The following is a 57,671-nucleotide window of genomic DNA, read 5'->3' on the forward strand; positions in this document are numbered from 1 at the left end:
CAAGCTACTAACTAGAAGGTGAATGCAACGATGACTGCTACAGACACCACGCCAGAAGTGATCGCCGTCTCGTTCCAAAAGGGCGGAACTGGAAAGACGTTCACGTCGATGAACCTCGCTGGGGGACTCGCGGCTCGTGGCTTCGATGTCCTCTTAGTCGATTTCGATCCACAGGGAACACTAACCGCGAACCTTGGAAAACGAGAACAGTACTTCGATATAGATGCGCTATCGCTCGATGAAATCCTACTGGATCCGAAAAAATGGGAGCAGGTGACCGATCTCATCCAGACTGATCACGAGGAATTCGATTTCATTCCATCGAACCAATCATTTAATGGCAACAAAACGCCATTGGATTCAGCTGACGCTGGTGAGCATCGCTTCGGGCGACTTCTCAAGCACATCGAACGGGACTATCATTACGTCGTGTGTGATTGCCCTCCTGATTTCTCACCTTATGCGAAAAATCCAGTGACAGCGGGGGAGAAAGTGGTCGTACCGATGATTCCAGAGACAGAAATGCCACACTCGGTCGACCTGCTGTTCGATCAGTACGATGTTCTCGAAATGATGCACGATTTGAACATCGAATATCCGGCGTTTCTCATGACGTACACCTCAACCAAGATGACCAACGAAAACAAGCGTATCATCGAATGGTTCGAAGAGTCGTTCGACGAGAAGGGTATTATCACCGATCATCGAGCAGCGTTCGCGCGTGCGAAAAAAAGCCAAAACTCTGTTTACGCACATAGTGAATCGCTGCGAAACGACGAACTCGTACAGTACGACGAGCTCGTACAACTCGTTTTAGAGCAGACATCACCACCATCTCTCGGGATCGATGTCGAAGCGGCAAAGAACACGTCCGTAGATGAGATTCGTCGCCAGCCGGATGAGGCCCACGAACAGCCAGCAAACGCATGAGTGACAGCGAGCCAGAAGACGAGTTCGAGAGCCAGCTCTCGAACGTCGGAAGCAGAACCAAAGAGAAACTCTCGGAAGCCGAGCGCAGAAAGGCCGAGAAACTCGGCGTATCGCCCGCAACGACCACCAGCGACGAGACCACTGAGACGAACGAGCAAAAGCCAGCGACGGGACCGACCAGCCAAGCTGGTGCTGTCGATCACCACGAATACCCGAATCCAGACAAAAAACAGGGATCGCTCTCGGACGTGTATGAGAAGACCAACGTGTTCTGGTCGCCACCTGTGAAAGCGGCGATGAACGAGCTCTGGACTGATATCGACTATGAATGGAAAAAATCCCACGATTCAGAGATAGAGAAACACTGGGACTTCTATCTGGCATGCTTTCGTGTGCTCCTCGAAAACGAAGACCTCATTCGTGAGGAACTCGGAATGGATACTGAAAAGTAATCTGTGAGATCAGACTAAATCACAATATTTTCATTAATTTGAGGCACTTAGTTAGGCTGTCTCGCGTAGTCCACAGTCCCACATCAGGCGCGGGACCGGATAGCTCGCGTTACGGCCTGCGACCTGCACGTTCACCTCCTGTAAATCCGAAAACAGCACCCAGAAGTCGTCAATGCCTGAGACGGCGCAGCCGATTTATCGATCGATCCCCTCAATATCAGTGTCCTAACAGTCACTGTCAGAGCTGTCAGCATTAGTATCATCCACCTCAGCCCACTCCGGCGTGTACTGGTACCAGACACCGTCGTCACGGACCACGTACACACCAGTCGCGGCATCTTCAATGACGCGATGATTGGAATCGAACGCGATATCGACGAGTCCTTCTAAAGACTCCACCTCGATCGTTGATCGGTCCGTGTCTGGGATCGTCCCTGTCGTAACCCAATCTTCGAACTCGGATCTGACCCTTTCATATCTGATATCTGTACGATCTGCCTCCGAAACGTCGAACCAGTCTTCTTCTCGTCCGTAGATGAGTCCGAGAAGAGCAAGGAGGGAAACGAGTAGCACAGCAGTCGATCCCACCTGTGTGAGTGTTTCAGGCTGGGTGGATACCTCCACAGGTTGAATGATCGGCACCTCTTCCCTAGGGGTTCGAGTGGGTGAGACCACGACGTAATCCATCGTGCTGTTGATCGGAAGCGTGTAGTTGAACGTCCGATTGACAGGGTACCCGTCGATCGTACCCGAAACTTCAGTCGTGACGAACACTTGCGTCCGAATATCTGCTATTTGATAGAGGGATTTGTGTTCTTGATGAAGATCCCGTTTGCGGTCGCGGAGTCGGTCTGCATCGATGGAGAACGATGTGTTCTTCATTTCCCCTGCTTGGAGTTCGGTCACGTCGGCAGCGATCGGACGTTTGTTCTGCCAAATGCGTCGTTGGATAACATCTTCTGTTTTGTCATCTTTCTCTTCGTAGTGAGCGAAATCGACGATTCGTGCTTCCGTCGACACCGTTGCGTTTCCGGATGCTCCACCAAGTTGGAACCAAAACGTCCCGTTGAGTGTCGGCGTTGAGTTCGTTATATAAAACATTCTATCATTACGGACGTCACCCTTGTCGAACACTAGGGAATCGTTGATGACTGTACCGCTGTGATTGAATCCACCATTGACTCCCCACGAGTCGACAGGACGGTGTTCGACGTGTGAGCCAGGAGAGAGTACTGTCGAGTACGTTGCCCAAGCACCTCCAGCTGCGATGATGGCAAGGACGATCGCAACCACGAAAAAGTAATCGTCGATCAGTACCTTGAGCCGTGTTTGTCGATTCGAATCCATCGTTTTAAATTTCCATTAGATGGTGCATGTTCAGAATTTCAGTCGTCGTTTGATGCTCCGTAGGAGTGAATTCCGACTCTGACGTGGCCGGAGATAGCCACGTCCGAGAAGTGGTATCGCTACAGCCAGAAACGCTCCGAGTACAACCGCGTCGATGACGATCACCGGTAGCCATGGATGCAGACGATACAGAACGTCGATCCACGACGGAGGCAAGATAGCCAAATACCGGCGTTCGTTGACATACCGGGGTAATATCCTATTTCTTCTGGGGCTGAGAGCTCGATACTAACCGTTTGTCGATCACCTGGTCCTACGATCACGTTCTCATCTGGGGTTTTGACACCCTCACTAGCCGGATCAAGGTAAGTCACGACCGGTACGATCCCCCCATTTGGAACACTGTAATTGAGCTGTTCGGTCTGGCCACTAGCGATGACAGAGGGACCACTGGAGTCTTGATCGACACTGACAACATCGAATTCCTGTATACCACCAGGAACGATCATCGTAGCCGTCAACGAAGCGATGAGTACGCCGCCGAGAGCGAGCGCGATTGCTAATTTCGGTATCCGACGGGTACGTTTGCGTTTACGCTTTCGTTTCCGTCGTCGCGCTCTCGATCCCTCACCCTCAGCGAACACACTCACGATGTAAAGGAGGATACCAGCACCGAACAGCAGGTACGAGAGTCCTTGCGTGCCCAATAACGATCGCGTTCCTAACGCGATCGCTATCGAACGCTGCATATTCGTGACTGTGTCTCGGATAGCGGTGAACGCTGTCCCGAGCTGTGGGATCACGATCGGGTTATTACCGATGAGGATCGCTTTGCCGACGATCTGATGGCTCTTGACGAGAGGTTCACCACCTTCCTGATCGGTGAACGGGTTGTTATCACCTCGAGTAACCACCCCACGGCCCGTCTTCTCAACAACCCGATGTGTCGTGAGACCTCCGTTATCATCGTTGAGCGTTTTGGCATTGAAGACGACGATGTCGCCTTCCTCAACGGAGCCAGTGACCATAGAAGGGAGTACGAGGTACCCATCACCAGTCGACAACGTTGATTCCATGCTGTCACTAGTGACGTACGCCAGTAACACCGGCTGTCCGATGAACTGTCCCACCGCAATAGCGACGACGGCGAGAACGAGAACGATCTGTAGTGCCGACCCAACCTTGTTCCGAACCATTCTATGCTACGAATATATCATATTTTCCATAGTATGCTGTCCGAGATGGCTACTACGGAACCTGTCACTCATGGTCGTAAGGGCTGTGTCGTTGTGTTTATCGATCCGGTTTGGGAGGTACCACCTGCACACGTGACCGGGACCGAGTGCTCGGTCGAGGCGGAGAGTCCCGACCCTGTTGCCTCGATTGAGACGTTAACCGTCTCTGTCTCACCCGTTAGAGAGTTACATTCGACGGTAGCCATCAACTGACTAGAATCTCCTGAAGGGATCGACTCGTCTGGAACAGTCGGATTTCGAACTGTAACATCCCCTGTATGATTCTCAGAAACAGAGACCTCGATTGACGTGAGTGATGTGGAAAAACGATTCGTAATCGTTCCAAGAACGACTTGTGTATTATTACTACTGTTTCCCATACTGTTCCCTAACATCCTGTTCTGTCCGATCAGAGGAAGCTGTCCAAGCGAATAATCGACTCCGGTTTGGGACACCGTCGGATCTGCAGCTTCGATCTCGAGGTATGCTGATTCGTCCGCAACATCGACGGACGTCTGTTGTTCTGTGGTTACACTGGTGAATGCTCCCGTTCCAGTTATCACGAGAATGAGACTACCAACGACTAGAGCTACACTGAAATATCTGAGTCTGGAACTGTTTCGTCTCATGGGTTGTACTTCACCTCCGGAGGTGTTCTATGACTACCGAGATGCATCGTCCGGCTTCGGTAAGTGTGGATGAGACCGGATATCGTGATCACGAAGCTGAACAACAGTGACCATCCCTGAACAGAGATAGCAGTCAACGGCCATGCATTGATCATCGTTATCGCCAATAGTACCACACAACTAACCAGTCCGATGCCGAGATAATACATACTCCACGGGATGGTACGCTCGGGACGACCTCAAGGTAGATATCTAGCGTCTCCAGCCGTTCAGTTACCTCGATATCGCCACTGGTAACGGAAAAGTCGATAACATCGGCTTCATCAAGCGCCGGGAGATGTGTCTGTTGAAGCGATGTGTACGCACGCTTTCTCTGTCGTGCTGTCACTTGTTCAACTGGAATTCCAGCTTCCCATGCAGCGATCTGTTCGGCAAGCTCACTCAGTTGAGTACATTTGTTGTGAGTAAGATATCTGATTGCCCACCGTCGTCGACGATTTCCGAGGAGTTGAAACAGCGTATCCTTTGTGAACGATGTGTCTGCCGGTTTGATATTCATACCTTCTCGTGCCTGCGAGTATCCTTGATTCATGCATGACTGCGTGAGCAACAACTGACCGACGTAGGTCAGCCGTCTAGAGGGCGACTCATCGGATATGATGGTTCAACCCCAATGATATTTAAGGCTATCGATAGTTCATTCGGTTTCTAGTTTAGTTCTATTACGTTACTATATACTCACGGATAGATATGATGTCCATAAGGTACAGAATCGGCTGTGAACTATCGTAAACTGAATAGAATCCGTTTTCAAGCAATGCTTGAAAATCTTCAAGCACACCAATACAAAGTATCCCCCAGCCTTGGGGTTACGTAGGATCCCACACTGATACACATCTGACTGTGGGTGACAACAGGTAACTAAAACGATTCATGTACGTACCACGAGGAAAATTCTTGGCGTTGGTTATGATCGTCGTTGCGGCGTCTCTGGTTACAGCCACGGGCGCCTTCTCAAGTGTGCAAGCCGAACGGACGGCCGAAGTCAATGTGGTAGGTGACGAAAACGCGTATCTCGGTCTCACGGGAACCAGTCCGTTCGCAGAAGAGAACGAGCAAACCGGAGAGTTGGAGATCAACTTTGACGCGGATCATAAGACAGACAAAGGTGGTAAGGGCGTCAATCCCAGATCCGTCACTGCCTTCGACAACGTCTTTACCATCACCAATCAGGGTACAAAAGAGGTAGATGTCACAGTGAAAGGCGGCACTGAGGAAGACATCTCCATCTACGATGGTGAGACTGGTAAGGCTATCGAAGGGAAGAGAATCATCCCCGGAGAAAGCATTCAGGTCGGTCTCGAGATCGATGCCTCCGATAAAACGAAGTCGGATGACACGTTCACCGAAGAGATCACGATTTCGGCAAACAGTCCGAATGCTAATAATACCGTGAGCCTTCCGAACGCAAGTTCGAGCAACCCCGGTACAAACTAATCTAAAGCGTAAGAAAGCTGTTCTATAACAGTTTTTTCGGGTTTTATGGACGAATCCGCTCGGATGACGAGACTGCTGTATTTTATTCGATGCCAGTGACCACCCCTCGTTTTGACGGTGACCAGTAGACCCTTTCGACGAGCCCGTCTCTGACGTGCTCGTTAGGACCACGAAACCCACGACTCCCACACCCCTCTATCGATGTGTTCACGGCTTGAATCGTACCGTACTCCTACCGCTTCCACTCCCACACCCCTCTATCGATGTGTTCGACCGACCGAGAGAGGGGCGTGAGAAAACAGAGACCACGCACACCGACGATCTAAGACGGGGGAACACGGTGAAAACAGTGGATTCAAGCGGTATAACCAGCGATTCTGCTAGTTAGTTCGAAGTCAACGTCATAACTAGCAGTGACTGCAGCGAACTCGATGTTGCTAGTAACACTATCACTTAGAATTATCCTAACTACTACTCTACTAGGTTATTTTATATTTTATCTATTCTGTTCTTTATCGTCTATATTTTACCTATTATATACTTATATTTGTTAATTATCATTGTAATATTATTAACATATTCTAGGGGTGGCGTAATATACGCAGAACACATCGATAGAGGGGTGTGGGAGTGGTAGATAAATACGATGTGGATAACAGCAATAATATCTACTACAATATAATATTTCATATATTATTTATTGTAGTATGTGTTGTACTATGTAATATAATATATTTACATAATATAAATTATAATTATAATGATATGGACTATTATACTGATTGATACACCGTTCTTCCCTCCCCCCACTCAGTACGCAGAACACATCGATAGAGGGGTGTCTCTCACTAGCTTTCAACGCTAACACTTCGTTAGTCGTTGGCATTAGCTCATACAGTTCCTATTCAAACTTCCAAGAGAGGAGGCGAGTATCGATTCATCCAGCAAATCACACTTCGATAAAGGTGAGGAACCTTTTTGATCACTCCCTGTATGGTTCCTCACATGGATTCTGATGACTCCCAGATACCCACTGAGACGGAATCATCTGAGAACGAGTTACCCACTGACACTAACCATTCGACAGCCGAAGTGGCAACGTCCACAGATACCTCGGAGCAGTCATCACAGTCCATCGAAGAGATGCTACTTGAATTCGACGAACAGGATGGATTGATTCGTGACCGATCTCTTCTCGACCCAAACTACGTGGTCGAAGAAGACCGAATCGTCGGCCGTGATAAGCAACTTCAGGAAGTAACGAAAATGCTCCGTGTCGCTCTTGGAAACAACCGTCCACCTAATCTCTTTCTTTATGGTCCATCCGGAACAGGAAAGTCGCTTATAATGAAAGCTGTCTGCAAAAATATTCACAAAATATGTGAATCACGGGATATAAAATTTGGAACGGTAGAAGTGAATTGCCAAGATTTGGATACATTGAACATTGCAGTTTATGAACTGGCGGAGCAATCCGCGAACGAGGCGGGTGTAGATGTCGAAGTCCCAAAGCACGGTGTGGCAACGAAAGAAAAATGGGATGAACTCTACCGCATCGTCAACGAGAATTTCGATTCGGTGGTGTTCGTACTCGATGAACTCGATATGCTCGTCGGTCGTCGGGACAAGCAGGATCCCGCCTTTTCTCGACTCCTGTATCAACTCTCCCGGGCAGGAGCCAACGATGATCTGACCGCTTACATCTCCGTCGTTGCAATATCGAACGACACGAAGATGATGGAATCGGTTGGAAGCCGCGCTCTGAGCTCGTTTACTCCCGAAGATGTGCACTTCGATGACTACGATGCGAGACAGCTGCAGGCGATTCTTCGTCGACGGCAAGATGCGTTTCATGAGGGAGTGGTCGACAGTGGTGTGATACCCCTTGCAGCAGCGGTCGCGGCCCAAACCCACGGCGATGCAAGGAAGGCGATCGATCTAATGCGTGTTGCTGGTGAGCTCGCAGAGCGCGAGGGAGATGATGGTATCCGCGAGGAACACGTCCGACAGGCCCAAGATAAAGTGGAAAAGAATCGTGTTTTGGAAGTCGTCCGTGGTATCAGTACCCAGAAGAAGATCTGCTTGTACGCGACGGCAGCTGTCGCAGCACAAACCGCTGACGGGGCTGCTCGGAGTACGACGGGATATCGTGTGTATCAGTATCTGACGGACGCGATCGATGTCGATCAATATTACCAGGAAACATACGTAAATAAAATGAAAGAGTTGACTACGTATTCTCTTCTCGACTTCGAACGACGGAGTCACGGTCCCAGCTCCGGGATGTTTCTCGAATTCCAGTTCGGTGAGCAGCCGGAAACGATTTTGGAAACGCTTCGTGAAGATTCACGAATCGATATGATTTCGAATCATGAAGTTGAGTCAGTTGTCAAAGCACAGATCCAGAACGAAACGTAGACGATATATTATTGAGAGTCATCTAAAGACACCCCTCTATCGATGTGTGTCCTTTCCTATGGACACCCCCTTATCGATCTGTAAACGGTTGTTTATCCGCTTTTTTATTTTATAGAATGAAGTAATAATTTCCTAAAGCACATGAATGATTCCTTGTCGCGAGAACTGTGGTCGGTTTCTGTTCCGTTCACACATCGATAGAGGTGTGTGGGAGTATGCTCAGATAGGGTGGGGACATCCGAACAGGGTTACACATCGATAGAGGGGTGTCTATCTTCGTTTGAGTGCCGATGGTGAAACTTCGATAAACGATATCTCGTAAGAACTCTGAGAAAACAAGGTCAGGTGTGAAATACGGGAATCGGAAACAGAGACCGAACGGTTGTCCGATTCGTATCATCGTACCTCAAGCGACTAATGTTGCCTTCCATAGGCGAAGTTCTGATGTGACCGACTTCCTACTCGATCGTGATTACTGATGGTCATCCCCCTGTGCACGTAACCCCGTCGGATGAAACGATCTCAGAAATCGACGACGATACAGTTACTATTGGGACATATAATATAAGGTATGAAAATAATAAGAAATAAAAATAATCTCAATATTTATCGATACGACGTGTTCAAGGGAATCAGCGCTGTTACTACGGTAAACGTCTATAACTGATACACCGCTACGTAACGATTGTACCAGGTTTCGATATAGAATTTAAGATTATTTTACTTATTTATATCTGTATAACATAGTATATGTGAATATTATCATCGATAATGCAACACTGCTACTTCGAGGAGAGAGATCTTCTTCGTTCAGTTTTGGTTGTACCCGGTGGGAATGATCGATTTTCCATTACAAGAGTACACCTGTAATATAACTCTATCGCTCACATCTGACCGGTGACTTTAATCGATCTCTATCACAGAACAGGAAGTTCGCATCGGTGACTCCGTTTCTGTTCCCTTCTCGGGAACGGCATTAATCACTCTTAGTAGCATTCCTCGGGATCGAACGGTCCTATTTTTGATGACTGCTAGCAGCGAATGAGACCGGCATTCTTACTAATGATAATTGTTACTAGAATAAATTTATTATCTTGTTTGTGTATTGTGATGTTGGTGTCTAGTGATGGCACATGACAGACGCACGTTTTTACGTGCGATCGCAGCAGGCAGTATCGGAACCGTTGTACTCGGAGGCACGGCCACGGCAGCCTCTGACGTTATGATCGAGGGAGCTGGTACGGACATCTGGGACGAGGCCGATGAAGGCCACTACTACTTTACGGAGGTCAGCGGCGACTTCGATGTTATCGTCCGAGTAGACGAGATAACGAATACCGATGAATACGCCAAAGGTGGATTGATGTTCCGTGAGTCGCTGGAAGCCGAATCGAAGAACGTGATGATTAGGAACACGCCGGGTCACGATACGTCGGTCCAGTGGCGATCCGAGATGGGCGGCGAATCGACGAGTTTGACCGCCGATGCAGGCGAAAGCGAAAGTGAAATCTCAGAAGGCACGATGTCGGCTGATTGGCAACGTCTAGTTCGCAGTGAAAATACGATTCTCGCGTACGGTTCGACCGACGGGAATTCCTGGACACTCATGGCGGAACTCACGGAGGACGTGATCGATCCCTCGGAGAGTGGGTATCTCGGGTTAGCCGTTACAAGCCACGATTCAGGCACACTCTGTACCGTCGGGTTCTCGAACCTTACGGGGGTTACCCCGAGCAACAACCGGGATATCGGTGCTGTCGAGGTAGCGGGTAGTGTCTCTACTGAGAATGGAGGAGACACGAATCCGATCGTCTCGACGCGATCGGTCTCGAACGTAACCCCTACGTCGGCGACCCTGAATGGAGTTCTTGAGACGTTAGGTGATGCCTCCTCGGCCACCGTGTACTTCGAGTACCGCACGTCAGGGACGGATGCGTGGATCAGAACCACTGAAGAGACGCTCACCACGACGGCTTCGTTCAGTCAGGACGTGTCTGGATTATCTTCGGGCGTCGAATACGAGTTTCGAGCTGTGTCGGACGCTAGTGACGGCGATTCCGATACTGGCTCCAGGAACACGTTTACAGCCCCAGAAGACGGTGATGAACGCCCGGACGGATCGTATTTCGACGGGAGTGATGGGTTCGCCTCGATAGGATCGTGGCTTGATGACAGTACCCGCGTCATTACGGTCACGGAGCCGACCCGGAGCGCTGTCGAAAGTGCGTTCCACACCAGCGGTTCACGGGTAATCGTTTTCGAAACCAGCGGTACCATCGATCTGGGTGGAAACACGCTACAGATTACGGAAAACAACTGTTGGGTAGCAGGGCAGACCGCCCCTTCACCCGGAATCACGTTCATCAATGGCATGGTACAGGTGAATGCCGACAACTGCGTCGTCCAGCACATTCGATCTCGTATCGGTCCGGGTTCGGACGGGAATATTCAGGGCAACGACGCTTTGAACACGCAAGATGAGACGGTTAACAACGTCATCGATCACTGTACAGCATCGTGGGGTGTCGACGAATGCATGTCTGTCGGCTATGATACCGACAGGACGACGTACTCGAACAACCTGATCTACGAAGGCCTGTACGATCCATACGGTGACGGCTCCGATCACAACTACTGTACCCTGATCGGTGATGGCGCCGATCATGTCGCATTGCTCGGTAACGTGTGGGCGAAAGCCCGCAATCGAATCCCTCGGCTCAAAAGCGATACACGAACTGTCGTTGCCAACAACTTCTGTTATTTCTTCGATGAAGCGTCGAACACCGACAGCTCGGCAGAAACGACCTGGGTTGGAAACAAGTACACGGGCGTGACTGCCACCGGCGAATCGATCGTCGAAGGCAGTGGCACGGTGTACAGTGAAGACAACGTCACGGCCGATCCACCCATCGATTCAGACGTTTCGTTCGTCGAACCCGGTACGACAGGCTCGAAACCGCTTTGGCCGGATGGCTTGACAGCCATGCCGTCGGATGATGTCGAGAGCCACAACCTCGCTTACGCCGGTGCACGGCCGGTTGATCGAACCGAAAACGACCAGCGCATCGTTCGAGAAATCACCGATCGAGCGGGCAACGACCGTCTCGACTCGGAGTATGAATACTGGCTCCCTGATCACGAGGCCGTTGGGGGCTATCCGGATCTTCCGGAGAACACTCACTCGCTGTCGGTACCAAACAGTGGTCTCCGTAACTGGCTCGAACAGTGGGCGCTTTCCGTCGAAGAGACGAGTGTGAGCCCGCCCTGATCCGGTGGGGATACCGACTCGTTCACAGTGCATTTACTGAGGACTCCTGCGTTCCTGAGGCGCAAACGGTTTCGAGTGGTAGTCAACCGAAGTGGGTAATTGTGTGATTCACTCGGGAGGGTGGACTGTCTGATCTCTGATCGGAGAGCTACCGCCTATTCCACCCATATTACCGGGAACGTTCCTCGCTCGGGAAAAACGTTACCAACCAATAGATAGATAATAGTAATTGTTACTAGAATAAATTTATTATCTTGTTTGTGTATTGTGGTGTTGGTGTTTAGTGATGGCACATGACAGACGCACGTTTTTACGTGCAATCGCAGCAGGCAGTATTGGAACCGTTGTACTCGGTGGCACGGCCACGGCAGCCTCTACGCTCACCGTTAAAGGTAGTGGTACGGATATCTGGAACGAGGCCGACGAGGGACACTACTATTTCACCGATGTCCGGGGAGATTTCGACGTGACGGTTCACGTCACGAACGTCGAAGACACTGATGGATGGGCTAAAGCCGGGTTGTTGTTCCGCGAATCTCTCGCATCCGACGCCAAAAACGCAATGGTTCGGACGACGCCGGGGAACGAGTCGTCGTTCTCGTGGCGCGCGAACACGGGTGATTTTACGGAGAGTACGACCTCTGACGGTGGGGATGTCATCCGGAACGGTGGACAGATGGATGCCAACTGGCAGCGTCTGATCCGGACGGACGATACACTCCGTGCGTATCTCTCGACGGATGGCAGCGATTGGACGCTGATCGCCGAGTTGTCTTCGGTGGACTTCACGACTGACGGCTATTTAGGACTCGGTGTGACGAGTGCGAACAGTGGGACGTTGTGTACGAGTGAGTTCACCGATCTCGCGGGTATCACTCTGACGAACAACCGGGACTTGGGTTCTCCCGAGATATCCGGAAGCGTCTCCGGTGGAACAGGAGGGAACGATCCGTTGCCGCTCGTCTCGACCGGATCTGTATCGAACGTTGGAGCGACCAGCGTCACGTTGTCGGCCTCACTCGCTTCGCTCGGGAACGCATCCACAGCCGATGTCTCCTTCGAGTACCGGGAATCGGATGCCACTTCGTGGAACAGTTCCGAGACACAGACGCTCTCTTCGAGTGGATCGTTCGAAATCGAGGTTTCGAAACTCACGAACGAGACGGACTACGAGTACCGTGCGGTTGCGAACGCCAGCGACGGCGATACGGACACCGGTTTCGTCGAGACGGTGACGACGCGACCGCCGGACACACAGCCGATCGTCTCGACGGAAACGGCATCAGACGTCTCTTCTACAGCGGCAACGCTATCAGGATCCCTCGACGACCTCGGGGGTGCGTTCGACGCGGACGTTTTCTTCGAATATCGGCAAGCCGGTAGCTCTTCGTGGACCGCGACGACGCCACAGAATCTGTCCGAGACTGGCCCGTTCGAGCAAACCGAATTCGGACTGGTGAACGATACTGACTACGAGTTCCGAGCAGCACTCGACGCCGAAGACGGTGATACGGCCTTGGGAGAGATAGCGACGTTCGTGACAGCCGAAGGAGTCAGCGGTGGATCCTACGTTGACTACGAGGACGGCTTTGCAGACGTGTCGTGGTTCGATGACAGCGTTCAGGTCATCAAAATCCAGAGTCTTTCTGTAAGTGATATTCAAGCTGCACTGGATACAGCTGGGCCCCGCGTGGTCGTTTTTGAGGAGAGCGGTGTCCTCGACTTGGAAAACCAAACACTTGAGATCACCGAGCCGAACTGCTGGGTCGCAGGTCAGACAGCTCCAGCTCCGGGCATCACATTCACGAACGGCTTTTTCCAGGTCGACGCTGACGACTGCATCGTCCAACACGTCCGTGTCTTCCGCGGTGACGAAAGTGGTGGAGAGGGTACCGATCCGATGAACAGCGCTGATGGTACTCAAAACGTCATTTTCGACCATTGCACGGCGTTTTGGGGCCGCGATGAAAACCTCTCGGTGGGTTACGACAGCACCGACACGACGTTGTCCAACTGTTTCATTGCTGAAGGACTAGAGGATCCCGAAGAAAACTCCAACGGGACCCTCATCGGCGACGGGGCGACGAACGTCGCTATCATGGGGTCCCTTTATGCGAAGAACAACGATCGCAACCCTCGCCACAAAGACGACACCGACGCCGTTCTCGCCAACAATCTCACGTACTACTTCGATAAGGCCTCTTGGATGTCCAGTGGCGCGACGGCTGCGATTGTCGGCTGTGGGTACATCGGCCGATTCGATTGGTCAGACGCCGTCGTCTGGGGCGACGGAAGCGCTTACTTTGAGGACAACTTCGTGACCGATCCGGGGTTAGACGGGCGAGCCTTCCAGAACGTCGCCACTGAACTCTCATCGCCACCGCAGTGGCCAAACGGGTTCGAAGCGATGCCTGCTGGCGATGTCGAGAGTCACAACGTCACCTACGCCGGAGCTTGGCCGGCCGAACGGATCGATACGGAAAAACGCGTCCTCGACGAACTCCGAAACCGGTCGTTGGACACGGATGTTCCTCCGGATGATTCAGCCGCGGACTCCGACATCCCCGACAGCGTGAGCGAAGCCGGTGGCTATCCAGATCACGGCGGAGCCACCCACTCGCTGACGATCCCTGATTCGGGCCTGCAAGATTGGCTCGACCAGCAAGCGATAGGCGCCGAAACCGGCAGCGGCAACTGACGATGGATCGGTACTCCCTCGACAGCTAGCCACAACGCTATTTCGGATGCGATCGAACTGCGGTATCCGATCCGTCTGATCAGCAGCGATCCACCCACGGAACGGTAGTAGATGTGAAATATGTATCAGATATACTATCCCCTTTTCATCATATTCGTCTCGGACACGTCGTCCTTTTCTGCTGAGATGTCCGTCGCTGTTAGAGAGGCACCGGTCGAATTCACGGTGGTCACCTGTACGTCCCGCTGGGGGAACGGAATCTCGATGTCGTTGGCATTCAGTCGCTTATAGATCGTCCGGTTGAGTTCGTGGCGGGCTTTGACGACTCGAGTCGGTGAATGCACCCAACAGAAGAGTTCGTATTCGAGTGCCGAGTCGCCGAACCGACGAAATCGCATCCGTGGTTTCGGCGTGTCGAGGACGAGTGATTCCTCGCTTGCGATGTCCACGACCATTTCTTCGAATGCGTCGATATCGGTGCCGTATCCGACTCCGATCGGGACACGGAGGCGCTTTCTGGTTTGGGGTGCCGATTGGTTGATCACTTTCGCGGCGTTGAGAACAGAGTTCGGAACGGTGATGACAACTTCATCGCGCGTCATGAGTGTCGTGGAACGCACGCCCACCTTGACGACAGTCCCCGCTTCCCCGGAGTCCAGTTCGATGTAATCGCCCAGCTTGTACGTGTCGTCGAAGTACAGCGCGATACCACCGAAGAAATTGGCGACGGTGTCCCGAGCGGCGAAACCGACAGCGATGCCGGCGACCCCCGCAGCACCCAACAGCGGCGAGATACTGTACTCCCAGATGGAGAGCAACAACACAGTGGTGCCGACAACGACGACGAGTGTCCAGATATTTGAAAAAATGGGTGCGAAATCGAATCGTGAATCCTTGCCTTTCACCTCCTCAACGGCCCGATTGACGATGCGGTTGGCCGCCAACGCCCACGTAAGTATAATGATCGACAGCGATGGCTTCCCGAAGAATATTTCCAGCTGTTCGGATGTCAATAGCACGTTTTCGACCACGGATCGAATCTGTGTCAACAGATACACCCCCGTTAACGCAGCCGTGAGGACGATCGGCACCCGAAGCTCACCGACCAGAATGTGATCATACTGTGTTTCGGTGCGTTTCGTGTACTGTAACAACGATCTGAGTACGACGAACTCCAGTACTACTGCCACACTGATGGAAACTCCAAGCAGCAGTACGGTCGCTTGCCACACACCGATCCCATCGAGCAACTGGGTCAGATACCCACTAACTACCTCGTTCACGTCTCCTACTGGACGAGGACGGAAGTAAGCGCGTCGAACCTGTAACCACAGGGAAATTCTATCCTGATCTAATCACGGATACTAATATAATATAAACGATAAATATGGGGATCGAATTCATATCAATCAAATCATGTAATGGTTGTTGGTATATTTATGTATCATATCCTGACGTTGTGCATCCAGTCGTCGAGTGCGTCGTGGTAGCCGGACTTGTCGGGTGTGGGCAGCGCATCGAGCGCGTTGAACTGTTCGACGATGGCAGCTCTCGTCCGCTGTTCGAGCGCATCAGGAACGGTCGGTTCGTCGATCTCACGTTTGTGGTTGATCAGCTCTTCGACGAGCTCCGGATTGCCTCCGTCGACTGCCGTGGCTAACGTTTGGACGTTCGCTTCGATATCTTCGTGATCGAGGACGTACTTCGCGCCGAGAAGCCCTCGATAGACGTAGAGGAATTCCTTCGGCCGTGGATCGTATCCCACCGGTTTCTCGGGGTCGAGGTGTTTGTAGTAGTTCGATTTTGCCATCCCGAGATACGCGTGAGGCACGTTCATCGGAAGATGTTCTCGGATGAGCGCCTCCAATGCATCCATCTCCAACGGTAGTCCGTTCATTACCGTCGGTGCCTCGAACACCAACTCGATCACGTTGTAGTTGGCTTTCGCCAGCAACGATCCGAACTTCTTCAACTCGTAACTCCGGAGATCGATATCGGCATACGTTTCGAATCCCTCGGTCGTCCCGTCCATGTTGATCGTTACTTCCTCGACCGGGGTCTGTAGATACGCGTATTCTTCGGCTGGAGCGACATGAATCCCACGAACGTCGATATCACTGTCGGAACTGTCGAATCCGTACACGTGGCTGCCCGTCACCGCATAAAAGCGAGGCTGATACTGCGTCCCTTTTTGGGCGACGGCTTCTTCGATGAACGTCCGTATCTCTTCCTCGCTGTACGTCAAGCCGAGATCTTCACTCGTCATTCGTTCCCTCCTCTTCGATACAGTCTCCTATTGATAATGAATCCCCGACGTGAGACTCTCACACGCTACCGTGGCTTCATTCGTTCGGATCACCGTAGTCTTCTTCCTCGTCATCGTCGTCGTTATCGTTATCGTCATCGTCGTCGTTATCGTTATCCTCCCTGTTTCCGTCGAGATCATCTCCGACGTCATCACCGGCAATATGTCTCGCACGGTCGTTCATCGCGGGTGTGGTGAGGGAAAGGATCCGATCTCGAAGCGATTCGAACGTTTGCTCCGTGAGTCCGAACTCCGTTCGAAGAGCGGGTGGAAGTGGCTGTGTGGCTTGCTGGACGCGGTCGAGACGTTGTTCGAGCGTTCGGCTCTCTGCCACGAACGAGACCAACTGTGTACGGTTATCGCCGTCACTTTGCCGGATATCGGCTTTTCGTGTTTCCAACGTTTCCAGCATAGAACGTATCTGTCTGGTTTCAGATTCGATGACTGCAGCCCGTGATTCATCGCTCGAGGAGCGAGTGAGTCGTTCTTCGAACGACCGAGTCATATATTCATCACGCAGTTCGACTTCCTGTGCACCGACGATCCCTGCGTAGTTGCTCTCCGCAGCATCCTCGGAACCGTTCACGGGTGGGGAATCCGCAAGATCCTCATCGATTTCAAAGAGGAAGATGCCAGCGCTCACCGCACACAGTACCGCGAGACCGATCAGTACCGTTGCAATCACGTTCGTCGAGTCTTTCACACGTGTCGTTAGCCGACCATCACTCGTCCCGTTCGTAGTCACGGGTTCGTCTGATCGGTCGTCGATCGATTCGTTCGTCCTCATGACTCTTCCTCGTGATCTTCGTCCGTAGACGCTGATAGCACGTTTTGATTCCCGATCCTGAATCTCTCGATAGCATCACGCTCACGCAACGCACTCACGCTCCGACTGACTTTCGCATCACTCCAGTCCAATTCCGCAACGAGTTCCTGTTGTTTGACGCGCCCACCACGCCGGGTGATTTCCCAGAGGATCCGTTCCTCATTACTCATCAGTTCGGGATCCACCCCCGGTTTCTGGCTCGAATCGGACTGATCGCCGTCAGGATGTGTCGGTCGTGTCTCGTCGGCTGTCGGAGCCGATGGCTGTTCGTTTTCGCTTCGATCAACATGCCACCACAATACTCCCCCACTTGCTGCGAACAGACCGCTCAACAGGAGTAACGCGGCTGGCACTGGATCGATACGGAACCCCTCTGGAACGAGTTTCATTCGTGGTCCCTCGCGGTCGAACCAGGTCGGTCCACTCCAGATCACTGCGTTCGCACGCTGTTCGCTGGCGCTATTGTCGACCGTTCGTGTCCGGTATCCATCGGGCCACGAGATCTGTAGTTGCATCGTCTTGTCGAGAAAGAGTCCCGCTAACGCGTCTCCGACCGTGAGCTTCCCTTGCTTTTCCGCTGCGAAGCCGTGCCACACGAACGTGTACACCACAACGCTGTGGGGCTGTGGGAGTTGACGCGTCTCTGCGTGTATTGTGGTATTGGTTACATTCATCGATCGTCCGGTTCTGTTCTCCGCATTCTCCACGGTCTGAGCCACACGTCGCTCGAACCGATTCAAATACGCCGTTCGATTCGACGCGATATCGTCTCGGAACCGGGTGAACGCGCTTCCGTTCGCTTCGCGTGCGAATCGATATTCGACGCGTGCAACAGCAGCTCCGTCGTCTCGAACATCGAAACGGAGGAGAACGCGATCCACATCGAGCTCCGATCTCTGAAACTGGGTGTCTCTCGGAGAGTCGATGGTATCGGAAGCAACAGAGATCGTACCGAAAATGCCCAGTGACGCAGCGATAACGGCAAGTAAAACGGAAAGGTAGGTGACCAGTTGCATACGCTTGTGATCTTAGTCATACAACAGAACGGGTAAAGGGCTATCGGCAGCCACCACGAATTGATCAACGCGGCAAAACGCCGAAAACCGCTGTAAATGGCCGTAAAACCCACGAAAATGGCAGCAATGACGTCACCGTTTTTTGGCCCTTGCCCCCTTGCCCTCCGATGGAGCAATGAAGCGAATACCACTCATACTCTTGCTCACTGCCGTGGTGATCGGCAGTGTTGCAGTCATCGGTGGAACCCCCACGCTCGCGGGGAACGTAAGCGACTGGAATGACCACGATGATAACCACGACGACCACGACGAACGCGATGAGGAGAGCACTGAGAACAAGCTTTCCGTTTCATTTACTGATAGCCACTGGGATGTGGTCATCGACGAGGACACCGACGATGTCCGCGCTGCTGGAAACGTCTCCATCAAGCCCGACGTCGAGATCGATGGTACCGTTGAAACCGACGGCAACGTCGACCTCGGTGACGACGCCGAAGTCGACGGCGATATCGTGACCGACGGCGATGTTACACTTCGGGATGACACCGAGGTCGATGGCACCGTGACCGGACGTTCCGTTTCGATCGCTACCGACGCCGAAGTCGACGGAGCTATCAGGGAAACGTCGTAGCGGCTGGATCGGGTTGACAGTGTAGCTCGGAACAGTCGTTAAAGCGCGCCGCGTTTTCGTTCGCATCCGGGACTACTGATCCGAGAAGAGATTCATAAAACGAATTAAATACACTAACCACATCAAAATATACATATTTGCGGAAGTTTATACTGTCCGTCCCTCAATTCCTGCCATGGTACCAACGATAACGCGAATAGAAAGCCGTGAGTTTCAGTATCCACTCGAAGACATCGGAACGGATCGAAACGGATTCAATCTCATCTACGAACCGGGACAGACGACGTGGCGCAATCTATTCGGCATCAAAATTCATACCGACTGTGGGGTTACCGGGACGTACGTGGGTGGCAACTCTCCCGGCGCTGCCCAGATAAACATGTTTGCCGATTATCTCATCGGCAAGAATCCGCTCGAACGCGAGAAACATTGGAGCGAGATCAAACGGGCACTTCGGAAGTACGATCGGATGGGAATCGGTCCGATCGATATCGCGCTCTGGGATTTCGCAGGGAAGTACTACGATGCTCCGATTCACGAACTGCTCGGCACCTATCGTACATCGATCCCTGCGTACGCGTCGACGTATCACGGTGATGAAAACGGAGGCCTCGATTCACCGGAAGCTTTCGCCGATTTCGCTCAAGCGTGTTACGAACGTGGGTTTCCGGGGTACAAGATCCATGGCTGGGGTGGAAGCGATGCGAGCCGTGATATCGATCGTGAGATCGAGTCGATAACCGCCGTCGGTGAACGAGTGGGTGACGAGATGAATCTTATGTTCGATCCCGCCTGTGAGTACGAGACGTTCGCCGACGCCCTCACGGTCGGACGAGCACTTGATGAACAAAACTTCTTCTGGTATGAAGATCCCTACCGCGATGGTGGCATTTCACAGCAGGGACACCGTCGGCTCCGTGACAAACTCCAGACACCGATCTTGCAGACCGAACACGTTCGCGGGCTCGAATCACACGCGGATTTCGTCGTCAGCGAGGGAACTGATTTCGTTCGTGCCGATCCCGAGTACGACGCAGGGATCACGGGTGCGATGAAAATCGTTCATATGGCCGAATCGTTCGGTCTCGATGTCGAGTTCCATGCTCCGGGTCCAGCACAGCGACACTGTATCGCTGCAACACGGAACACGAACTACTACGAATTGGCTTTGCTTCATCCCAACTGCCAGAACACCCAACCGCCAGTTTATAACGGTGACTACTCGGATATGATCGACACCGTCGACGAGAACGGCCACGTTACCGTTCCGGACGGGCCCGGTCTCGGCGTTGACTACGACTGGGAGTACATCGAGAACAACCAAACCGGTTCCCTCCACGTCTATGAGTGAGCATCGACGGCCTTCGAAGCCGGATCTATTTGACAGCAGTAGACGACGAACATCCTAGTTCGGAGAGTTCGTTTCGATCGTCCCCCCCGATTCGATGCGAACTGTTCCCACGGCTTCGACGGCAGCGTTTTGTTCCAGTTCGCCGATCGTCCGTTCCGGGTCGACCAGCGCCCAGAGCTGATTGTCGCCGCTCAGCAGCTTTTCTGTATAGAGCTCGGAGTCAACCACGGCGGTTTCATCGGCAGCGAGCGCTGGAATCGATAGATCACTCCCGATCGGTTTCCGCTCGTCACTCACGTTTACGAGCCGAACGATGGTTGCTGCCGATCGCGCAGTCCCGATGTTACGTACACGGACGGTGACCCGGACGTGTTCCTCGTTCTGATCGAGTTCGATCTCGGACGAATCGATCGTAAGGGCGGCCACGGAGACGTGATCAGCTTCGAGCGAGATCGTCTGTCCCGGCTCAGTCGAGAACTCGACGACCCGCGCTGCTGGCCGGCGCACAGTGGGCTTGTTGCCGTGACTTACCGACGCGATCGAAAGCTGGACACCGTCGTGGGTGCGAACGCGACATTCCCCACCGGTCGCCGAGTGGATCGTCGCCGTGTCGAGTTGTCCATCGGACCACTCCATATCGATCTCGAACACACCTCGGGCTCGTAATCCCTTCACTTCGCCCTCAGCCCACTGGTCAGGGAGAGCGGGAAGAAGACTCAGCTCTCCCGCATGGTCGTGTAACAGCATTTCAGCGATACCGGCGGTACCACCGAAGTTACCGTCGATCTGAAACGGCGGATGCGTATCGAAGAGGTTGGATAAGGTCGACTGCCTGAACAACGCCAAGAGGTTTTCGTGGGCGCTCTCTCCGTCTTCGAACCGTGCCCACTGATTTATGAGCCATGCCCGACTCCAGCCCGTATGACCGCTTCCGTGTTCGAGTCGGCGTTCGAGTGCGTTTCGCACGGCGTGGCTCAAAACGGGTGTCTCACGGAGCGTAAACTGGTCTCCTGGATGGAACGCGAACAGATGTGAGAAGTGTCGATGTCCCGGATTCGCTTCCTCGTAATCGTGTATCCACTCCTGTAATGTTCCGTCCGTTCCGATCTGATACGGTGGGAGTCGCATCACTGCCTCCGAAAGCTCCTCGCTCAACGATGTATCGATGTCGAGCGTCTCCGCGGCCGCTATACAGTGACCGAACAGGTCGTGGATGAGTTGAATGTCCATCGTCGGGGCAACGTCATAGAGCGCCGTATACCCGTCATCGTTGATGAACGAATTCTCCGGTGAGTTCGACGGAGCGGTAACGAGTCTTCCCTGATCATCCTCGATGAGGAAATCGAGGACGAACCGGGCAGCGTCCTTCATGATTGGATAACCCGTTTCTCGAAGGAACTCCCGATCACCGGTTTTCGCGTAGTGCTCCCAGAGCAACCGACATTGCCAGACGGCTCCCATGGGCCAAACCGCCCCGAACCATCCTTCCGGTGGCGTACTTCCCCATACGTCACTCGACACGTGGTCGACGAAGCCATCACAGCCATAATGGATTGATGCCGTTTTTCGACCCGGTTCTCGCTGTGTATCGAGCCAGTCGACCAAGGGTTGGACGCATTCTGAAAGGTTACAGACGTCCGCCAGCCAGTAGTTCATCTGGAGGTTGATGTTCATATGGTAATCACTCTGCCACGGAGGATACATCTCCTTGTTCCAAATCCCCTGTAAATTCGCCGGCAGTCTGCCGTTTGGACGAGAACTACTCATCAACAAGTACCGTCCGTAGTGGAAATACAGCTCCGTCAACGTTGGATCGATATCTCCGTCTTGAACGGCTGCGAGCCGTTCGTCAGTAGGGAGTGGCGTTTCAGTTCCGCCGAGATCGAGTTCTACCCGCCGGAACAACGCTCGGTGATCCGTGACATGAGTGCTCCGCAACTGCTCGTACGGCTTGGCTGCTGCCGCTTCGAGCAGGTGTTCGACGGTGTCTTCGGGATCTCTCGTCGTTCGAAACCCCGTTGCTCCCGTAAAGAGCAGCGTGATCCCCACTCTATCTTCGATATCCATCCGGTCATCGGTCGTCGAAACAGATCCAGTCGTCTGTGGTATCGCCCGGAGCCGTCCCTCGAATTCGACCCCCGGACCGTCGAAGCCGATCGATGGGTCCTCTTGGATCTGCCCCCGAAGAACGAGATCGTCGCCGTCGGCCACGGTTTCGGCGTCTTGTTCGCGTGTCAGCGAAACGGAAACTGAAACCGGATCCGGCCCTCGTGCTGTGAGCCGGACCACTAAAACGTCGTCCGGAGCGGATACGAACGCTTCCCGTTCGTATTTCGTTCGACCGGTTCGGTAGCGGACTCGTGCAATGCCCGCATCGAGATCGAGCTCGCGGTGATAGTCTACAACGTCCGTGTGACCGACATTGATGAACAGATCGCCAAACGATTGATACGGTCGTATCAGGGTCTCGTAATCAGGAGGATCGCCCAACATGTGGGGATCGATGAGTGTTTCGGCTTGTTCGTGTTCGCCTTTCAGTAGATGTTCCCGAACAGCGGACAGTACCTCGGCCGCCATCGGATCGTTTCCGTCCGGTTCGTGTTGGCTTCCTGCCCAGAGGCTTTCCTCATTGAGTTGTATCCGCTCTTGGTCTGTTCGACCGAAAACCATCGCACCCATCCGTCCGTTGCCGAGCGGGAGCGCCTCCGATTCCCAGTCTTCGGCAGGATCAGTATACCACAGCTTCGGCGTCTCGTCCCCGTCGTCCGTCTTGTGACCCTTCGTTGAACTGGCTACTCTATCCGCGAACAGAAGCGCTCCTATGCCAGCCAGCATCGTTCGCCGGGAGAACTCGGAGCCGCTCCCAACGCACCTGTTTGACTGTGCCGCTGTCTCTGCCGATTGGTCGATCACCATCTGTGTTCTGTGCGAGTATTCTCGTACAAGTATAAACTTTTAATGATAAAATTATTATAATAGTAGGCAGGTATAAATGATTGATTCCGACGGTTACAGAACTCGATGCACTCTGCGATGGCACCGTGATCGGCGTCCCTACGGATCTCACTTAATCTACAGATATCGATTGAGCACTGAGCCGAAGACATCACTGTTCTCGTCAACAACGCTCCCGTCTCGGTGATCCGAGGACATCGCCACGGTTCTGTATTCCTGCGACGACCTCACTAACGACAATACAAAATTTTATAATCTACAGACACACGGGTATCTTTGGGTAAGACGATCGTTGATGAATAGTAATCTATTTCCACGTCGAAAGGATTATTATTCTAGTAGTTGTATTAAAAACAACCAGTGAATACAGCACGACAATCCCTAATCTGGCGACAAGACGATAGCAGTAATTTCGAACGCTGCAACTGTTTATCAGAAGATGTACTGTATGAATACCGGGGAGATATCGGCTGTCCGGTTACGAGGCAGTCGAATGATTCCCACGATCCGAAGGAACGATATCCACTGTCTCGGTACTGGAACACGTCCCAGAGGTGAACTGAGATGATGGAGATTCGCCCGTATCTGACTCGAATCGGTATGTCTCCGGACTCCAACATCACTCCAAATCTCGAGCATCTCCGGAAGCTACAGCGTTCCCACTTGCTTTCAGTACCGTTTGAGACTCTCGACATCGCACGCGACGAGCCGATCGTCCTTGATCGGCCGTCTCTCTATACGAAGATCGTCGAGCGGAAGCGGGGTGGCTTCTGCTATGAACTCAACTCACTGTTCGGTTGGCTTCTCGATCAGCTCGGATACGATGTGCGCCTCATTGAGGGTCGGGTTCGCCACGAGGGGGGGAACTTCGGACCTCCGTTTGATCATATGGCCCTCCTCATCAATCTCGATCGATCGTATGTCGTCGACGTCGGGTATGGTCGTTTCTGTCGGGTCCCGCTGCCTCTCTCTGGCGATTCACGTACTGGGTTGGAAGGAACGTACGAGATCGTTCCTGCTGATGACACGAATCACTACTTCGCTATGGAACTGGCTGCGGATGAAGGTTGGAAACCGACCTACCGGTTCACGACTGCAGCGCGGGAACTCTCTGATTTCAATGAGATGTGTGAGTATCAACAAACCGCCCAGGATTCACCATTCACTGGCCGGACTCTTTGTACGATTGCGACTACAACAGGTCGGATCACTCTTTCGAACGATAGCTTGACTGTCACGGAGAAGGGACACGAACAGACGACACAGATCGAATCTAAGCGTGAACGAGATCGGATTCTCAACGATCGTTTCGGTATCTCTTTCTGAGTCTCGGTACGGCTTCTGTCGGGAGTGGTGTTCTTGTGAGAACTTCAAACGTATCCTCAACAAGCGTAAACTGCTTCGGACCCCACCTTCTGTATGACGGATTCACCGTCCACAGCACAACTCGATACGCTCCTAGAGGTTTACGAACTGAAAGACGAACTCCGGACGGGGTGGGAGCTTCGCGGGATCGAAAACCCGGAGTCAGTCGCTGCACACACGTGGGGCACCGCGGTTCTCTGTCTGCTGTTCGCTGACGAAGCTGACCTCGATCCGAACAAGGCCGTTTCGATGGCGCTCGTTCACGATCTCGCCGAGGCTCGCACCGGTGATGTGGCCACGCGCGCTGAGCCCGAATCTCAGAATATCGAACGAGAACAGAAAGAACAACGAGAGCGCGAAGTGATGACTGACTTCGTAGCTTCGTTCGATGCCCCTCATTTCATGGCGTTGTGGGAGTCCTACGAAACGAGAGAGTCCCCCCTTGCCCGCTTTGTGAAGGATATGGATCTGATCGACAACTGCCTCCAAGCACTCAAATATGAACGCCAACAGAGATACGATAAAAATGAAGATAACGAACATTTCGCGGAGTACGATCGCTTAGACGAGTTCTTTGCTACGGCCCAACCTCGATTACGGACGGAGATCGGGAACGATCTGTTCGATGTGATTCACGCTCGGTACGAACACCGACTGAACCACTCGGATCCCCCCGAGTAGAATCCCCTCGATCAGGCGTTCCGTTACCCCGAGTGCCAGGTGATTCTATTCGTGAATTCTGCGAGTAATATGTCTCATATCTGAAGGTGGTTTTCGAGAGCAGTATGAACGATGTGGCTGGGAGATTCGTACGGACTATCGTCGATTTGAATGAGCCGTTCAATAACGAACGAATACCGGGTGTAGTTCGGAATGGGTATCTCATTCGCACTAGTCTCAATATCGAGATAGTCAAGTAACGTATGTTGTACAAATTCGTGATATGAATCGAATTCTCCATGGATTTTGACTATCTCTCGTAATAGATGTTTGAGTACAGGATCGGTTTCGATATCGAAGCGGCGACTGGTGGTAATCTGATTTTCGAAACTCATCTGATCGTCCGTGATTACTGATCCAAGAAACTCTTCGAGAGCTGTATCAAGAAGATCAGTTCGTGAATCGTACTCAGTAGCTTCCTTCTCGACTACGCGGTCGACGAGAGCTAAAAGTACACCGTCGATCTTTACTGTCTTTTCGTCTACTGTCTCCTCTATAGTAGTTGCCACTTTATCGATCTTTCCATCCTTTGTATAATTATCATTTTCTATTGTTTTATGATCGTAGTCGATGACAGCTGTGGGATACTGTTTTTCTGGTTCCGCTTCGTCGTCAGACGAACCGTTTCCATCCATCTCCGGTGGAGATGTCTCTACATCGTTCGATACGTTTTCGTTTTCTTCTTTCATTGTTCTCGATGGGGCGTAACGTTCCTGCTTTGCGGTCGTCTTCGATTCGTTCGGATCGAGTGAACCATTTGGTTCCGATCGTTTTTTCCCGCCGAAAGCGACTGCTTCGTTTGTATCCTCAATGAGTTCAGTCAGCGGTGGAATCGTGGGAATAACAGTTCCGTTTCTATTAAACGGGACGAGCAAGGGCCTTTGGGGCTGTCTGCCATCGGCTCGGTGGAGATCTTCGTCGAACGATCCTCTGTCGCCATTGATGTGTTCTATGTAGTTATCGATCAGATAAAATTTCTCCCCACACCATCGACAGAGAGGATGGAAATGCACGTTTGTACGCAGTTCGTCCGGCAACGCAACCTGCATAGTTCCCTCTTTGAGTACAGGTGCACTGGCGGGATGAAACCCTTCAGGAACACTTCCTAACGAACCGTGCGATTCATCCTCCGAGTAAGCAACGTGTTTGAGCAACCCCGTAGCGTCGTGACTTGTATCACAAAATTCACACAAGAGACGGGGTTCAGTGTGCTCGCCAGTCCTCTCAACATCGTCTTTTGAAGATTCCTGAGCGATATCGTTTTCGTCAGATGTCATGGGGGAGCGTTCGATGGATTCTTCATCCGAATCAGGGGATGTATCCCGTACATTCATTTCGTTTTCTATATTGATTCCATATGTATCCGCGTATCGCTTGGTCGTGTTTCCGACCACTCCGAACAGCGCCGATCGTCGGTAGCTGCTCGTTACATGGGCCCTCTTCGATACGATGATGCTCGAATTATTTTCCGAGGTTGAGCGATGTTATACCGACGAACAAGACCACACCGATACTCAGCACTGTAAACGAGAGCGATCCGAGGGCAAAGCACGCATGAACCGTCAGTTGGCCGGCTTTGAGATCGGCCATCCCTCTCGATCGGAGATTTACCGAATCCCACCAGTCGACAAGGATCCAGTATCCATCGCCTCGTACCAAGGGATTGAGCGAGCAGAGGATTCGGACGTATCCGAACAGTACGACCACACTTACCACGGACCCTCCGGGTATGAGGAGTGAGATCCCGGCCAGAACCAGACATTGACAGAGATCGATCAACGGCCCAGCGATGCTGATCCAGATGCGGACGCTCTTGGGACAGCGCCAAGCCCCGTTGGTGGTCGTGACGAGCGCCGGGAACACGCCATTGAGCCTCCGTAACCGGATCGAGGGATCGAAGTACGGCCGCGCAGCGAGATAATGGCCTGCTTCGTGGATCACTGCCATCACACCGAACACCGGGATGGACAGTAGAAGCTGTTCGATCGTTCCCCCCGTCTCGAGCGCCGGGACGGTCTCAGGAGCGTCAATCAACCGATATCCGACGTAGACGGTTACTAGGGTGAACACGATCCCGAACGCTAGCAAGCGCGGCCAGAGAGTGATCCCTGCTGGCGTTGGAAGCTCCTTGACTGGCGTTTCGTCCCGAATATACTCCTGCTCGTGGAGCACAGAGAGCGCCCTCTGTTCGCCTTCTGTGAGTGTCTCGATCCCTCGATCGCCCCGGGCGACGGTCTTGAGTGTCTCCAGGAAGGTTGGGTCGATCCGCTTGTAGTCGCCGTTTTCGGTACGGAGCCAGTACAGGTTCTCCGTGCTTCCCCACGTGAATCCGATGTTCGAACGATCACCACTCATTCGAGGAACTCAGCGAGGTGACCTGCAACGTTCGTTCCTGCCCGCTCGTCGAATGTCGCGAACATCGGCGACGGGTTGGCTTCGAGGATCCGAAAGCTATCCTCCGTGACGATGATGTCGACGCCGGCGAAAGCGAGTCCTAAACAGTCCGCTGCACGACTGGCAGCCGCTGCAACGGGGGCAGGCGGATCGATCGTCTCGACCTCGTGAGGACCCATCCGATAATCGAGATTATCGCTTAGGATGTGAGCTGTTGCGACGATGTCCCCATCGACGACGAACAGCCTGTAGTTCGTCCCGTCGAGGCGCCGTTGGAATTGGACGGGAGCGTTGCTCAGTCGCTCCAAACGGTCCGGTTCGAGGTCTTCGGCAGTTACGATCCGAGCGTGGCCACCACCAGCGACTGGTTTGTATATCACCTCATCCACCTCCTCGACGAATTCCATGGCTGCCGTGGGGTCGTTCGTCGTCAGCGTCTTTGGAACGGGTAACCCAGCGTCTGCGAATCGTGCGAGCTGGTACGGTTTCAACCTGTGAACCGCCATCGTCTGAGGAGCGTTTACGATAGGGATACCTCGGTCGTCCAGATATCTCAACACCGACCCGAGGAGTCCCCGATACTCGGTGAGTTGATTGACCAACGAATACGGACGCGTATCGAGTTCGTCGGCGAAGTCAGAATTTCGGAGATCGAATCCGATCCGTCGGACGTAGACTGCTGACAGCGAATCAGGCTGGATCGGCTCCGAAACTGTCGTACGGATCCCTGATGCGACGTCGAATGAAAGAGGAACTTCCCCCGGCCAGTGGTCCGTGTCCCAGACGGCCCATTCAGTTCCCCGTGCATCGAGTTCCGTGGCTACTGCGCGGAGTTCCCGGTCCTCGGATGGTCCGATGAGCGCAACTGTCATTTATAATGAATTTGATATATACTGCATCATATAATTAATGCAACGGTGAATATGACAGTTTAGTAGATCTAAATAAGAGGGAGAGACAGATCACCGACTTCTTCTCCCATCGCCATCGTTGTCACTCCTATAGGTGTCGCATTTTCTCTTTCCTCTAGCTCTTCGATGAAGTGTACGTCTTCAGTCATCGGCAGTACAATCGAATAGTTGATATTATATAATATTTTCTGTTTTATTCGGGGTATAGACTCACTATGAAAATAATATTTGTTACCATTCGATAATATATGGGGATATACGAAATCTTCGACAGGTTGTTGATTTTCGTTAGCTGTGTTCGTCACAGGTCGTGATCGATCCCCGTGTCGACTCGTGTGAATGATCTCTGTATATTGTATATTTCTGATTTGCATGTGTAAATATACTGGTGGCAAATATAAGAGAACGGGAGGTACAAGGTTATTCTAGCCCATTAACCGATAATTGACGACAAGAGATTTCTTTCTTGACCGCTTTCCATATTTATGACATCGATTGCGGAGTTTACGATTCCTGCCGAAGAGTTCGCGTTGTGGACGACACTCAAACGCCTACCAGACATCGAAATCGAAGTTGATCGCGTCGTCGCTCACGATATGTCCCATGTTCTTCCGTTCGTCTGGGTGTCGTACGAGGAGAACGAGGAACTATCAACGGTTCTTGAAGACGATCCTAGCGTAGCGGAGTGTGAACTGCTTGCCGAATACGAAGACGAGCAGTTTTATCACATGACGTGGGCTGCTGACGTTCAGGTTGTAGGATACATGATCGTCGAGCAGAAGGCAACTGTCCAGCGGGCCATCGCACGTGATCGGGCGTGGCATCTACAGGTGTTGTTTCCCGATCGCAACGGAATTTCAGCGGTGAACGATTACGCCCAAGAACACGATCTCTCGTACGATCTTAGACGCCTCTACGATGTTGACGCGGTTCGTCGCGTTCGCTATGATCTCACGAGTAATCAACACGAAGCACTCATTAAAGGACTCGAATCCGGGTATTACGACATTCCACGGGAGGCCCAATTGGCGGATATTGCCGACGATCTCGGTATCTCTCATCAGGCACTCTCCGAACGCTTTCGTCGAGCGACCCGGCGTCTCATCGAGAACGCTCTTTTGGTCGAGGACGATAACAGTCCCCGACACTGAACACACTCTCGCGGTCGAAGAGGAGATTCCCAAAGCCGACACCATGGCCAGTCCCACAGACTAACTACGTGGGACGCGAGTAATACGAGATCGTGTCGAGAACGGGTGGTGCCCCGTGTTCCCTGTTTACGGTTCAAGGAGTACCTTCGTAACGCCTTCCTCTCGGTTGTCGAACGCCTCGTACATCTCGGGGGCGTCTTCTATATTCACGCGGTGAGAAACGAGGAAGCTTGGATCAGCGCGCCCCTCGATGATCATATCGCGCAGCCGTCGGTTGTACCGTTTCACGTCGCATTGACCAGTGCCGAGGCGCTGACCCTTCTCGAAGAGCTTGCCGAAGTCGATCCCTAACCGACCCGCTGCACTCATCTCGTCGGGTGCACCTGGATCCGAGGGGACGTACAACCCGACGATGCCGAGTCGGCCAGTGGGTCGCACGGTATCGATGAGTTGGTTGAGTACCACTGCCGGATTCTCGCGGGCAGGTGAGTACTCGTCTTTGTCCTGTGCCTCGGTCGCTGGGTCGATGGCCTGATAGCCAACAGCGTCGACCCCCTTGTCCACTTCTCCACCGTGTGCGTTCCTAACTTGTTCGGCAGGATCCCCTTCCTCGAAGTTGATCGGCGTCGCATCGCAGTATTCACTAGCGAGATCGAGTCGGCTCGGTACTCGATCTACCGAGTATATCTCGGCGGCACCCTGTAACTTCGCGCTGTAAGCGGCCATCAGTCCGACTGGTCCCGCACCGAAAACCACGACCGACTCGCCGGGTTGGAGATCCGCGAGCCGTGTGCCGTGCCACCCCGTCGGGAAGATGTCTGCCAACAGGGCAAAGGAATTCTCGTGTTCGTCGCCCTCTGGGAGTTGTAACGCGTTGAAGTCCGCGAACGGAACGCGTAGCTTTTCGGCCTGCCCGCCCTGATAGGGTCCCATTCCCACGTATCCATACGCGCCGCCGGCGGGGACGCTCCCCGTCTTGTTGACGTTGATACAGAACCCGGTGTAGCCAGCCTCGCAGTTCCGACAGAATCCACAGGCCACGTTGAACGGAAGCACGATCCGGTCACCCTCCGAGAGCGTGGTGACGCCATCGCCGACTTCCTCGACGATGCCCATGTTCTCGTGACCGAAGACGATCCCCGGATCGGCGTCCGTCCGCCCCTCGTACATGTGTAGGTCCGACCCACAGATGGCCGTGGTCGTGATATCGATCACGGCATCGTTCGGGTTTTCGATCTTCGGTTCGTCGACCTCTTCGACGGCTACCTCGTGTTCGCCTTGGTAGACAACAGCTTTCATCGACATGTATCAACAACCTCTGACTATTATTTAATTAGCTTCGGGGTTAGAACTTTCTAAGGATGGATGAAATATATTGAAGTTCGTTTCTGGATTCCAGCGTATGGTCCCTACTCACCCGGTGAGTTTTCCGAGCATCGACTTTATCTTCGATCCTTTCGAAAGTCCTTCAAGCTCTCGGAGTGTCGATTTCTCTTCGGAGAGACTGTCTTCGAGCAGGTCTGTGACCTCATCGGGATAGTCGAGCTTCCCTGCAAGCGTCAGTAGGCCTTGATACGCGGTGATTTCGATACGTTCAGTTTTCATTCCTGCCTGCATATCGTAGAGATCGTGGAGCTGCTCGTCGTCGGATTCTGTGACGAACGTCTCGTGTTCTTGGACGAGCGCATCGAGTACATGGCTCTGTTCTTTGGCGGGTTCGCGCCCGATCACATCAAAAACTCGCTCGATACGTTCGACGTGGGTTCTGGTCTCCTCCCGATGCTCTGAAAACCCCGATGTGAGTTTGTCATTGTTCGCATCCTCTACGAGGTCTCCTAGGACATCGACGAGTTTGGTCTCGATGTAGTACATCTGTTCGAGTTCGCGCACGAACATATCTTCGAGGTTGTTGATAGTCATTGTCTCTCTTTCGTAGAATCGAGCGACGAGAGTCTAAGTACTGTGCCGACACTTGCAGGGTGGAACGACGACACCGTCGATGAGGCGTGCACCTTCTCGACCGTCCATTCGCACGAACCTTCCGATGCACGCAGCGCCCTTACTGGCCCAGAGACGGTATCCATTTCATGAACATCCTTGTGACCGGTGGCGACGGATTCGTCGGTCGACACCTGTGTGAGGTCCTCGCGGGTCGTGATCATGACCTCACTGTTCTTTCACGGACACCGGACCCCTCCGTGCTTCCCGAGCGTACGACGACCGTTTCCGGTGATGTGCGCTCGTACGATTCGATCGAGTCCGCGTTCGCCGATCAGGATGTCGTCGTCAATCTGGTGGCGTTATCACCGCTTTTTCAGCCACCGGACGGCACGACCCACACGGAGGTCCACGTGGACGGGACCCGAAACGTCGTCCGGGCTATGATGGACCACGATGTACCCAAACTCGTACAGATGAGTTCGGTGGGCACCAAGCCGGACGGCGCGACGGGATACGTCCGTGCGAAAGGACAGGCAGAATGGGTCGTTCTCACCGCAGACATCGACGCCGTTATTGTTCGACCGAACATCATGTTCGGTGAGAACGACGAGTTCACGAACTTCATCGACCGTACCACGTTACCGTACGTGACGGTGCTTCCCGATGGAGGGACGACGCCGTTTCAGCCGCTCTGGGTCGGTGATACGGCCGAGATGGTGGCTGATACCGCTGTGGATGACCGGTATTGCAACGAGATATACGAACTCGCCGGTCCCGAAGAGCTGACGATCGCCGACGTAACGAGACGGATCCATCGGGCGCGCGGACAGTCAGTAACGATCCTTCCCCTACCGATGACACTCGTCGATGGGGTGTTACGAGCGATCACACCGATATCGTCCGTTCCGTTCAGTGCCGATCAGGCCCGATTGTTACGTCTCGATCTGCGGAACGATCGAAACGACGTTTCGGCGTTCGATTACAGCGAAGACGACCTTATGACGCTTGATACTTACCTTCAAAGCTCTGAGCTCTCTGCTGATTGAGGCTTGTCTTCCGACATAATCGGTACTCCCATAACGGTTCGGCATTTGCGAGCCGATTTCCCATGTGGACGAGTGCCCAACTACGACCGTTCGAGGATGGTGTTTGTCACAGCTGACGGTGGGACTCTGGAGGGTGCTACCCGTGCGACGGAGATCGAACGTTCCATCACCATCAGGGCATCCGAAGACGAACTCTATCGTCTCTGGCGCGATCCCCAGCATCTATCCCGCATCATGGACCATTTCGCTACGGTAACAGCGGTAGACGGGGGTCGCCACTACTGGGTCATCCCGCTTCCGATCGGCCAGATCGCATGGAACACCCGAACCGTAGCAGAACATCCCAGCGAATCCCTTCGCTGGGAACCGCTGGCAGGACCACGGATCTTCGATGACGTCTCCGTCCACTTTCGGCCGGCTCCAGGCGATCGAGGGACAGAAGTGACGCTTCGGATCCGCTTTGCTCTCCCGAGCGGCATCGTCGGCTGCGTGGTGATGGGACGTATCGACACCGGTCTCGGTCTGCTCGTAAACACAGTGCTCCGGCGCTCGAAGAGCCTCGTCGAGACGGGGGAGATTCCGACGTTGGCACACAATCCCTCGGCTCGTGGATCAGGTGATACGATATGACACGAACGAGTGCGATACGATGTAAAACGGTGATGTGAACATGAGGGCACTCTGTTGGAACGGAGTCAATGATCTACGGGTAGAAACCGTTCCCGATCCCGAGATCACCAGTCCGCGTGACGCCATCCTGCGGGTGAAGCTGTCTACAGCTTGTGGCTCCGATCTACATTTCATCGATGGATACCTCCCTACGATGCGCGAAGGCGACGTGATCGGCCACGAGTTCATGGGCGAGATCACGGCGGTCGGCTCCGAGGTTCGATCAGTGGCGGTCGGTGACCGCGTGGTCGTCCCATCGTTCATCGGATGTGGTAACTGCGGTTACTGCCAGCAGGACCTCTGGTCGCTCTGTGACAACACGAATCCGAACGCCGAGCTACAAACGCCAATACTGGGCTATCCGACCGCTGGAATCTACGGCTACACTCACGCATTCGGCGGATACGCCGGTGCACACGCTGGGTACGTACGGGTTCCCCACGCGGAGGAGAACTGCTTTCCAGTTCCCGACGAGGTGAGTGACGAACAAGCGTTGTTTGCCTCCGACGCATGGGCCACCGGCTACATGGGTGCTGACTTCTGTGATATCCATCCTGACGATGTCGTCGCCGTCTGGGGCTGCGGTGGCGTGGGACTCATGGCCCAACAGAGCGCCTCCCTCATGGGTGCCGAGCGTGTCATCGGGATCGACCGATTTCCCGAACGATTGCGGTTGGCACGCGAGAAAGCGGGATCAGAAACGATCGATTACACCGCTGTCGAGAGCGTCGTCGACGTGCTACAAAGGATGACCGGTGGACGTGGTCCTGACGCCTGCATTGACGCGGTGGGAATGGAAGCACACGGAACGGGCATCGGATACGCCTACGACCGGGTGAAACAAGCGCTCCGGTTGCACACCGACCGCGGTGACGCGCTCCGTCAGGCGATCGTCGCCTGTCGCAAGGGCGGTACACTATCGATCCTCGGCGTCTACGGCGTACTGGATAAGTTTCCGATGGGAGTCGTAATGAACAAGGGCCTCACCGTACGCACTGCCCAGCAACACGGCCAACGATACGTACCACAACTGCTAGACCACGCCGCGCAAGGTCAGATGGATCCGTCATACCTGGCCACACACCGGTTCTCTCTCGAAGACGCACCACGCGGCTACGAGATGTTCAAACACAAAGAGGATGGCTGTGTCCGACCGGTGTTCGTCCCCTAACTCTCGAAGTGTATCCGGACGGTACTGTTGCTCGCTAATTCCATTCGTCATCGAACTCCGAAGCGACCCGTCGTTATTATCGATACTACCGGTAGTACTGCTACTACTTATCGTATGAATAGTACCGGTAGTACCACCATGCGACCGCGAACAGTGCGGGGAGCCACGCGCTCAACAACAGTGTGCTAGCGTTTTCACCACCCAGCTGTCCGACCGAAACTCCATAGCGGATCACGGTCCCTGTCACTGCTGTGACGGTGTACATCGCTGCGACCGGTCTCGGCCGAACGACCAGCACAGCAGCGAGTGCGGCGAAACAAGTGATGCTGATCAATCCGAGCGGTGATCGGATCGGCTGCGTGAGAAGGAGATACACCATCCCCGTATGGATCGGAAGACAGATCCCTCCACCGACGAGCGATCGAACCAACTGCCGGACCCGCCCCCAAAGACCGGGGTCGGGCTGATAGTCGTCGAGTCCCTCCGTAATGTCGTGGTCGTGTCGGTCATTGTGACAGTCTACACACAGCGTTGTTAGGTTCGACAGCCGATTGGAGCCACCATCGGAAAGATGGGTGACGTGATGGATGTGGAGCTGTTTCCCGTCGCTACCTGCGTATGGACCGCTTTTCACACCACAATCCTGGCACGTCCAGTCGTCGCGTTTTTGAACGGCTTTCTTCCGAACATCCCAATCAGGTGGATATTTATCATCGGACTGATCGTACCCGTCTTGCTCGTCGTAAGTGGGATCGATCCCTCGTGTCGTCGAACTCATCGATACTGTCGGGTTACTACCGGACTATACCCCATGATATAAAAATATCCCCTATCTCCTTGTGCGATCGAATCGTCGCTGGAACCTCAACTGTTGAACATCAGTCCCGATTCGACATCTTCGGATCGTCGTTTGAGATGAGTACCATCTCATCATACATGATTGTCCACATGAGAGTGTGTGATCGAAAGAGATCAGAATTCTTTAACGGGATGACAACCAACCGGACTGCGTGGAAACAGTAGAAGCAAGCACGTTGGTATACGTGTCGCCGGAAGAAATCTACGAGTTCCTCGTGGATTTCAGACAGTATGAGAGCTACACCAAATACGTCTCGGATATCGAGCGTCAAGGGGACGAAGACGCCGGTGCAGTGTACGATATCCCGTTGTCGTGGTGGAAAGTCACCTACACAGCGCGAGCGGAAGTCACCGACGTCGATCGCCCATCCCAGATCGAGTGGGAACTGGCTAAAGGCATCGACGCTCACGGTCGCTGGGAGATCGAACACGTACCCGAGGAGGCACCGGAGGACAAATCGGATGCCTGCAGGGTCCGGTTCTACTCGGAATTCGATCCGGATTCGGCGGACGGGGATACGCTCAACCTCCCCAGCGTCATTCCAGTCAGCCGAATCATCGACCGAGTCAAACCGAAGATCCAAACAGCAGCTCGCGTCATCACCCGACGGATGATCGCTGACCTAGAAGGTGAAGAGCGAGAGATCGATCTGAAGGTGCACGAAGCACCTGTTTCGGTGTAATACGGTCTCTCTTTCCCCGAGACAGCACAATCGGATCTCTGTGATCCACCGTTCGATACTACGGAATCCTCTCAATGACCGAGCGACGATTCCGTACCCTCTCGGTTAATCGGTGATGTGGAGTTCGTCGTCGACAGCGTACAGGTAGCCCTTCGAGAGCAACCGATCGAGCACGTTGTGGGCAACGGCGGTTTCGAGATCGATTTCGACGAGGGCGTCGACGGCGACTTCCCGTGAAAAGCTGTCCACCACTGGTTCGTACTCCTCGCGGAGCCGTTCGAGTGCGTCTTTTTCTGTCGGCTCAAGGGGTGTCTGTTGGTTACGCATACAACTGTACACGGTGGCCAGCACTGAGACTGTTCGGGTATCGTCAGTCATACTGACGGAACGGATCTGACAGCAAGACGAGTAGCGATCTGAGCAAAACCACAGCTATCTCATCGTTCGGCTTCCCAGGCGAAATCCTCGTGAATCTGCCGTCCCTCCTCGTTCAGGAGTGGTCCCACGATATCGCTAACACCGTCGAGGATTTCCGCCGATCGGACCGATGGCTCGGTTCCCGTGAACTCCGAGATCTCATTGCCCCCGACGCTGTAGACGACTCGATCGAATCCGGCTGCAACCATACCTCCAGCACACATCGGGCACGGCTCCGTGCTCGTGTACATCACGGTTTCAGCACGTTTGTCCGGACCGAGCTCTCGACACGCGCGATACGCAAGGTGAAGCTCGGGATGACGCCGGATGTCTTCTTCCGTGATCTCTCGGTTCGAGTCAGCCATGATGACGTCGTCCTCGTAGACGAGTACGCTGCCGAACGGCTTGTCTCCGCGGTCGGCAGCCTCACGAGCAAGCTCGAAAGTCCTGCGGAGATGTGAATCGTGATCGAAATCATCGACGTTTACGCCAGCCATACTTGTAATGCTCCGACCGACCAGATAAATCATCGGACCAGACGGGAGGTCCGCTACGAAGCTCAACCGTCCAGAGTATCCACCCGAGGACAGAAACGATGTCCGAAATTGACGTCCGCTACTCCTGTGTGGCGCTGATGAGTTCGTTTATTTCTTCGGCTCTGCTATCGGATATGATGAATCGTGAGAACGTCCAAGCCAACTGGTTCACGATAGCGTCATGACCCGCTTCGGTTAGCGCGTACTCGTTCGTCCGGCGATCCAATTCACTCTTTTCGACAAGCCCCATCTCGACGAGATCATCGAGGTTCGGGTAGAGCCGTCCGTGATTGACGTCCGAACCGTAATACTCCTCAAGTTCGCTTTTGATCGCCAGCCCGTAACGCGCTTCCTCAGCGAGGATGGCGAGGATTCGCTGTTGAAAGGCTGTTAGTTCGTGGGCGATATCCAATTCACTGTCATCCGACACTGTCACCGACATACAATAGACCGATGATAGTATTGCATGTAATACTATTCAACCATCATATGGTGATTTGATCCATCCTCGACGGCTGCATAACGGAGCCATCTCAATGCGCTGGGGAAAGACGCGACTGATCTCTTCTATCGGCAATGAGCGTATCAACCGCGAACTCAGTCGTTCTCTTGGAGCACCGCTTTTTCGTCGCTTGTTAGACCGTACAGATCGTAAATGATCTCGTCGAGTAGCTTTTCAGCCGTCTCGATCCGTTCAGTCAGCCGTTTTGTCTCCTGCTGTCGTTCTCGATATCGATCGAGCTCCTCTCTCACATCGGAAACGTATGGGAGGGTTATGTTCTCCATCCGATCGATCAAGGAGTTCGTTTTGGTCGCGTTTTTTCGGAAGCCTGCGAACCCACCGGCCTTTTCGATGGCGTACGGAACGAATTCCCGAATCAAGAACCGTTCGATCTGCTCTAATCCGACGAACTCCATCGCGGGCAACAGATCGGTTTCGGTGTATCCCCACCGATCGGTTTCGACCTCGTCTTCCGGTTTGTATCGAGCTGAGATCGAGATGGTTAGCGTCTCTCCTTCGTCTGTGGCAGCAACTGAACCAACACGCAAGCCTTCGAGGGAGCTAGTGGTATGGGAGAGTAGGGAGCTCGACACTCCGGTGGGAGGCTGATATCCCGCTATCTCGGATACAGTTTTTCCACCGGAATACTCACCGAGCAGATCATCGATATTCGAATTCAACTCCCTTTTGTCGTTCTTTGCTTCCCGAATGATGTCAGTCACGTCTTCTATCCCAGCAACGGCCGATGAGACATCGATGTCGGAGTCGTACTCCATGAGGCGCTGTTCGTGCTCATCTGACAGCCCCGTCGGCTCGGGAATCGGAATGTCATAAGAGAACATGGGTTTGAACCGGAGGTAGTCGCCCCTGATGTGGGTTCCTCCGTACACTTGTCTGAAGTATCGATCAACGAACGCCGAGTTGAACACCGCCAGCAGGTATTTCAAGCTGTAATTCGAACACTCCTTTCTCGTGGCACTGTACAGGGTGTTTAGTGCGAACAGCTGACTGTCATCGTAGGCGGCGACCGGCCGATAGCTAATATCACGAATGAACAACTTTTCGCTCGCCTCGAACACGTCTCGGGTTCGTAGGTCTCCATACTCCCCGCTCTCGTCGTCGATCAAATCCGCATCGTATCGGATCCATTCTCCACTCCATTCTACGTGGTACCGATCGATCGAGGTTCCATCAGCCAGCTTTTCGCAACTGTCATCGATGTTTTCGTCTACGACTAGTTCATCCCTGACGTTGCCAGTGTGAATCGCTTCGGTCATCTCGATATGGTCGCCGAGCCGGGTGTGATTGGCGAGCGCTTTCTCGAGTATCGGTGCGAAATCGGGATCCATGTTCACCGGAATGATACGATTACCCAATCGATCGATGAGATCTCTGGACAACGGTGTCGGAGTCGTCCCATCGATGTCGTTGGGTTCCTCGACATGTCGGACGGTAAGTCCCTGTCTGTCGGCGTTTTCGCTGGATGCATAGGAGATGACGAGCGGATAGATGTCGGCGTCTGTGAACACGTCGAGACGGGAGACGTCCACTAACTCCCGGAGTCCGTACTCCTCCAAAAGGAGCTTACGGAGGCGCTTCCCGTAATCCGTCGTTGTCCATTTGTTGGGGATGATGAACGAGTTCCGATCGCCCAGCTCGGCGGCCCGCTCCAGAAACGGAATGTAGATGTCGTATGCCCCTTCGGCCGATCGATACCGATCCTTATAGAAACGTTTGTGTGTATCCGGGAGATTTCGACTTCTGATGTACGGTGGATTTCCGATAACGGCGTCGAACCCGGCATCTGGTCGTTCGGACCTATCGTCATAGAAGACCTCCGGATACTCCAGCTTCCAGTGGAAATACCCATCCTCTACCGCCCACGATTGAGCGTTCTGGAACCACTGCGTCCGTTTGATCTGTTTCCACTCTCGGTCGTCTTCGAGCGCCGCCATCCGTTCGTAGGCGTCGTTCGGCGGCTTTTCACGCCCGATCTTTTCGGCGGTATGAACGTTTGCCATCGCTGTGAGTCGTTTGCGACGCGTCTTTTTCTCGGCTCCGTTGTATTTGGCTATTCCCGTAATGTCGTCGGACTCTCGGAGCTCGGTGGTGATGGAACCGGCATCCTCATCCGCTGTGAGCCTCTCGATATCACACCCGATGAGGGCGTTTCCGGTCTTCAGACGGTGATCCAAACGCGCCGGTGGCTGTTCGGCGGCAAGCGTTCGTAGCCACAGCGACATCCGCGCTAACTCCACGGCCAGCGGGTTCAGATCGACACCGTACATACAGCGTTGGGCGACCAGTCGACGCGCCCAGTTGATGTCGTGCTTTTCGGTGCCAGTTTCGATCTCCTGCCGACCGGGCTGCTCCGCGTGGGCGGCGATAATCTCCCGAGCAAGGTAGTCGACGGCACTCATGAGGAAATGTCCACTTCCCATCGCTGGATCGACCACGTTCAGGTCGAACACCCGTTCGGCAAACTCCACGGCGAAATCCCGATCGTTGTGGGTGCTCTGTGCCACCACATCCTCACGGATATCACTCAGAAGGGAGCCGAGAGTGTTCTCGACAATGTACTTCACGACGTATTCAGGGGTGTAGTACGTGCCCGTAGCTTTCCGTTCACCGCTATCAGTCGTAAGATACACCTCCCCTTCCCGAACGACGATATCATCGCCCTCCTCGGCACGCACGTACTCGCCGTCGTCGAGAGCCAGGGGTTCATCGGCGATGTCGGGGTTGTACTCCAGCAGTCTCTCGTAGATCGTCCCGAGGTGGCGGACATCGAACGAGGAGTAGTCGATGAAGATCCGCTCACCGTTCTTCTGACTCCGGGTCAGGAGTTCGATGGCCCGCGCAAGATAAACGTCACCGACGTCGTAATCCGAGAGAAAGCGTACTGCGCGGCTATCGTTTTCGGTTGGGTCGGTACGGAACAGCTCTCCCTCGTACGCTGGGATGTACAGTTCCTTTTCGGGAAACCCGTGGGATTTACTCCCCGTATCGAGGAGGCTGAACAACTCGTTCAGACGCGACTGGAGGCTGTGCTGCCAGTCGTGGTACGTCGGATTACCGGTGTCGAGGGCTGCTGTGACCGTTCGCTTGAGTGAATCTAGACTGTACGAGTGCTCGTAGATCGCGCTGTCAGTATCGAGTAGCTCCCGACTCTCTGCGTATAGGACGAAGACGAGTCGGTACAGGTAAACGATGGATCCCTCGTGAATCAGACCGATATCGTCTTCGCCGAGATCGTTATCGGGATATCGCAGGAAACCCTCTGAGAGGACCGTGATCGCCTCGTAAACGTTGTCTTGGAGATCTTCTTTCAACTCCTGAACAAAAACGTTCGATTCGTCATACACGTCGTCGAGAAAACAGTCCCCGTCAGCGTCTTCGAGAAACGCCTCATGCCGGAAAAAGAGATAAAAGTATTTGAACTCTTCCAGGTTATCTCTCTCCAGAACCGCCGGAAGATCGATCTCGTAGTACGAATCAAGTCGGTGGCTAGTCGGGCCGTGGTAGAGTCGCCATCGCTTCCCGTTCGTCAGAACAGCCCAGCGAGCGGGCGTTTCTTGGAGGTACATGTGCATCTGATAACTCGGATTCTCGATTCGTCGGCCGTGTTCGTCGCTCCCGAACGTATCGAGTGGACAATCCCATCGTTTCGTGGATGCGACGGCGACTACGTTCTCATAGCAATCTTGCTCTGAGCGTTCGAACACGGTAGCAGCGTCTTCGGTTGCGAAGAGTCCATAGTCGGGCCGACGCCGTGTGCGATCGCTGCACTCTTTGACGCCGAATGGAACACCTATCTTCCGGAATATGGGCCGAATGAGCCGCTCTTCGAGTTGCGACTCGTTGCACTCGGCTACTGTACGGTTCTCGTGCTCCCACCACCTCCTGATGTCGTCGTACACGGCCCGTACTGTTTTTTCGTTGATGTCGTTCCATGCTCCGGTTTCGGGAAGATGTTCATCGAGATAGTAGTTCGAAAATAGATCACGATTTGTCCGAAAGTCGGGCTCAGTTTTCATATGGCGAACTCCGAGTGAGGCTAACGCTGAGAACCGCTTTTACGTCTGTATAGCATTGACATCCCCCCGCGCCTAAAGGCACAGGGATTTTCCTCTCCCTTTAGCTTAACCGAGGCGCTAATCCCCTTTCCTCAACGAGCACCGAAGGCGCGAGCCGTCAGGCGAGCGATAGGGTGGGGTAGTTCACTGCCGATGACTCCATGATCCCAGTGGCGGCACTCCGAGCGTCTTCGGGTCCGTTCGATCCGTGTCAGAGAGCTACCAAAGTACAGATGGGTACGGACATGCAAGTGCACGCCGAGATTTAACGTGTCTTTTCGTTGCTGGGAGTGTATGATGAGTGATCAATACGAGGGTGCGATGTGCGACGAAACGTCCGATACGCAAGAAGAACTCCAAGGACACAACCAAAAGGGGCACGCTCAGCAGATGTGATGACACACCACCTCCCAAACCGAGACGAACGAGCCTTGATTTTGGCCGGCCGAATGGCATCGGAGCATCACCCACAGTAGCGACGCTTGCTGCCATGGCTCTATCTCATCGAGGAGTTGCGACGAACCCTTATTTCGTTCCGTAGTCCACGTAGCGATATGGAAGGAACAGCAGCGCACAAGGTGTCGGACGGAAAACTCGTCGAGGTGCGTGTCACCTATGATGAGGCGTTCGAGAACGTGACTATCCGAGGTGATTTCTTTCTCGAACCTCCCACAGCCCTCGAAGAACTGGAAGCAGCCATCGAAGGGCTCCCAACGGACAGTGATCGCGCTCGGATCGTTGGGGCGATTCAGGGAGTGGAAGCACAACTCATCGGTTTTGACGCGGAGGCTCTCGCAACGGCCCTTGAGGAGGCAGTCCATCGATGAGGGTCATCCACGGAGATCCGTTTCCGGAGCCGATCCATCATGCGCTCGATCAAGTGTTACTCGATCGGATCGCAACCGGTGAGCGTGAGCCGGTTCTCAGGTTCTGGTATCGGGCGGCTCCGGCCGTCCCGATAGGGCGGTTCCAATCGTACGAAAACGAGGTCGCTGTCGACTACGTTAGCGAACACGATATCGATGTCGTCCGGCGAATCACCGGTGGTGGTGCGATGTACGTCGCCCCCGGCGACGTGATCACCTACTCCCTGTATCTCCCGCGGACGGACGTCCCCGACGACGTCGAAGCGAGTTATGAACTACTGGATGAGCCGATCGTCGAAGCGTTGAGAGGGGTCGGCGTGGCTGCACGACACGAACCACTAAACGATATCGTTCATCCCGATGGGAAACTCGGAGGAGCTGCCCAACTCCGTGTCGACCACGGCGTCCTTCACCACGCAACGTTGAGTTATGCCCTCGATATCCGTGAAATGTTGCGAGTCCTTCGGATCGGCGAGGAGAAGCTTTCAGATAAGGCCGTACAGTCGGCGGAACAGCGTGTCGCGCGTATCGCCGACCATACCGAGGCGACGCGAGAGACGATTATCCAAGCGATCGCGGACGCCTACGCGGAGCGGTACGGCGACGGAATCGCAAGCCTAGCGGACAAGGAGATAGAACGAGCCGAAGAACTCGCTGCAGCGCGATTCGACACGGACGACTGGAACAGACAGCGGTAACGACGCCGTGGCTCCGTGTTCACGGTGGTGCGTAAAACACCCAACCTTCGGGCGGGACGGACACCTCGACCTGCCCATCACCGTCGACGCTTACATCGTCTGCGTTACCGCTGTAATCGTGTAGCGTCGTGTCGGTCCAGGAGGTGTCAACGGATCTGCTCTGCCAATCGTTACTGTTGTTGTTTAACCCGACGAGAAGATTGTTGTATCGCTCATACACCGCGAGATCAGAGTCGGTGTGTCGCCAATGCGTCTCCCCACCACAGAAGTTCTTTCGTACCCAGACCATGTTGTTTATCGCGTCGTTATCGAGAATCCAGTCCGGATGGAGATTGTACACGACGGGACAACCTTCCACTGTCAGGAGATGTGCGTGTGCGAGTTCGTACTGGTCCGGACCGTTTTGGTCGTGGTTGTCGACGAACGGCCACGCGTGCCATGGGTCCTGTGTTTTGACACCTGCACCCTGAAGGTTGCTCATATCGCCACCGCTGAAAACATCGGATATCGTATAGAATAAGGGATAGTCGAACGCGTTCATTCCGGTATCGATGTACTCCTGAACGTAGGAGACGCTACCGCTGTACACCTCAGCGACGCGTTCCATCCCGAATTCGTCGGCCCACGGGTTCGCATAGTCTCGGAAATAGCTGGGATACATGTGCTTTGCGGCATCGTACCGGTAGCCGTCCGCACCGACCGCAGCGATCTTCTGCATGTAGTCGTACAACTCGCCACGAACGTAGTTCGACTCCTGTTTCAGATCGGGAAGTCCGAGCAGTTCACCGTTTTTGACCTCCTGTGGATCGTTCCAGTCGTCGATCCCGCCACAGCAGTGGTGGAAATCCGAATAACTGAATCGAGGGAACTCATATCCGTTCTCTGCCGCCATGTGGTTCATGACACAGTCCACGTAGACCTCGATACCGTGGTTGTGGGCTGTATCGATGAGCGTCCGAAGTTCAGATTCCGTTCCGAATTCGCTGTCGAAGCTCGTGAAATCGATCGGTTGATACCCCAACGGTGGATCGTTGCGTCCGTCCTGGTCCGTCCACGTCAACCCGCTTTTCTGTGGTGCCTGTATCCAAACAGCGTCATACCCACGGTCAGCAACGGTCGAAAGGTTGTTCGTAATGGTGTTCCACGTCTCGTGAAAATACTGGAATGCGACGGGATCTCCTGACGCAGCCCGCGCCGAATCGGCCACCGTCGCTGTCAAACCGACGGTTCCGACGACACCGAGTCCCTTCAGCAACCACCGCCGTGATACGGTGTCAGTACGTGCCGAACCATTGCTGTTTTGGTGTGTGATATTATCAGCCATGATGTCTATGATGAAATTATTCATCATAAATCTTTCCCACATGTAATCATCACAGTGTACTGGCACGATAAAACGAATGACGGACAATTATTGCCGGAGTCTACAGTACAGTGGGGATTGTACTCCCTGTGAAGTGATCCGGTGAATCGAAAATCTCCGAGACGACACACGGGAGATATCGTCAGAGGCCAAGGCAGAAACTCCCCGTTCGACGTGGGTTAAGGCGTGTTAACTGTTATTCGGGACTGTGGATTCAACGCTACCTGTTGCAGCGATCGTCGGAATCGGACTCGGAGTATTCCTCCAAAAGGGTCGGTTCTGCTTTGTGAACGCCTTTCGGGATTTCTTTGCGTACAAAGATACCCGTGTCACGAAAGGTGTTCTCACCGCGATCATACTCACGATGGTTTTCTGGGGACTCACCTATCAACTGGGGTATCACCAGGAGCTCTGGACACCGAAGTGGGGAATGACTGGCCTCATCGGTGGGTTCGTCTTCGGCGTGGGAATGACCTACGCCGGTGGCTGTGCCAGTGGTACGCTTTATCGCGCCGGTGAAGGCTACTTGCAGTTTTGGCTCACCCTGCTGTTTATGGGTGGTGGGTACGCGTCGTTTACTGCCATCTTTCCGACGCTTCAGAGTACCTACTTCGCGCCGCTTACCATCGACAATGGGGTGAGTTTGTTCGCTATATCACCCATCCCGGCGGGGTTTTTGGCTGTGTTGATCGCAGGTGCCGTCGTCCTCGTCTATGCGGCGCTCACAGGATCGAAAGCAGCCAATAACGGTTCGCCTGAACGGGCAACGACGAAAACAGGGCTGTTGACTGTCATCGCGCCCATCACTGGTCTTCAAACCTTCGTAAGCGACACCCGAACCTACTTGCGGGGGCTGGTACACGCGTTGCGTACCCCGGTTGCGTCGAGTAAGCGTCCGTGGGATCCACGAAGTGCTGCGCTCGGTATCACTGCCGTAGCGGTACTCTGGTTCGTCCAGGTGTCCATTGTCGGCATCACTGGACCGGAGGCTCGCTGGACGGGGTATCTGATCTCACAGGTCGGGATAAACGCGGCATCCTTCGAGTATTGGGGCTCCATCCTCTTTCAGGGACAGGGAATCGGGATCACGGCCGACATGGTGATGATCGGGTTTGTCATCATCGGCTCGTTTCTCGCTTCTCTCTGGAGTGGTGATTTCTCGCTTCGCATCCCGAAGCGTCGCCGCCTCCCGAACGCCGTCGGTGGAGGATTTCTCATGGGGGCTGGGTCGCGTCTCGCTCCCGGCTGCAATATCGGAAACATCTACTCTGGCATCGCGGAGCTGTCGATCCATTCGTTCATCGCGAGCGTCGGTATTATCGTCGGCGTCTACGTCATGACACACTGGATTTACCGGGAAGTTGGATGTGCCATCTGAATCGTTCATCAACCATCATACACACATACACGACAATGCCATCGATCGACGACGTCACGAATACACCGGATGAATTGAGCGAGAAAGAAGCCGACACGCTACTCGAAGAGGCCGATCTCGTCCAAGATATGAGGGGAGAGGTGTGTCCATATCCCCAAGTCGAAGCCAAGAAAGGATTACAGACGCTGAGCGCTGGTGAACTCCTCGTTCAGGAGACCGATCACGTCCCGAGTACGGAGAACGTACCCAAGGCAGTCGAAAACGACGCCGAGGCCTCCGTCTGGCGGGGCAGTGATGCGATCGACCGAATCTATCTCCGGAAACGATAATCGATGATAGAGAAGATATCTCCGAAGACGGTCCGAAAGCGCCTCGAACGCGGTGAGGACTTCGATCTCATCGATATCCGTGATCGTGAATCCTACACTGATGGGCACCTCCCAGACGCCAAACATCTAACTGTCGAATCCCTCGAAAACACGGTTGCTGATCGTGACTGGGCGGATGAAGTGATCATATACTGCTATGTCGGACAGACCTCAACGCAGGCTGCCAGACTCGTCACACGATACGGGAACACCCGAGACGTAAAGAGTATGGCTGGTGGTTATGAGGCCTGGGAGTCTGCAGTGCTCTCGAACACTGACTGATCCGTGATCACACCGAGGTTCGACTACGAGCTGTATGCGACCTCCAATATTTAGTTTTATTTGTATTTATAGGAGAGGGTGAGTAATGAAAATATTATAATTTGATAGATACTGATGGTTTATCACTGCTTGTTGACCATAGCTAATGCTATCGAATCCAAGCTTTTGAAAGTAGTCCGGCGATGGTTCGACCGGAGAGGTACTGTTTCTCAGTATCAGAGGATGATAGCTCAAAATGATATCTGACTAGGTAATCACCTCCGCTCTGTGTATCCGTGTACTGTACAGTACCCATAACATATATATTACATACGTCTAATCATGAATTATGACTGTCCTCGATGATCTGTCAGGACTTGAGTTCGAATCTCTCATGGTCGATGTATTTCGGAACTATGGGTACGAGAACGTCCGACAGACGCCCAAGACAGGTGATGAAGGTCGCGATATTTTGATGACGGAGTCAGTCAACGGGCAGCGACAAGACGTCGTCGTCGAGTGTAAACACATGGAGCAGGTCGGACGGGAGATCGTCCAGAAACTACATTCTGCAGTGATCACGTACGATTATTCGGGTCCCACTCGAGGGATGGTCGTCACCTCGGGAACGTACACGGCGCAAGCCCGAGAGTACGTTGAGAAAGTCAAAACGAACGGTGATGGGATCGAAATCGAGTTGGTCGACGGAAACACCCTCCTCGACATCGCTGATGAGACCGGCTTAGATCTTCAGAATGGGGCAGTCGAACTCATCTGTCGTCGAACGCTACCTCCGGGTGATGTCGAATCACCGGTCACCGAACAGTTCGAAGCCATCAAGAACGTCGCTACGATCGATCTCGGTCGAATCGAATCGACAGCCGAGTTCCGTCCGGTAGTAACGATCGAGACCCACACAGATGCGCAGTTCGAAACTTCTGTCGGGTGTATTCACCGTGTGAACGAGCGTGATACATTCCACATTCACGGTGATCACACGCCCCCACAGCCGATCGACAGTCCCCTGCGACAGCTCATCTCCGGGAACGCCTACCGAACGCTCGAGTTGGCCGACGCGAAAGAACAGGACGGGTTCGTCGATACAGGTGTTGTGCGGTTTCGACACGCCGAAAGCGACTTCGAAGCCTGGGCTGTCGATCAGCTTCAGAAAAAGTACACGACTACAGTTGAGTACACTGGCGACAACAACGTCGACTACGAAAAAGAGTGCGTGCCGACCGAATCACACGTCTCGATCAGTGAGCTTAGGTCTGTGTACGTCCCTCGCATCCGATCGGAAACACAGCTGAACGAGTACACCTATACGTTAGCATACGATGCTGTCGGACCCGATCGGCACATTGTCGATAACGAGATCACACGGTGTGTCCACTGTGACTGGTCGTGGACGCCGTTGACCTACTGCGATAACTGTGGGAGTATCAACTGTTGGCGGCACATCCGAACCGAACGAGTCGACAACGAGCCGGTGTGTACCGACTGTGCAGTGACTGAGCGGTTTGCGCTCCGAAAGCGCTACTTCTACGACGAGGACAACCGTGGGCAGTTCCGCCACGAGTATGAGCAACGACCGCTACACCGCCAACTGCTCGAGAACAAGCCATTGATCGCGGGAGTTATACTCGTGATAGCGTTAGTGGCGCTGCTATAACGCTACATTCGACGCGTTTCGATACGAACCAGATCTTTTCTGTGTCCGACCGGCGTTACACCCCAGTAGTTCGTCGACAACCCGCACGACGAACTCCCAGACGACCCTTCTGGGACATCGCTTGTTCGGTGATACCTGTCCGACGATCCCGAACCGCCTTTTGACGATCGTCCCACGTTAGTAATTGGATGATTCTGATAGACTCTGTCTATTCATCCTCGGGGAGGAGTAGTAATTACAACACAATTATATATAATATTAATATACTTAAAAATATAGATTATAGAGGCGTATTCAGTGGGATCGTCGCTATTGATCGATCGAGAGCGTTTTTTGCCTCGCTATACTATCTCCTCTATCAATATGAAGCTGAGCTATCAACATGCGAATCCTTACTCCGGCTGCGAATCTGTTTTGCTTCGGATCGAGGGGCTTCTGTCCAACCAAACTGTTTGTATTCTCATCGATTCGGGTAACAGTGTGAACGTCGATGATCTTCTCGATGCGGACGAGTATCTGACCGCGATCTGTCTCACGCACGCCCACTATGATCACTACCAGTCTCTCGATTCGAATCTCCGGGATGGTGCTCCCGTGTATTCGACATCGGATACCAAAGAACTGTTAGAAGCGTCGTATCAGGTGGGAAAGCACCGTTCAGCTGTCGATCACGATAGTGTCCTTTCTGCCATGACGACGATCGACGGCTGGACCTCGATCGTCGAGGGACTCCGCGTCCGAGCGTTGCCTGCGGGCCATGCGCCCGGCGCAGCGAGCTTGCTGTTTGCGATTGACGACGGCGAACAGACACGAACCGTCCTTGCAACGGGAGATTTCACGCTGCGGCGAGCAGCGGGATATCCGGGGTTTGAGACGGATCTGCCGATCGATATCGACGTGTGTTTGCTCTCAGCAACGGCGAGCGAGGATTTCGAATCGACTGCAACGCGTGCCCTGAAGACGATCTACGATCGGACGACCGCTGGCTCGACCGTCCTCATTACGGCCGGTGGACAAATGGGACTTCATCTCGGCTACCTACTCAGCCATATTGCCACCGAGCGCGGGAGGACCTTCCCGATCACGCTGGTCGGGCAGACGGCCATCCTGGCAGACCGCCTCGACTACGATCTCCCCGGCGTTTCGACGGTGTCCGAATTCGACGCGCCATCGACCGTTCTTACTCGAGGGGGGGTGACGATCGCTGGGCCGGACGTACCAACCGCTGATAGCGAAACGAGTGCAGCCCGCCTCTTCGAACAGATCCGGACCGACGGCGCGGCGACGCTCGTCCAAATCCCGGCTGGTGGCGGCTCGCCCGTCAGGACGGCTACCTGTACCGTCCATTCGTTCCCGCTCAAAAACCATCCACGCCGAACCACGATCGATAGCGCCATCAAATCGCTCGCACCGATTCACCTTATCATCTTACACGAGATCGGTCCGGAGGCCGATCAGTACAAGGACCACTACAGTAGTTATGTCTGGGCGACGAGCGACCAACTCTCTCACACGCTCTTGGACGAAACGGGCTGGACACCGCCACCGTGGGTCTCCGCGCAAGTCGAACGATACGTCACACAACAGAGGATCAAATCCCGACAGCCGATCAGTGCTGACGTCTTCACGAGTGAAGCAGAGTTTCCCTCGATCGACCGCTATGCGTCCCCCGATCTCGAACGTGAGGGCATCACTCCACGAGTGATTTCGAGGGCAACTTCCGGAGAACAGGGGATTGAACTATCTGACAAAAAATACGGTGTCGAAGCCTCAGCGGCCGATGAAGAGGCACCGACGGAATCCACGTCAGCGGTGACCGAGCGTCTCACAGCACTGAACGACCGCATTGCCGAACTCGAAACGATGATTGATCAACGGCTATCCGAACACGAACGTCGTTCCGCCCGTGTCATCGACGTACAAAACGGAGTGACGATTCTTCGCCTCGACGAGGAAATAAACGCCGAATCGGGTGACAACGTCGACATTCTTCCCCCGTCGTGAACGCATCTTCGAATAACCACGAACATCTATTATTTAGGATGAAAGGGAATGTGTTACGAACGGCTGGAGTGAATCACGGATATCCACACGTCTCTACGACGAGTAGATAACAATAACGTTAATTATATTGTACTGTTAGGAATCGATATAAAATAGTGTTACCGCCTCGTATCCCGATCGAAGTCGTTCATCGGAGCACGTGATCGAGATGCTAGGGGATGGTAGTCGATTGAATCGACGCGAGTACATGAGGCTCACCAGTGCTGTCGTCGTCGGCTCTACAGTTCGTACGGCACAAATCGATACAGGCGGGACGACCAGCGAGATTCGGTTCGAGCGCGTCGTCGACGCGGTCACAGATCTCGGGTGTGATCCAACGGGCACCCAGGACGTGAGCAGCAAGATCGAATCAGCGCTCGATGGGGGGACGCTCATCGAATTCCCCACCGGCGAATATTATTGGGAACGATCTGTCTCGCTGAACACTGATCGCCTCGGCATCCGCGGGAAAGATGAGGACGTGTTGTTTACGTTTCCGGCCGGGTACAACGAGTTTTTCATCGACACCAGGTGCGATCGAGCGCTGTATGAGAACTTCAATGTCGATGTTCGTCCGGACAACACGGCCACGGGTATCCGGATCAACTCCGAGCACGGCTTTCACATCGAGAACATCGAGCACCTCGGACGCGGGACCGCTGACGCGAGCGACGTCACTCGGTGTTGGCAGCTTCGGGTGAACGATCCGGATTCCACTGGTGTCGTTAAGAACTTCGTCGCCAAGGAAGGCTCTGCATGGGCACACTATAAGGACGGCGACGGTCGTATCGGGATTTCCGTCTACGGCGGGGAAGGCACGATCAAGATCATCGATTGCCATCTTGAAGAGTTCGGTAACAACGGCATCTACGCGAGTCGTTCGCTCAGCGCAGTCCAAGTAGAAGGCGGCGTTTATCGCAATAACAACGTTGCAAGCATCCGGATCTCAGGCGATGGAAGCTACGTTGATGGTGCAGTCGTTGAGGTTGATCGGAAAAAATACTCCGGTCCACACACCTTGGACGACGATGGGTTCGAAATGCGTGGCATCGTCATCGAACAAGGGAACGCCGATATCGGAACGTTCGATGCGACGGGCACGAAGATCTGTAACACTGACATCGTCATCCGCGACAATCCCACCTCGGGTTCGGCCATCTCCGTCTGGACCGGTGGTCGAACGCTTGACGTATTGAACACACGGATCGTTTACGATAATGACGGCTCACCCACGATCTATCGGGAGGGAAAAACCGCTCAGGGCAACCACAGCCCGAGTTCGGGCGCGCGTTGGCTTCACATGGAACGAGTGCAGATCACCGGCACCGCTACGGAGGGTCCAACCGTACTCGCCGAAGAGGCCGACGCTTCTCGGATCCGGAACTGTTACATCGAACAGTCCGGCAACGGTCGTGCGGGCGTCGTGTTCTCGGATTCACAGGACACCTTTGTCGGGAACTGCATCATTGATGTGGGCGCGAAGGCCTTTTCCCTCGACTCGTCGTCAGGACGCTCGAAGAACGTTAGACACACAGGCCCCCCGTTGGCGAACTGTGTCGGTGCGTCTTCTCCAACTCCGATGAAGCGACCGTCCTCAGAACGTCGTCTCTGAAATGTGTTGCACTCGGAGTAAAGGTCTCGATGCAGTCCCTCGGCGGTTTTACTGGTCGACGAGACCGCGATACAGAGGGACTGTTCCGATGAGAAGTATTAACCACCCGATGGATGTGAACGCCACCCCTTCGATTTGATACATCCAATGATGACAACAGTAGTATCCACCGTCCGTCGCTCGGAGAAACTCCCGCAGTCCATAGCTGATGCACAAACTCCCTCCTGTTCCTGCTGCTGCACACGTCGCGATCTTCCTCCATGGATTAGTCATTCTAGACACCTATCTCTACATATTGACGCCAACAATCTATTAATTTACTCATAAAGAACATCAATAGAAGTGCGTATAATGAGAGACATTTCTGATGCGTGTTTGGTCTGTATCGTCTCTTCTGCCCGATCAGTATCGATTAGTATTGATACGCCAGTTCGGGCGTCAGTGTGAATTAGAGTTGCTTTTCGAGTACGACGCGTCCAGTCTCGGTAACGCAATACGTGCCACCGGGCTGTCGCTGGAGGAGTCCCTTCTGTTGGAGGTGTGTACACGCTCGATCGATTGGAACTGGATGAATGTTTAAAACTTTCGCGATCTCTATCACGCGACAAGGCCCTCGTTCGTTGAGAGTTGCAAGAACCCGGATTGTGTGATCCGTTTCGCTCGAGTCATTGCGATCCGACATATCTTCATCGGTTCCCGTTCGCGTCATGCACCTTGATGAGTTCTTGGTACCGTTCACGAATCGTTACTCGGCTCACCCCTGAGCATTCGCTCACTGCTGTTTGTGTGCGCGCATCGTTCGTAAGGCGTGATGCAGCGTACGCGGCCCCTGCTGCGAGCGCTGCTGGGCTTTTGCCACTGTGCAAGTTCTGTGTGGTGGCGGTTTCGATGAGATCGTGAGCGATCTGTTCGGTCTCTCCACCGAGATCGAGCGTCGAGACGAATCGCTGTACATAGTCGTGGGGATCGATCGGTGCAATACCCAATTCGAGTTCGCGCGTCAGATAGCGGTACGCGCGTTGGATGCGAATCTGATCGACTCGGCTCACGGGAGTGAACTCACAGAGCCGACGCGGTATACCGGCCTGTCGTGTAGCAGCATACAGGCTGGCGGTGGTCATTGCTTCGATCGATCGTCCTGGCAACAACTCCATTTCGATTGCCTGCCGGTAGATGACGCTGGCCGTCTCCGGAACGGGACCGGGTAACCCGAGCGCCGACGCCATGCGCTCGATCTCACCTAACGCTTGTTTGAGATTTCTCTCTTGGCTGTTTTTCGTCCGATAGCGTTCGTCCCACGTCCGAAGTCGATGTATTCGTTTGCGTTGTCGTGCCGATAGCGATCGACCAGCTGCGTCGGTGTCGTCCCATCCTATCCACGTACTCAATCCCTTGTCGTGAAGAAGCGGCGTCATCGATGCGCCGACTCGACGTTTGTGGGCTGTTTCCTCGGCCGTGAATGCACGCCACTCCGGTCCGTGATCGATCTGATCGATGGCGACGACACACCCACACGCCTGACAGACGCGCTCGGCTCGTGATTCATCTCGTATGATACGACCACCACACTCGGGACAACACGTTTCGATGGCGTCGGTTCGCTGCTCCTCGTTTCCGTCCTGTGTTGATCGATGATGCGAACTGTCGTGTGTGTAAATGCTCTCGGTCATGGTGTTGTGGATGTTACGGAACGATACACAGATCGATTTCCCAATTCAGATTTTTGAATGAAAACAGTAAGTAGGGTGGGCTGATTCTCAGATCTTGGGAATCGACCGCACAGCGTATCTTGTCGTTGGACTATCACATGGACGTCGATCACGGCGTTGATGTCGTCTACGGAAGATATCCATGAGCGATCACTCGGGATTCAAGACGTCCCGTGGGTTCTCGTACACGACCTGTCTGATCGTATCGAGATCGATCCCGAGCCGGTAGAGTTCGAAGATGGTCCGCTTGAACGCGAACACGTCACTCCGGAGGATTCCCGCGCTGTCGGTTTCGACTAGCACGCGATCCGGACCGTATTTTTCGATGACTGTGGCGACGTCCCGCGGTGTTACACCGAGCAGCCACGGATAGCTCACGGTGTAACTCAGATAGCAGTCCGTGCTCTCCATCACGTAGGAAGCTGCCGCCTGATCGGCGTGTGAGAGGACGAGTTGATCGTCGGGAAGTCCTGCCTCGTCCTTACATTCGATGTCGAGTTCGATCGCGGCCCGGCGCTCGTCCGCCGCGTCGATGACGGGTGGCTGTTGCAGTCCCATGTCGAGTTCGTAGCCGGGAATCATTCCCCGCTCGCGGAACGGAATTTCCACATCGCTGAGATCCGGCGGCGTGTGAGCGATCGCGGGGATGTCGTTGTCGTCGGCGATTTCCATCTGTCGCCGCGTCGCTTGCTTTTGCTCTTCGAGTGGCCAGCGTGCGACGTGCTGTGTGGAGGTGATTCCGATCTCGCCGACGGCGGCGACCGCATCGAGTGCGCAGTAAGCTGGCATCCGCTCCAACAGGACTTCGTAGTCATCGACCCGTGCACCGGTGTGAATCCCGACTCCGAGCTTCGCGTCGAAGACGTGCGCCTGTTTGATCTGGCTGAGGCGGTTGAGCGCATCGTCCCATAGGTACTGGACATCTTCGGGTTCGACCGGCTTGTACGGCGTCCAGTAGTAGGCAGCTGCCATCATCACCATCGATTCGCAGCCACTCAACGCGAATTTCTCGCGGTCGTTCCACGAGAGTGTGTGTGCGTGGTTGTGGATGTCGATCCACGGGATGTTCATCAACTCCGTTGGAAACGCCGATGTGCTCTCTGACTGTTCAGCGTCGATCGGTCGGTTCGTCGGATAATGGGGATCCATCGTAACTTGAGTTCGCTCTTTGAGCTGTTCGATTGCCGATTCGATCCGGGAGCTGTCGTCAGTCGAGCGTGAGATCTGGAAGCTGTTCGTCGATGTACTCGACATCGACATCGAGCCAGTCCGGGACACGGAGGTGTTCGCCGAGTTCATCGACGTCCTCGTCGAGCGTCATGCCCGGTCCGGTCGTTGCGAACTCGAAGACCGATCCGCCGGGCTCCGTGAAGTACATCGACCAGAAGTAATCGCGGTCCTTCCGAGAGGTTGTGATCAGACCGGCATCCCTGAATCGGTCACTCCACTCTTTCTGTTCCTCTTTTTCGCCAGCGTCGAACGCGACGTGAAGGAACGTTCCGGTTCCCATGACGCCTTGGGGTGCGTTCGGTCGGATCAGAACGTCGATAAAATCGGCCCCTGTCCGAGCGCCGGGCGCTTCGAATCGAACGCGGTCACCCGTTTGTGGGTAGTCCTGTCGACCAATCCGTTCCCAGCCCATCGTCTTCAGTGCACGAAACGTCCCGGCGGGATCGTTCGAATGGACGGTGGCGCTATGAAGGCCCCGCACGCCGTGTTCGGTCGGTACGTCACCGCCGTCCCACGGGTTGATCTCCGACGTTCCGGTCACGAGTTCGAACGGCGTTCCGTCGGGATCGGTAAACTCGATAGCGGTCTCATCGAACCGTTCAGTAGTTACGTGCTCGATACCGTGCTCCTCGAATCGATCTTCCCAGTAGTCGACGGATCCATCGGGAATGATCAGGCCACACCCGCTGATCTGCCCTTTGCCGACTTCTCCGTTCGGCATCCCCCTGATCGGGAAGAACGTGACGATCGAACCGGCAGTACCGACCCCGTCCCCATAGTAGAGGTGATAAATCTCCTCGGGAACGTCGAACCGAACGGTCCGTTTGATAAATCGCAGACCAAGCACGTTCCGAAAGAAGTCCAAGTTCTCCTGAGGATCGCTAGCGAACGCGGTTACGTGATGCAGTCCGTTGATATCTCCCATGGTATCACCACTATTGACCAGATGGTCAATATATAAAAAACCATGGGCGATTTTGTTTCAGAACGGGAAATCGGTTTGGAGCACACGGCTAGTCATACGTTCGATCGGTTTACCGGAGCCATCGTCTATAGCCGGACGATAGCTGTCCCAGACGCACTCCGATGGTGAACGACGACACCCATAAGCGAGCGATAATGCGAGTGCTGTCTTTACCGTCTGGTCAACGTAAGGGTGGGTGAAACGCCGTCGCTAAGGGTTAAAAACGTCAGGGGATTCGACGGGCGTGCACCGGCAGTATCCGTTCGTAACGATGCTAATTCGTCTCTCGGTTTGACTTCATCAAGGTGACGACGGACTCGGGATCGACGAGCGATGAGAGAACGAACGCATCAATTGCGTGTCGCATCTGTTCGGGAGCTTCATCTTGCCCAAGTGAAATTTTCCGTTCGCGGGCAACATGGATGCTGTCAGTGATAAGCTGGGCCATCTCCTCTGCGTCTACAGCGCGAAATATTCCGTCCTCGATCCCGCGCTCGATGACTTGTGTGATGCTTCCTCGGATCCGATCGTAATGCCTGTTGAATATCTCTTGGTGGCGTTCGTTGTGCTGTGCCTGCGAGAACAAGTCGTGATAGACGCGCATCCGTTCCCAATGACCGAATTCCTCGTCGAACCCGGGACCGAAAAGACACTGATCGATCCGCCGGTCGAGTTCCGACCATGGATCGGTCTCTTCGGTAACTTCGACGCTCCCTTCGTACTGATCGACGATGTACTCCAACAACGCTGAGATGAGATCGTGTTTACCCTCGTAGTGATAGTGGATGAGCGACCGACTCACGTCTAGTTCCTGTCCGATGTCGCGCATCCGAAGCTCAGAGTAGCCGTGTTTGCTGAGGGCGCGGAACGTGGCCTCCATGATCGCTACGCGGGTTTCCGCAGAAGAATCCGAACTATCCGAGGCGGTCATACCCTACAGATCGGTTGCGTACCTGTTATACTGGCGGATGGCGTCGTAAGAACCGGGTCAGCTGAGGGCGAGATCGATTTGCATGGATACAGCGGCGCTTCGGTTCTTTCGTATCCGCAAGCAACGCGGTCCCTCCCTTTCCCAACCAGCCGAGAACTGCGTCGATGAACTGTACTGGTGGATGTCTTCCTCCTTATCGTCGAACGGGATGACCGGAGGTCTCAGCTGCGACTCCACAGACGAATCACCGTTTCGTACGGAGATGTCGGTAGCACTCGGCGAGACGGTTCACCGAAATCACCCTGACTGGCTGTCCGTATGACCCAGTAGACCTGGATATTTTCATATGTATTTGTATTTTCCGTAGTACAGCTTGTATTTTTCATGCCTGTCGGACACGTAGCTGACATCGACCCGACGTTGCGAGACACGGTAGTTACTGTCGGCGATCTCTACGACGATGATCGAGTTTTTGCCGGTGTGGTATCAATGTTTGCTTTCGACCTTCTATGTTTTTCATATGCTGAATGTACGGACTTTTCAGACCAGTCGACGGAGGGAAACACGTGACTGACGGT

Annotated in this window: 48 protein-coding genes; 24 read left to right on the forward strand and 24 right to left on the reverse strand. The window is 53.8% G+C overall.

Going from position 1 to position 57,671, the window contains the following annotated elements:
• Positions 1–30 precede the first annotated feature (30 nt).
• Together MW046_RS17125 and MW046_RS17130 are read left to right on the forward strand one after the other, a co-directional pair.
• Complete coding sequence (locus tag MW046_RS17125; RefSeq protein WP_247995737.1) at positions 31–930, forward strand: ParA family protein; 900 nt, start codon at positions 31–33, stop codon at positions 928–930.
• The gene (locus MW046_RS17130) at positions 927–1,382 is read left to right on the forward strand and encodes a hypothetical protein (protein WP_247995738.1); all 456 of its coding nucleotides are present in this window, start codon (positions 927–929) and stop codon (positions 1,380–1,382) included. Before MW046_RS17125 ends, MW046_RS17130 begins: the two co-directional genes overlap by 4 nt.
• Before the next feature lie 225 nt (positions 1,383–1,607).
• On the opposite strand, the gene MW046_RS17135 is transcribed toward MW046_RS17130, so the two are convergent.
• From MW046_RS17135 to MW046_RS17145, 3 genes are all read right to left on the reverse strand, one after another.
• Positions 1,608–2,729, reverse strand: a complete 1,122-nt coding sequence (locus MW046_RS17135) for a DUF5305 family protein (RefSeq protein WP_247995739.1) — start codon at positions 2,727–2,729, stop codon at positions 1,608–1,610.
• A 161-nt stretch (positions 2,730–2,890) separates the two neighbouring features.
• Positions 2,891–3,925 (reverse strand): signal peptidase I, encoded by a 1,035-nt coding sequence (locus MW046_RS17140; RefSeq protein WP_247995740.1) that lies wholly within the window; start codon positions 3,923–3,925, stop codon positions 2,891–2,893.
• Between the two features lie 825 nt (positions 3,926–4,750).
• Positions 4,751–5,152, reverse strand: coding sequence for a DUF7344 domain-containing protein (locus MW046_RS17145; protein ID WP_247995741.1), 402 nt, complete (start codon positions 5,150–5,152; stop codon positions 4,751–4,753).
• Positions 5,153–5,550: 398 nt separating this feature from the next.
• On the opposite strand from MW046_RS17145, the gene MW046_RS17150 reads away from it, so the two are divergent.
• The 4 genes from MW046_RS17150 to MW046_RS17165 all read left to right on the forward strand — a co-directional run bounded on the left by MW046_RS17150 (position 5,551) and on the right by MW046_RS17165 (position 14,474).
• On the forward strand, positions 5,551–6,090 hold the full coding sequence (locus MW046_RS17150; RefSeq protein WP_247995742.1) for a DUF1102 domain-containing protein: 540 nt from the start codon (positions 5,551–5,553) through the stop codon (positions 6,088–6,090).
• 1,143 nt (positions 6,091–7,233) lie between these two features.
• On the forward strand, positions 7,234–8,508 hold the full coding sequence (locus MW046_RS17155; protein ID WP_438268219.1) for an orc1/cdc6 family replication initiation protein: 1,275 nt from the start codon (positions 7,234–7,236) through the stop codon (positions 8,506–8,508).
• Positions 8,509–9,634: 1,126 nt separating this feature from the next.
• The gene (locus MW046_RS17160) at positions 9,635–11,776 is read left to right on the forward strand and encodes a pectate lyase (protein WP_247995744.1); all 2,142 of its coding nucleotides are present in this window, start codon (positions 9,635–9,637) and stop codon (positions 11,774–11,776) included.
• Positions 11,777–12,062: 286 nt separating this feature from the next.
• Complete coding sequence (locus MW046_RS17165; protein ID WP_247995745.1) at positions 12,063–14,474, forward strand: hypothetical protein; 2,412 nt, start codon at positions 12,063–12,065, stop codon at positions 14,472–14,474.
• A gap of 134 nt (positions 14,475–14,608) precedes the next feature.
• Here the strand turns inward: MW046_RS17165 and MW046_RS17170 are convergent, their stop codons facing one another.
• The 4 genes from MW046_RS17170 to MW046_RS17185 form a co-directional block, all read right to left on the reverse strand.
• A complete protein-coding gene (locus MW046_RS17170; RefSeq protein WP_247995746.1) occupies positions 14,609–15,757 on the reverse strand; it encodes a mechanosensitive ion channel family protein in 1,149 nt (382 codons plus the stop codon).
• 161 nt (positions 15,758–15,918) lie between these two features.
• Entirely contained in the window at positions 15,919–16,740 is an 822-nt protein-coding gene (locus MW046_RS17175) for a nucleotidyltransferase domain-containing protein (protein ID WP_247995747.1), read from the reverse strand.
• A gap of 76 nt (positions 16,741–16,816) precedes the next feature.
• Positions 16,817–17,566, reverse strand: coding sequence for a hypothetical protein (locus MW046_RS17180; RefSeq protein WP_247995748.1), 750 nt, complete (start codon positions 17,564–17,566; stop codon positions 16,817–16,819).
• Positions 17,563–18,621 carry a DUF7343 domain-containing protein gene (locus MW046_RS17185; protein ID WP_247995749.1) on the reverse strand — a complete coding sequence of 353 codons (1,059 nt, stop codon included), beginning with the start codon at positions 18,619–18,621 and terminating at the stop codon, positions 17,563–17,565. The genes MW046_RS17180 and MW046_RS17185 overlap by 4 nt, the downstream gene beginning before the upstream one ends.
• Before the next feature lie 175 nt (positions 18,622–18,796).
• On the opposite strand from MW046_RS17185, the gene MW046_RS17190 reads away from it, so the two are divergent.
• On the forward strand, positions 18,797–19,252 hold the full coding sequence (locus MW046_RS17190; protein WP_247995750.1) for a bactofilin family protein: 456 nt from the start codon (positions 18,797–18,799) through the stop codon (positions 19,250–19,252).
• 175 nt (positions 19,253–19,427) lie between these two features.
• The gene (locus MW046_RS17195) at positions 19,428–20,603 is read left to right on the forward strand and encodes a mandelate racemase family protein (RefSeq protein ID WP_247995751.1); all 1,176 of its coding nucleotides are present in this window, start codon (positions 19,428–19,430) and stop codon (positions 20,601–20,603) included.
• A 54-nt stretch (positions 20,604–20,657) separates the two neighbouring features.
• Here MW046_RS17195 and MW046_RS17200 read toward each other — a convergent pair whose 3' ends face one another.
• The gene (locus MW046_RS17200) at positions 20,658–23,519 is read right to left on the reverse strand and encodes a glycosyl hydrolase family 95 catalytic domain-containing protein (RefSeq protein ID WP_247995752.1); all 2,862 of its coding nucleotides are present in this window, start codon (positions 23,517–23,519) and stop codon (positions 20,658–20,660) included.
• Positions 23,520–24,158: 639 nt separating this feature from the next.
• On the opposite strand from MW046_RS17200, the gene MW046_RS17205 reads away from it, so the two are divergent.
• Positions 24,159–24,884: an arylamine N-acetyltransferase family protein gene (locus MW046_RS17205; protein ID WP_247995753.1), complete on the forward strand. Its 726-nt coding sequence runs from the start codon at positions 24,159–24,161 to the stop codon at positions 24,882–24,884.
• Positions 24,885–24,977: 93 nt separating this feature from the next.
• Complete coding sequence (locus MW046_RS17210; RefSeq protein WP_247995754.1) at positions 24,978–25,604, forward strand: HD domain-containing protein; 627 nt, start codon at positions 24,978–24,980, stop codon at positions 25,602–25,604.
• Positions 25,605–25,678: 74 nt separating this feature from the next.
• Here MW046_RS17210 and MW046_RS17215 read toward each other — a convergent pair whose 3' ends face one another.
• From MW046_RS17215 to MW046_RS17225, 3 genes are all read right to left on the reverse strand, one after another.
• Entirely contained in the window at positions 25,679–27,037 is a 1,359-nt protein-coding gene (locus MW046_RS17215; RefSeq protein WP_247995755.1) for a hypothetical protein, read from the reverse strand.
• A 67-nt stretch (positions 27,038–27,104) separates the two neighbouring features.
• On the reverse strand, positions 27,105–27,998 hold the full coding sequence (locus MW046_RS17220) for a zinc metalloprotease (RefSeq protein WP_247995756.1): 894 nt from the start codon (positions 27,996–27,998) through the stop codon (positions 27,105–27,107).
• Complete coding sequence (locus tag MW046_RS17225) at positions 27,995–28,909, reverse strand: ATP-grasp domain-containing protein (protein WP_247995757.1); 915 nt, start codon at positions 28,907–28,909, stop codon at positions 27,995–27,997. Before MW046_RS17225 ends, MW046_RS17220 begins: the two co-directional genes overlap by 4 nt.
• A gap of 524 nt (positions 28,910–29,433) precedes the next feature.
• Between MW046_RS17225 and MW046_RS17230 the strand changes: the two genes are divergently transcribed.
• The gene (locus tag MW046_RS17230) at positions 29,434–30,099 is read left to right on the forward strand and encodes a helix-turn-helix domain-containing protein (RefSeq protein ID WP_247995758.1); all 666 of its coding nucleotides are present in this window, start codon (positions 29,434–29,436) and stop codon (positions 30,097–30,099) included.
• 126 nt (positions 30,100–30,225) lie between these two features.
• On the opposite strand, the gene MW046_RS17235 is transcribed toward MW046_RS17230, so the two are convergent.
• Both MW046_RS17235 and MW046_RS17240 read right to left on the reverse strand, forming a co-directional pair.
• On the reverse strand, positions 30,226–31,398 hold the full coding sequence (locus MW046_RS17235; RefSeq protein WP_247995876.1) for a glutathione-independent formaldehyde dehydrogenase: 1,173 nt from the start codon (positions 31,396–31,398) through the stop codon (positions 30,226–30,228).
• A gap of 114 nt (positions 31,399–31,512) precedes the next feature.
• A complete protein-coding gene (locus MW046_RS17240; protein ID WP_247995759.1) occupies positions 31,513–32,019 on the reverse strand; it encodes a YciE/YciF ferroxidase family protein in 507 nt (168 codons plus the stop codon).
• 167 nt (positions 32,020–32,186) lie between these two features.
• Here MW046_RS17240 and MW046_RS17245 point away from each other — a divergent pair, with 167 nt between their 5' ends.
• The 3 genes from MW046_RS17245 (at position 32,187) to MW046_RS17255 (ending at position 34,926) form a co-directional block, all read left to right on the forward strand.
• Positions 32,187–33,086, forward strand: a complete 900-nt coding sequence (locus tag MW046_RS17245) for an NAD-dependent epimerase/dehydratase family protein (RefSeq protein ID WP_247995760.1) — start codon at positions 32,187–32,189, stop codon at positions 33,084–33,086.
• Between the two features lie 72 nt (positions 33,087–33,158).
• On the forward strand, positions 33,159–33,716 hold the full coding sequence (locus tag MW046_RS17250; RefSeq protein ID WP_247995761.1) for an SRPBCC family protein: 558 nt from the start codon (positions 33,159–33,161) through the stop codon (positions 33,714–33,716).
• A 40-nt stretch (positions 33,717–33,756) separates the two neighbouring features.
• Positions 33,757–34,926, forward strand: a complete 1,170-nt coding sequence (locus tag MW046_RS17255) for a zinc-dependent alcohol dehydrogenase (RefSeq protein WP_247995762.1) — start codon at positions 33,757–33,759, stop codon at positions 34,924–34,926.
• 103 nt (positions 34,927–35,029) lie between these two features.
• Here MW046_RS17255 and MW046_RS17260 read toward each other — a convergent pair whose 3' ends face one another.
• Complete coding sequence (locus tag MW046_RS17260; protein WP_247995763.1) at positions 35,030–35,704, reverse strand: HNH endonuclease; 675 nt, start codon at positions 35,702–35,704, stop codon at positions 35,030–35,032.
• Positions 35,705–35,936: 232 nt separating this feature from the next.
• Here MW046_RS17260 and MW046_RS17265 point away from each other — a divergent pair, with 232 nt between their 5' ends.
• Positions 35,937–36,467 (forward strand): type II toxin-antitoxin system RatA family toxin, encoded by a 531-nt coding sequence (locus tag MW046_RS17265; protein WP_247995764.1) that lies wholly within the window; start codon positions 35,937–35,939, stop codon positions 36,465–36,467.
• Between the two features lie 105 nt (positions 36,468–36,572).
• Here the strand turns inward: MW046_RS17265 and MW046_RS17270 are convergent, their stop codons facing one another.
• The 4 genes from MW046_RS17270 to MW046_RS17285 form a co-directional block, all read right to left on the reverse strand.
• A complete protein-coding gene (locus MW046_RS17270; protein WP_247995765.1) occupies positions 36,573–36,794 on the reverse strand; it encodes a hypothetical protein in 222 nt (73 codons plus the stop codon).
• A 110-nt stretch (positions 36,795–36,904) separates the two neighbouring features.
• Complete coding sequence (locus MW046_RS17275) at positions 36,905–37,381, reverse strand: nucleoside deaminase (RefSeq protein ID WP_247995766.1); 477 nt, start codon at positions 37,379–37,381, stop codon at positions 36,905–36,907.
• Between the two features lie 118 nt (positions 37,382–37,499).
• Positions 37,500–37,862, reverse strand: a complete 363-nt coding sequence (locus tag MW046_RS17280; RefSeq protein WP_247995767.1) for a PadR family transcriptional regulator — start codon at positions 37,860–37,862, stop codon at positions 37,500–37,502.
• Positions 37,863–38,017: 155 nt separating this feature from the next.
• On the reverse strand, positions 38,018–41,959 hold the full coding sequence (locus MW046_RS17285; protein WP_247995768.1) for an Eco57I restriction-modification methylase domain-containing protein: 3,942 nt from the start codon (positions 41,957–41,959) through the stop codon (positions 38,018–38,020).
• A 593-nt stretch (positions 41,960–42,552) separates the two neighbouring features.
• On the opposite strand from MW046_RS17285, the gene lplB reads away from it, so the two are divergent.
• Together lplB and MW046_RS17295 are read left to right on the forward strand one after the other, a co-directional pair.
• Positions 42,553–42,825 carry a lipoate-protein ligase small subunit gene (lplB, locus tag MW046_RS17290; RefSeq protein ID WP_247995769.1) on the forward strand — a complete coding sequence of 91 codons (273 nt, stop codon included), beginning with the start codon at positions 42,553–42,555 and terminating at the stop codon, positions 42,823–42,825.
• Positions 42,822–43,562, forward strand: a complete 741-nt coding sequence (locus MW046_RS17295; RefSeq protein ID WP_247995770.1) for a lipoate--protein ligase family protein — start codon at positions 42,822–42,824, stop codon at positions 43,560–43,562. Before lplB ends, MW046_RS17295 begins: the two co-directional genes overlap by 4 nt.
• A 19-nt stretch (positions 43,563–43,581) precedes the next feature.
• Here MW046_RS17295 and MW046_RS17300 read toward each other — a convergent pair whose 3' ends face one another.
• Positions 43,582–44,886, reverse strand: a complete 1,305-nt coding sequence (locus MW046_RS17300) for an alpha-amylase domain-containing protein (RefSeq protein WP_247995771.1) — start codon at positions 44,884–44,886, stop codon at positions 43,582–43,584.
• A gap of 247 nt (positions 44,887–45,133) precedes the next feature.
• Between MW046_RS17300 and MW046_RS17305 the strand changes: the two genes are divergently transcribed.
• From MW046_RS17305 to MW046_RS17330, 6 genes are all read left to right on the forward strand, one after another.
• Positions 45,134–46,303 carry a YeeE/YedE family protein gene (locus MW046_RS17305; protein ID WP_247995772.1) on the forward strand — a complete coding sequence of 390 codons (1,170 nt, stop codon included), beginning with the start codon at positions 45,134–45,136 and terminating at the stop codon, positions 46,301–46,303.
• A 35-nt stretch (positions 46,304–46,338) separates the two neighbouring features.
• Positions 46,339–46,632, forward strand: coding sequence for a sulfurtransferase TusA family protein (locus tag MW046_RS17310; RefSeq protein ID WP_247995773.1), 294 nt, complete (start codon positions 46,339–46,341; stop codon positions 46,630–46,632).
• A 3-nt stretch (positions 46,633–46,635) separates the two neighbouring features.
• Positions 46,636–46,953, forward strand: coding sequence for a rhodanese-like domain-containing protein (locus tag MW046_RS17315; RefSeq protein ID WP_247995774.1), 318 nt, complete (start codon positions 46,636–46,638; stop codon positions 46,951–46,953).
• Positions 46,954–47,281: 328 nt separating this feature from the next.
• Positions 47,282–48,604: a restriction endonuclease gene (locus tag MW046_RS17320; RefSeq protein WP_247995775.1), complete on the forward strand. Its 1,323-nt coding sequence runs from the start codon at positions 47,282–47,284 to the stop codon at positions 48,602–48,604.
• 363 nt (positions 48,605–48,967) lie between these two features.
• The gene (locus MW046_RS17325; RefSeq protein WP_282190253.1) at positions 48,968–50,608 is read left to right on the forward strand and encodes an MBL fold metallo-hydrolase; all 1,641 of its coding nucleotides are present in this window, start codon (positions 48,968–48,970) and stop codon (positions 50,606–50,608) included.
• Between the two features lie 247 nt (positions 50,609–50,855).
• The gene (locus MW046_RS17330; RefSeq protein WP_247995777.1) at positions 50,856–52,259 is read left to right on the forward strand and encodes a hypothetical protein; all 1,404 of its coding nucleotides are present in this window, start codon (positions 50,856–50,858) and stop codon (positions 52,257–52,259) included.
• 448 nt (positions 52,260–52,707) lie between these two features.
• Here the strand turns inward: MW046_RS17330 and MW046_RS19660 are convergent, their stop codons facing one another.
• The 5 genes from MW046_RS19660 to MW046_RS17350 form a co-directional block, all read right to left on the reverse strand.
• Positions 52,708–52,968 carry a MarR family transcriptional regulator gene (locus MW046_RS19660; protein WP_368411451.1) on the reverse strand — a complete coding sequence of 87 codons (261 nt, stop codon included), beginning with the start codon at positions 52,966–52,968 and terminating at the stop codon, positions 52,708–52,710.
• Positions 52,946–53,929: a transcription initiation factor IIB gene (locus MW046_RS17335; protein ID WP_247995778.1), complete on the reverse strand. Its 984-nt coding sequence runs from the start codon at positions 53,927–53,929 to the stop codon at positions 52,946–52,948. The genes MW046_RS19660 and MW046_RS17335 overlap by 23 nt, the downstream gene beginning before the upstream one ends.
• 189 nt (positions 53,930–54,118) lie before the next feature.
• Positions 54,119–55,117, reverse strand: coding sequence for a TatD family hydrolase (locus MW046_RS17340; protein WP_247995877.1), 999 nt, complete (start codon positions 55,115–55,117; stop codon positions 54,119–54,121).
• A gap of 58 nt (positions 55,118–55,175) precedes the next feature.
• Positions 55,176–56,123 (reverse strand): VOC family protein, encoded by a 948-nt coding sequence (locus MW046_RS17345; RefSeq protein ID WP_247995779.1) that lies wholly within the window; start codon positions 56,121–56,123, stop codon positions 55,176–55,178.
• Between the two features lie 313 nt (positions 56,124–56,436).
• Complete coding sequence (locus tag MW046_RS17350) at positions 56,437–57,093, reverse strand: TetR/AcrR family transcriptional regulator (RefSeq protein WP_247995780.1); 657 nt, start codon at positions 57,091–57,093, stop codon at positions 56,437–56,439.
• 82 nt (positions 57,094–57,175) lie between these two features.
• Between MW046_RS17350 and MW046_RS17355 the strand changes: the two genes are divergently transcribed.
• Positions 57,176–57,415, forward strand: coding sequence for a hypothetical protein (locus MW046_RS17355; protein WP_247995781.1), 240 nt, complete (start codon positions 57,176–57,178; stop codon positions 57,413–57,415).
• Positions 57,416–57,671: the final 256 nt, after the last annotated feature.

The organism is Halocatena salina, assembly GCF_023115355.1.
Taxonomy (GTDB): domain Archaea; phylum Halobacteriota; class Halobacteria; order Halobacteriales; family Haloarculaceae; genus Halocatena; species Halocatena salina.

Excerpts from the sequence above, each read along its gene's own strand:
- MW046_RS17185 (WP_247995749.1), bottom strand. The coding sequence starts at position 18,621 with ATGCAACTGGTCACCTACCTTTCCGTTTTACTTGCCGTTATCGCTGCG.
- MW046_RS17275 (WP_247995766.1), bottom strand. The coding sequence starts at position 37,381 with ATGGCTGGCGTAAACGTCGATGATTTCGATCACGATTCACATCTCCGC.
- MW046_RS17235 (WP_247995876.1), bottom strand. The coding sequence starts at position 31,398 with ATGAAAGCTGTTGTCTACCAAGGCGAACACGAGGTAGCCGTCGAAGAG.
- MW046_RS17315 (WP_247995774.1), top strand. The coding sequence starts at position 46,636 with ATGATAGAGAAGATATCTCCGAAGACGGTCCGAAAGCGCCTCGAACGC.
- MW046_RS17345 (WP_247995779.1), bottom strand. The coding sequence starts at position 56,123 with ATGGGAGATATCAACGGACTGCATCACGTAACCGCGTTCGCTAGCGAT.
- MW046_RS17190 (WP_247995750.1), top strand. The coding sequence starts at position 18,797 with ATGAAGCGAATACCACTCATACTCTTGCTCACTGCCGTGGTGATCGGC.
- MW046_RS17245 (WP_247995760.1), top strand. The coding sequence starts at position 32,187 with ATGAACATCCTTGTGACCGGTGGCGACGGATTCGTCGGTCGACACCTG.
- MW046_RS17200 (WP_247995752.1), bottom strand. The coding sequence starts at position 23,519 with ATGGTGATCGACCAATCGGCAGAGACAGCGGCACAGTCAAACAGGTGC.
- MW046_RS17260 (WP_247995763.1), bottom strand. The coding sequence starts at position 35,704 with ATGAGTTCGACGACACGAGGGATCGATCCCACTTACGACGAGCAAGAC.
- MW046_RS17145 (WP_247995741.1), bottom strand. The coding sequence starts at position 5,152 with ATGAATATCAAACCGGCAGACACATCGTTCACAAAGGATACGCTGTTT.
- MW046_RS17270 (WP_247995765.1), bottom strand. The coding sequence starts at position 36,794 with ATGCGTAACCAACAGACACCCCTTGAGCCGACAGAAAAAGACGCACTC.
- MW046_RS17220 (WP_247995756.1), bottom strand. The coding sequence starts at position 27,998 with ATGAGTGGTGATCGTTCGAACATCGGATTCACGTGGGGAAGCACGGAG.
- MW046_RS17160 (WP_247995744.1), top strand. The coding sequence starts at position 9,635 with ATGGCACATGACAGACGCACGTTTTTACGTGCGATCGCAGCAGGCAGT.
- MW046_RS17330 (WP_247995777.1), top strand. The coding sequence starts at position 50,856 with ATGAGGCTCACCAGTGCTGTCGTCGTCGGCTCTACAGTTCGTACGGCA.
- MW046_RS17285 (WP_247995768.1), bottom strand. The coding sequence starts at position 41,959 with ATGAAAACTGAGCCCGACTTTCGGACAAATCGTGATCTATTTTCGAAC.
- MW046_RS17225 (WP_247995757.1), bottom strand. The coding sequence starts at position 28,909 with ATGACAGTTGCGCTCATCGGACCATCCGAGGACCGGGAACTCCGCGCA.
- MW046_RS17135 (WP_247995739.1), bottom strand. The coding sequence starts at position 2,729 with ATGGATTCGAATCGACAAACACGGCTCAAGGTACTGATCGACGATTAC.
- MW046_RS17130 (WP_247995738.1), top strand. The coding sequence starts at position 927 with ATGAGTGACAGCGAGCCAGAAGACGAGTTCGAGAGCCAGCTCTCGAAC.
- MW046_RS17350 (WP_247995780.1), bottom strand. The coding sequence starts at position 57,093 with ATGACCGCCTCGGATAGTTCGGATTCTTCTGCGGAAACCCGCGTAGCG.
- MW046_RS19660 (WP_368411451.1), bottom strand. The coding sequence starts at position 52,968 with ATGACGCGAACGGGAACCGATGAAGATATGTCGGATCGCAATGACTCG.
- MW046_RS17300 (WP_247995771.1), bottom strand. The coding sequence starts at position 44,886 with ATGGCTGATAATATCACACACCAAAACAGCAATGGTTCGGCACGTACT.
- MW046_RS17335 (WP_247995778.1), bottom strand. The coding sequence starts at position 53,929 with ATGACCGAGAGCATTTACACACACGACAGTTCGCATCATCGATCAACA.
- MW046_RS17180 (WP_247995748.1), bottom strand. The coding sequence starts at position 17,566 with ATGAGGACGAACGAATCGATCGACGACCGATCAGACGAACCCGTGACT.
- MW046_RS17325 (WP_282190253.1), top strand. The coding sequence starts at position 48,968 with ATGAAGCTGAGCTATCAACATGCGAATCCTTACTCCGGCTGCGAATCT.
- MW046_RS17230 (WP_247995758.1), top strand. The coding sequence starts at position 29,434 with ATGACATCGATTGCGGAGTTTACGATTCCTGCCGAAGAGTTCGCGTTG.
- MW046_RS17175 (WP_247995747.1), bottom strand. The coding sequence starts at position 16,740 with ATGACGAGTGAAGATCTCGGCTTGACGTACAGCGAGGAAGAGATACGG.
- MW046_RS17195 (WP_247995751.1), top strand. The coding sequence starts at position 19,428 with ATGGTACCAACGATAACGCGAATAGAAAGCCGTGAGTTTCAGTATCCA.
- MW046_RS17340 (WP_247995877.1), bottom strand. The coding sequence starts at position 55,117 with ATGGATCCCCATTATCCGACGAACCGACCGATCGACGCTGAACAGTCA.
- MW046_RS17280 (WP_247995767.1), bottom strand. The coding sequence starts at position 37,862 with ATGTCGGTGACAGTGTCGGATGACAGTGAATTGGATATCGCCCACGAA.
- MW046_RS17255 (WP_247995762.1), top strand. The coding sequence starts at position 33,757 with ATGAGGGCACTCTGTTGGAACGGAGTCAATGATCTACGGGTAGAAACC.
- MW046_RS17140 (WP_247995740.1), bottom strand. The coding sequence starts at position 3,925 with ATGGTTCGGAACAAGGTTGGGTCGGCACTACAGATCGTTCTCGTTCTC.
- MW046_RS17165 (WP_247995745.1), top strand. The coding sequence starts at position 12,063 with ATGGCACATGACAGACGCACGTTTTTACGTGCAATCGCAGCAGGCAGT.
- MW046_RS17155 (WP_438268219.1), top strand. The coding sequence starts at position 7,234 with ATGCTACTTGAATTCGACGAACAGGATGGATTGATTCGTGACCGATCT.
- MW046_RS17205 (WP_247995753.1), top strand. The coding sequence starts at position 24,159 with ATGTCTCCGGACTCCAACATCACTCCAAATCTCGAGCATCTCCGGAAG.
- MW046_RS17240 (WP_247995759.1), bottom strand. The coding sequence starts at position 32,019 with ATGACTATCAACAACCTCGAAGATATGTTCGTGCGCGAACTCGAACAG.
- MW046_RS17125 (WP_247995737.1), top strand. The coding sequence starts at position 31 with ATGACTGCTACAGACACCACGCCAGAAGTGATCGCCGTCTCGTTCCAA.
- MW046_RS17355 (WP_247995781.1), top strand. The coding sequence starts at position 57,176 with ATGGATACAGCGGCGCTTCGGTTCTTTCGTATCCGCAAGCAACGCGGT.
- MW046_RS17320 (WP_247995775.1), top strand. The coding sequence starts at position 47,282 with ATGACTGTCCTCGATGATCTGTCAGGACTTGAGTTCGAATCTCTCATG.
- MW046_RS17295 (WP_247995770.1), top strand. The coding sequence starts at position 42,822 with ATGAGGGTCATCCACGGAGATCCGTTTCCGGAGCCGATCCATCATGCG.
- lplB (WP_247995769.1), top strand. The coding sequence starts at position 42,553 with ATGGAAGGAACAGCAGCGCACAAGGTGTCGGACGGAAAACTCGTCGAG.
- MW046_RS17310 (WP_247995773.1), top strand. The coding sequence starts at position 46,339 with ATGCCATCGATCGACGACGTCACGAATACACCGGATGAATTGAGCGAG.
- MW046_RS17210 (WP_247995754.1), top strand. The coding sequence starts at position 24,978 with ATGACGGATTCACCGTCCACAGCACAACTCGATACGCTCCTAGAGGTT.